The sequence below is a fragment of the Kineosphaera limosa NBRC 100340 genome (assembly GCF_000298215.1).
In the GTDB taxonomy this organism is placed as follows: Bacteria; Actinomycetota; Actinomycetes; order Actinomycetales; family Dermatophilaceae; genus Kineosphaera; species Kineosphaera limosa.
On record NZ_BAHD01000017.1, the window covers coordinates 1 to 55,032 of the forward strand.

Annotated in this window: 54 protein-coding genes and 1 riboswitch (1 of these 55 only partly in view); of the genes, 25 read left to right on the forward strand and 29 right to left on the reverse strand. The window is 71.0% G+C overall.

Annotated elements, in window-relative coordinates; all coding sequences use genetic code 11:
- The 4 genes from KILIM_RS05695 to KILIM_RS05710 form a co-directional block, all read right to left on the reverse strand.
- A partial coding sequence (locus KILIM_RS05695) for a helix-turn-helix transcriptional regulator (RefSeq protein WP_006591688.1) occupies nt 1-234 on the reverse strand: 234 nt, incomplete at its 3' end.
- A gap of 1 nt (nt 235) precedes the next feature.
- Nucleotides 236-1,129 carry an ABC transporter permease gene (locus tag KILIM_RS05700; protein ID WP_006591689.1) on the reverse strand — a complete coding sequence of 298 codons (894 nt, stop codon included), beginning with the start codon at nt 1,127-1,129 and terminating at the stop codon, nt 236-238.
- Entirely contained in the window at nt 1,126-2,160 is a 1,035-nt protein-coding gene (locus tag KILIM_RS05705; RefSeq protein WP_006591690.1) for an ABC transporter ATP-binding protein, read from the reverse strand. Before KILIM_RS05705 ends, KILIM_RS05700 begins: the two co-directional genes overlap by 4 nt.
- A 232-nt stretch (nt 2,161-2,392) precedes the next feature.
- Nucleotides 2,393-3,601, reverse strand: coding sequence for a methyltransferase domain-containing protein (locus tag KILIM_RS05710; protein WP_040562367.1), 1,209 nt, complete (start codon nt 3,599-3,601; stop codon nt 2,393-2,395).
- 95 nt (nt 3,602-3,696) lie between these two features.
- Between KILIM_RS05710 and KILIM_RS05715 the strand changes: the two genes are divergently transcribed.
- The 3 genes from KILIM_RS05715 (at nt 3,697) to KILIM_RS05725 (ending at nt 8,020) form a co-directional block, all read left to right on the forward strand.
- Nucleotides 3,697-4,254 (forward strand): Uma2 family endonuclease, encoded by a 558-nt coding sequence (locus KILIM_RS05715; protein WP_006591692.1) that lies wholly within the window; start codon nt 3,697-3,699, stop codon nt 4,252-4,254.
- Nucleotides 4,255-4,431: 177 nt separating this feature from the next.
- Entirely contained in the window at nt 4,432-6,651 is a 2,220-nt protein-coding gene (locus tag KILIM_RS05720) for a glycoside hydrolase domain-containing protein (protein WP_006591693.1), read from the forward strand.
- Between the two features lie 67 nt (nt 6,652-6,718).
- A complete protein-coding gene (locus KILIM_RS05725) occupies nt 6,719-8,020 on the forward strand; it encodes a glycosyltransferase (protein ID WP_006591694.1) in 1,302 nt (433 codons plus the stop codon).
- A 162-nt stretch (nt 8,021-8,182) separates the two neighbouring features.
- Here KILIM_RS05725 and KILIM_RS05730 read toward each other — a convergent pair whose 3' ends face one another.
- A complete protein-coding gene (locus KILIM_RS05730; protein ID WP_006591695.1) occupies nt 8,183-8,830 on the reverse strand; it encodes a GOLPH3/VPS74 family protein in 648 nt (215 codons plus the stop codon).
- A gap of 167 nt (nt 8,831-8,997) precedes the next feature.
- Here KILIM_RS05730 and KILIM_RS05735 point away from each other — a divergent pair, with 167 nt between their 5' ends.
- Nucleotides 8,998-10,290, forward strand: coding sequence for a glycosyltransferase (locus KILIM_RS05735; protein WP_040562395.1), 1,293 nt, complete (start codon nt 8,998-9,000; stop codon nt 10,288-10,290).
- Between the two features lie 101 nt (nt 10,291-10,391).
- Nucleotides 10,392-11,195, forward strand: coding sequence for a PIG-L family deacetylase (locus tag KILIM_RS05740; protein ID WP_006591697.1), 804 nt, complete (start codon nt 10,392-10,394; stop codon nt 11,193-11,195).
- A gap of 24 nt (nt 11,196-11,219) precedes the next feature.
- Here KILIM_RS05740 and KILIM_RS05745 read toward each other — a convergent pair whose 3' ends face one another.
- Nucleotides 11,220-11,648, reverse strand: coding sequence for a DUF805 domain-containing protein (locus KILIM_RS05745; protein ID WP_006591698.1), 429 nt, complete (start codon nt 11,646-11,648; stop codon nt 11,220-11,222).
- 180 nt (nt 11,649-11,828) lie between these two features.
- On the opposite strand from KILIM_RS05745, the gene KILIM_RS05750 reads away from it, so the two are divergent.
- Complete coding sequence (locus KILIM_RS05750; RefSeq protein WP_006591699.1) at nt 11,829-12,311, forward strand: helix-turn-helix domain-containing protein; 483 nt, start codon at nt 11,829-11,831, stop codon at nt 12,309-12,311.
- Here KILIM_RS05750 and KILIM_RS05755 read toward each other — a convergent pair.
- Both KILIM_RS05755 and KILIM_RS05760 read right to left on the reverse strand, forming a co-directional pair.
- The gene (locus KILIM_RS05755) at nt 12,308-12,622 is read right to left on the reverse strand and encodes a hypothetical protein (protein ID WP_006591700.1); all 315 of its coding nucleotides are present in this window, start codon (nt 12,620-12,622) and stop codon (nt 12,308-12,310) included. The two genes, KILIM_RS05750 and KILIM_RS05755, sit on opposite strands and share 4 nt — an antisense overlap.
- A 26-nt stretch (nt 12,623-12,648) precedes the next feature.
- A complete protein-coding gene (locus KILIM_RS05760; protein ID WP_006591701.1) occupies nt 12,649-13,896 on the reverse strand; it encodes an AGE family epimerase/isomerase in 1,248 nt (415 codons plus the stop codon).
- A gap of 152 nt (nt 13,897-14,048) precedes the next feature.
- Here KILIM_RS05760 and KILIM_RS05765 point away from each other — a divergent pair, with 152 nt between their 5' ends.
- Nucleotides 14,049-14,462, forward strand: coding sequence for a hypothetical protein (locus KILIM_RS05765; protein ID WP_006591702.1), 414 nt, complete (start codon nt 14,049-14,051; stop codon nt 14,460-14,462).
- A gap of 61 nt (nt 14,463-14,523) precedes the next feature.
- Here KILIM_RS05765 and KILIM_RS05770 read toward each other — a convergent pair whose 3' ends face one another.
- Nucleotides 14,524-15,783, reverse strand: a complete 1,260-nt coding sequence (locus KILIM_RS05770) for an Nramp family divalent metal transporter (RefSeq protein WP_006591703.1) — start codon at nt 15,781-15,783, stop codon at nt 14,524-14,526.
- 191 nt (nt 15,784-15,974) lie between these two features.
- On the opposite strand from KILIM_RS05770, the gene KILIM_RS05775 reads away from it, so the two are divergent.
- Nucleotides 15,975-16,907 carry an alpha/beta fold hydrolase gene (locus tag KILIM_RS05775; protein ID WP_040562369.1) on the forward strand — a complete coding sequence of 311 codons (933 nt, stop codon included), beginning with the start codon at nt 15,975-15,977 and terminating at the stop codon, nt 16,905-16,907.
- Between the two features lie 57 nt (nt 16,908-16,964).
- Here KILIM_RS05775 and argF read toward each other — a convergent pair whose 3' ends face one another.
- Nucleotides 16,965-17,978 (reverse strand): ornithine carbamoyltransferase, encoded by a 1,014-nt coding sequence (gene argF, locus KILIM_RS05780; protein ID WP_006591705.1) that lies wholly within the window; start codon nt 17,976-17,978, stop codon nt 16,965-16,967.
- Nucleotides 17,979-19,268 carry an arginine deiminase gene (locus KILIM_RS05785; RefSeq protein ID WP_006591706.1) on the reverse strand — a complete coding sequence of 430 codons (1,290 nt, stop codon included), beginning with the start codon at nt 19,266-19,268 and terminating at the stop codon, nt 17,979-17,981.
- Between the two features lie 180 nt (nt 19,269-19,448).
- Between KILIM_RS05785 and serA the strand changes: the two genes are divergently transcribed.
- From serA to KILIM_RS05800, 3 genes are all read left to right on the forward strand, one after another.
- Nucleotides 19,449-20,645 (forward strand): phosphoglycerate dehydrogenase, encoded by a 1,197-nt coding sequence (gene serA, locus KILIM_RS05790; protein WP_040562371.1) that lies wholly within the window; start codon nt 19,449-19,451, stop codon nt 20,643-20,645.
- 193 nt (nt 20,646-20,838) lie between these two features.
- Nucleotides 20,839-22,770, forward strand: coding sequence for a GMC oxidoreductase (locus KILIM_RS05795; protein ID WP_006591708.1), 1,932 nt, complete (start codon nt 20,839-20,841; stop codon nt 22,768-22,770).
- Nucleotides 22,722-23,345, forward strand: a complete 624-nt coding sequence (locus tag KILIM_RS05800; RefSeq protein ID WP_006591709.1) for an L-threonylcarbamoyladenylate synthase — start codon at nt 22,722-22,724, stop codon at nt 23,343-23,345. Before KILIM_RS05795 ends, KILIM_RS05800 begins: the two co-directional genes overlap by 49 nt.
- Here the strand turns inward: KILIM_RS05800 and KILIM_RS05805 are convergent.
- A complete protein-coding gene (locus tag KILIM_RS05805; RefSeq protein WP_006591710.1) occupies nt 23,342-23,893 on the reverse strand; it encodes an NUDIX hydrolase in 552 nt (183 codons plus the stop codon). The genes KILIM_RS05800 and KILIM_RS05805 overlap by 4 nt on opposite strands.
- Before the next feature lie 175 nt (nt 23,894-24,068).
- Here KILIM_RS05805 and argS point away from each other — a divergent pair, with 175 nt between their 5' ends.
- The 3 genes from argS to KILIM_RS05820 all read left to right on the forward strand — a co-directional run bounded on the left by argS (nt 24,069) and on the right by KILIM_RS05820 (nt 27,744).
- Nucleotides 24,069-25,808, forward strand: coding sequence for an arginine--tRNA ligase (argS, locus tag KILIM_RS05810; protein ID WP_006591711.1), 1,740 nt, complete (start codon nt 24,069-24,071; stop codon nt 25,806-25,808).
- Nucleotides 25,809-25,998: 190 nt separating this feature from the next.
- Nucleotides 25,999-27,393: a NupC/NupG family nucleoside CNT transporter gene (locus tag KILIM_RS05815; protein ID WP_006591712.1), complete on the forward strand. Its 1,395-nt coding sequence runs from the start codon at nt 25,999-26,001 to the stop codon at nt 27,391-27,393.
- Nucleotides 27,394-27,435: 42 nt separating this feature from the next.
- The gene (locus KILIM_RS05820) at nt 27,436-27,744 is read left to right on the forward strand and encodes a hypothetical protein (protein ID WP_006591713.1); all 309 of its coding nucleotides are present in this window, start codon (nt 27,436-27,438) and stop codon (nt 27,742-27,744) included.
- A 25-nt stretch (nt 27,745-27,769) separates the two neighbouring features.
- Here the strand turns inward: KILIM_RS05820 and KILIM_RS05825 are convergent, their stop codons facing one another.
- Complete coding sequence (locus tag KILIM_RS05825; protein ID WP_006591714.1) at nt 27,770-28,450, reverse strand: peptidylprolyl isomerase; 681 nt, start codon at nt 28,448-28,450, stop codon at nt 27,770-27,772.
- 161 nt (nt 28,451-28,611) lie between these two features.
- Nucleotides 28,612-28,734: riboswitch (SAM riboswitch) on the forward strand.
- A gap of 104 nt (nt 28,735-28,838) precedes the next feature.
- Here KILIM_RS05825 and metB point away from each other — a divergent pair.
- Entirely contained in the window at nt 28,839-30,011 is a 1,173-nt protein-coding gene (metB, locus tag KILIM_RS05835) for a cystathionine gamma-synthase (protein WP_006591716.1), read from the forward strand.
- A 26-nt stretch (nt 30,012-30,037) separates the two neighbouring features.
- Here metB and KILIM_RS05840 read toward each other — a convergent pair whose 3' ends face one another.
- The gene (locus KILIM_RS05840; protein ID WP_255247612.1) at nt 30,038-30,859 is read right to left on the reverse strand and encodes a glycerophosphodiester phosphodiesterase family protein; all 822 of its coding nucleotides are present in this window, start codon (nt 30,857-30,859) and stop codon (nt 30,038-30,040) included.
- Nucleotides 30,860-31,154: 295 nt separating this feature from the next.
- Between KILIM_RS05840 and KILIM_RS05845 the strand changes: the two genes are divergently transcribed.
- Together KILIM_RS05845 and KILIM_RS05850 are read left to right on the forward strand one after the other, a co-directional pair.
- Nucleotides 31,155-32,579, forward strand: coding sequence for an aldehyde dehydrogenase family protein (locus tag KILIM_RS05845; RefSeq protein ID WP_040562373.1), 1,425 nt, complete (start codon nt 31,155-31,157; stop codon nt 32,577-32,579).
- Complete coding sequence (locus KILIM_RS05850; protein ID WP_006591719.1) at nt 32,576-33,520, forward strand: aminotransferase class IV; 945 nt, start codon at nt 32,576-32,578, stop codon at nt 33,518-33,520. Before KILIM_RS05845 ends, KILIM_RS05850 begins: the two co-directional genes overlap by 4 nt.
- Before the next feature lie 9 nt (nt 33,521-33,529).
- On the opposite strand, the gene KILIM_RS05855 is transcribed toward KILIM_RS05850, so the two are convergent.
- Entirely contained in the window at nt 33,530-34,642 is a 1,113-nt protein-coding gene (locus tag KILIM_RS05855) for a glycoside hydrolase family 26 protein (protein ID WP_157551497.1), read from the reverse strand.
- 358 nt (nt 34,643-35,000) lie between these two features.
- Between KILIM_RS05855 and KILIM_RS22120 the strand changes: the two genes are divergently transcribed.
- A complete protein-coding gene (locus tag KILIM_RS22120) occupies nt 35,001-36,395 on the forward strand; it encodes a glycosyl hydrolase (protein ID WP_006591721.1) in 1,395 nt (464 codons plus the stop codon).
- Here the strand turns inward: KILIM_RS22120 and KILIM_RS05865 are convergent.
- Nucleotides 36,382-37,227: an LLM class F420-dependent oxidoreductase gene (locus tag KILIM_RS05865; RefSeq protein ID WP_051988655.1), complete on the reverse strand. Its 846-nt coding sequence runs from the start codon at nt 37,225-37,227 to the stop codon at nt 36,382-36,384. The two genes, KILIM_RS22120 and KILIM_RS05865, sit on opposite strands and share 14 nt — an antisense overlap.
- Nucleotides 37,228-37,252: 25 nt before the next feature.
- Nucleotides 37,253-37,795 (reverse strand): CGNR zinc finger domain-containing protein, encoded by a 543-nt coding sequence (locus KILIM_RS05870; RefSeq protein ID WP_006591723.1) that lies wholly within the window; start codon nt 37,793-37,795, stop codon nt 37,253-37,255.
- Between the two features lie 151 nt (nt 37,796-37,946).
- Here KILIM_RS05870 and KILIM_RS05875 point away from each other — a divergent pair, with 151 nt between their 5' ends.
- Nucleotides 37,947-38,891, forward strand: coding sequence for an EamA family transporter (locus KILIM_RS05875; protein WP_040562375.1), 945 nt, complete (start codon nt 37,947-37,949; stop codon nt 38,889-38,891).
- Nucleotides 38,892-38,934: 43 nt separating this feature from the next.
- Here the strand turns inward: KILIM_RS05875 and KILIM_RS05880 are convergent, their stop codons facing one another.
- The 4 genes from KILIM_RS05880 to KILIM_RS05895 form a co-directional block, all read right to left on the reverse strand.
- Complete coding sequence (locus KILIM_RS05880) at nt 38,935-39,612, reverse strand: sensor domain-containing protein (protein WP_006591725.1); 678 nt, start codon at nt 39,610-39,612, stop codon at nt 38,935-38,937.
- Between the two features lie 124 nt (nt 39,613-39,736).
- Nucleotides 39,737-40,249, reverse strand: a complete 513-nt coding sequence (locus KILIM_RS05885; protein WP_006591726.1) for a hypothetical protein — start codon at nt 40,247-40,249, stop codon at nt 39,737-39,739.
- Between the two features lie 334 nt (nt 40,250-40,583).
- Complete coding sequence (locus KILIM_RS05890; RefSeq protein WP_006591727.1) at nt 40,584-41,741, reverse strand: hypothetical protein; 1,158 nt, start codon at nt 41,739-41,741, stop codon at nt 40,584-40,586.
- Nucleotides 41,742-42,075: 334 nt separating this feature from the next.
- Nucleotides 42,076-43,131, reverse strand: a complete 1,056-nt coding sequence (locus tag KILIM_RS05895) for a nitronate monooxygenase (RefSeq protein WP_006591728.1) — start codon at nt 43,129-43,131, stop codon at nt 42,076-42,078.
- A 303-nt stretch (nt 43,132-43,434) separates the two neighbouring features.
- Between KILIM_RS05895 and KILIM_RS05900 the strand changes: the two genes are divergently transcribed.
- Complete coding sequence (locus KILIM_RS05900; protein WP_006591729.1) at nt 43,435-43,704, forward strand: PspC domain-containing protein; 270 nt, start codon at nt 43,435-43,437, stop codon at nt 43,702-43,704.
- A 167-nt stretch (nt 43,705-43,871) separates the two neighbouring features.
- Nucleotides 43,872-45,020, forward strand: coding sequence for an AbrB family transcriptional regulator (locus tag KILIM_RS05905; protein ID WP_006591730.1), 1,149 nt, complete (start codon nt 43,872-43,874; stop codon nt 45,018-45,020).
- A gap of 68 nt (nt 45,021-45,088) precedes the next feature.
- Here KILIM_RS05905 and KILIM_RS05910 read toward each other — a convergent pair whose 3' ends face one another.
- The gene (locus KILIM_RS05910) at nt 45,089-45,730 is read right to left on the reverse strand and encodes a class I SAM-dependent methyltransferase (RefSeq protein WP_006591731.1); all 642 of its coding nucleotides are present in this window, start codon (nt 45,728-45,730) and stop codon (nt 45,089-45,091) included.
- A 122-nt stretch (nt 45,731-45,852) separates the two neighbouring features.
- Here KILIM_RS05910 and KILIM_RS05915 point away from each other — a divergent pair, with 122 nt between their 5' ends.
- Complete coding sequence (locus KILIM_RS05915; RefSeq protein ID WP_006591732.1) at nt 45,853-46,842, forward strand: AEC family transporter; 990 nt, start codon at nt 45,853-45,855, stop codon at nt 46,840-46,842.
- A gap of 84 nt (nt 46,843-46,926) precedes the next feature.
- Here the strand turns inward: KILIM_RS05915 and KILIM_RS05920 are convergent, their stop codons facing one another.
- From KILIM_RS05920 to KILIM_RS24325, 3 genes are read right to left on the reverse strand one after another with little or no spacing between them, the layout of a single operon-like run.
- Nucleotides 46,927-47,712, reverse strand: a complete 786-nt coding sequence (locus KILIM_RS05920; RefSeq protein ID WP_006591733.1) for a SanA/YdcF family protein — start codon at nt 47,710-47,712, stop codon at nt 46,927-46,929.
- 10 nt (nt 47,713-47,722) lie between these two features.
- Nucleotides 47,723-49,099, reverse strand: a complete 1,377-nt coding sequence (locus tag KILIM_RS05925; protein ID WP_040562379.1) for a UTP--glucose-1-phosphate uridylyltransferase — start codon at nt 49,097-49,099, stop codon at nt 47,723-47,725.
- Between the two features lie 59 nt (nt 49,100-49,158).
- A complete protein-coding gene (locus KILIM_RS24325; protein ID WP_169330742.1) occupies nt 49,159-49,905 on the reverse strand; it encodes an LGFP repeat-containing protein in 747 nt (248 codons plus the stop codon).
- Between the two features lie 103 nt (nt 49,906-50,008).
- On the opposite strand from KILIM_RS24325, the gene KILIM_RS24330 reads away from it, so the two are divergent.
- The gene (locus KILIM_RS24330; protein ID WP_051988656.1) at nt 50,009-50,248 is read left to right on the forward strand and encodes a hypothetical protein; all 240 of its coding nucleotides are present in this window, start codon (nt 50,009-50,011) and stop codon (nt 50,246-50,248) included.
- Between the two features lie 203 nt (nt 50,249-50,451).
- On the opposite strand, the gene KILIM_RS05935 is transcribed toward KILIM_RS24330, so the two are convergent.
- The 4 genes from KILIM_RS05935 to KILIM_RS05950 all read right to left on the reverse strand — a co-directional run bounded on the left by KILIM_RS05935 (nt 50,452) and on the right by KILIM_RS05950 (nt 53,155).
- Nucleotides 50,452-51,003 (reverse strand): hypothetical protein, encoded by a 552-nt coding sequence (locus tag KILIM_RS05935; protein ID WP_006591736.1) that lies wholly within the window; start codon nt 51,001-51,003, stop codon nt 50,452-50,454.
- 42 nt (nt 51,004-51,045) lie between these two features.
- Nucleotides 51,046-51,648 (reverse strand): sulfite exporter TauE/SafE family protein, encoded by a 603-nt coding sequence (locus KILIM_RS05940; protein WP_006591737.1) that lies wholly within the window; start codon nt 51,646-51,648, stop codon nt 51,046-51,048.
- Nucleotides 51,649-51,764: 116 nt separating this feature from the next.
- Entirely contained in the window at nt 51,765-52,589 is an 825-nt protein-coding gene (locus tag KILIM_RS05945; RefSeq protein ID WP_006591738.1) for a hypothetical protein, read from the reverse strand.
- Between the two features lie 2 nt (nt 52,590-52,591).
- Complete coding sequence (locus KILIM_RS05950; RefSeq protein ID WP_006591739.1) at nt 52,592-53,155, reverse strand: MauE/DoxX family redox-associated membrane protein; 564 nt, start codon at nt 53,153-53,155, stop codon at nt 52,592-52,594.
- 309 nt (nt 53,156-53,464) lie between these two features.
- Between KILIM_RS05950 and KILIM_RS05955 the strand changes: the two genes are divergently transcribed.
- Together KILIM_RS05955 and KILIM_RS05960 are read left to right on the forward strand one after the other, a co-directional pair.
- Nucleotides 53,465-54,379: an ABC transporter ATP-binding protein gene (locus KILIM_RS05955; protein WP_040562386.1), complete on the forward strand. Its 915-nt coding sequence runs from the start codon at nt 53,465-53,467 to the stop codon at nt 54,377-54,379.
- A 60-nt stretch (nt 54,380-54,439) separates the two neighbouring features.
- Nucleotides 54,440-55,032 carry the 5' portion of an ABC transporter permease gene (locus KILIM_RS05960; RefSeq protein WP_006591741.1) on the forward strand. The gene runs 175 nt beyond the window's last position, so the window shows 593 of its 768 coding nt (coding positions 1-593); it begins with the start codon at nt 54,440-54,442; its stop codon lies beyond the right edge, outside the window.

Sequence of the window (55,032 nt, forward strand, 5' to 3'; positions counted from 1 at the left end):
GCCGGCGCGGCCGGAGCCTAGGCGGGGGAAGGGTTCCAGGGAGAAGACCACCTCGATCGGCACATCGAAGTGGGCGGCGATCTGCAGGGCGAGGGTCAGGCTCGGGGCGTACTCGCCGCGTTCGAGGTAGCCGATCGTCTGGTAGTGCACGCCGAGGGCGTCGGCCAGCTCGCGGCGGCTGATGCCCCGCTCGGCGCGCAGCATCGAGATGCGGTTGTGGACCTGCTCCGCCACGTCAGTAGCCCTGGTTGAGCACGCGCTCGCGGGCCGCGGCGACCGCTGACCCGGACTGCCGACGCGCCATCCGCCGCAGCGCGATCGGCGCGAGCACGAGCCCGGCGACGGTCCACAGCCCGAGCATCCCCGCCGTCTCCAGTACCCGCCACGATTGCCCGATCTCGAGCACCACGGCCTCGTCGGGCAGCAGCGCGGTCCGCAGTCCAAGGCCGGTCCAATACACCGGCAGGGCCTGCGCGAAGACCTGCAACCAGCCCGGCAGCGCCTGCAGCGGGTAGAAGATGCCGCTGACCGCCAGCAGACCGTAGGTGCCGAGCGCCGTCGTCCACAGCAGCGCGGGAGTGCGCAGCATCGCCCCGAAGACGGCGCCGAACGGCAGCGTCGCGAACAGCCCGAGAATGCTCACCCACAGCAGGGTGAACCAGGCCAGGGGGCTTGAGGGCCAGATGCCCGGGACGAAGAACCCGGCGAGCCCGAGCAGCAGGAGCATCGGGCAAAGGGCTGTGCCGATGTTGACGGCGACGTCGCCGATGAGCCGGCTCGGCATCCCGCCGGGCACCGCCTTCGCCCGCAGGAGGGTGCCGTCGTCGCGTTCGGTGATGAGCTGCCCGGCGATGCCGATGAGCCCGGAGGTCACGACCGTCATGGCGAGCAGGCCGGGGATGCCCAACTGCGCGAGGCTGACCTCGCTGCCCATGACGTCGGAGTCGCGCAGGAAGTAGATGGCGAGCAGCCCGAGGGCCGGCATGATGAGCCAGCTGATGAGCATCGGCGAGAACAGCTGGACGCGCAGGTCGATGACCAGTTGGCGCCTGGCGCCGCGCAGGACGGCGCCCCATCGGCCCGAGGCGGTGCTCGTCGCGGGTGTCGTGGCTGTGGTCTGCGTGTTCATCGGTGCTCCCCATCGGTCGTGTCGGACGTCGTGCCGGCGGTCGAGGAGCTGCGCGGGGTCGCGCCGGTGCTGCTCAGCAGGGCGCGGGCCTCGTGGGCGTCGAGCTCCTGGCCGGTCTCGAAGCGGTGCACGATCGAGAGGTAGGCGTCCTCAAGGCTGGCGCGCCGCACCTCCAGATCGGTGAACGGCCCGCCAGGGGCGTTGAGCACTTCGCGCAGGTAGGTCGCCGGGTCGTCGGTGGAATGCACGTGCGTGGCGCCGTCGCGGCCCCAGCGCACCTCGGTCGTCGCGCTCATCGCCCGACGCAGGGCGTCGGGGCTGCCGTCGGCGACGATGCGACCGCCGGCCAGAACGACGATGCGGTCGGCGAGCTTCTCCGCCTCGTCCAGGTCGTGGGTGGTCAGCAGGATCGTCACGTCGAGGTCGGCGACGCTGCGGATGAGGTCGTGAAAGTCGCGGCGGGCCTGCGGGTCGAAGCCGGCGGTCGGCTCGTCGAGAAAGAGCACCCGTGGGGCGCCGACCAGGCCGATCGCCACATCGAGGCGGCGCCGCTCACCGCCGGACAGCTTCAGGATCTGCCGGTCCTCCTTTCCGGTGAGGCCGACCCGCGCGAGCAGGTCGTCGACCGGCCACGGGCGGGGACGCTCCGGGGTGGAGTACGGGCGGTAGAACTCGCCGAAGTGGTGCAGCGTCTCGCGCACCCGCCAGCGGGAGTGATCGCGCCACGACTGCAGGACGACGCCGAGGTCGGCCCGCCAGGTGTCCTGCCCGCCGATCGGCTCGACGCCCAGCACCCGCACGTGCCCGGCCGACGGCGCCCGGAAGCCCTCGAGGATCTCGATCGTCGTCGTCTTACCCGCGCCGTTGGGGCCGAGCAACGCCACGACCTCACCGATCCCGATGGTGAGGTCCAGGCCGCGCAGCACGTCGGTGGAGCCGTAGCTCATCCGAAGGTCGCGCGCCTCGATGGCGGGCGTATCCGCCGCGGACGGGACGTCCCGAGTACTACCGAGCATGGTCGTCATGTTCATAAATGTAGTAGATCTACTACGAAGCGAACAAACTGTGTGGTGCTGCTGGGGGCCGGATGGGCTCGTGGGCGCGACCGGGACCGAGGCGGCAGCGCGGCGCGTCCCGCCAGACGTAGCGACTTCTCGACGTACTCGCGTCAGAGCCACTTTCACGCGTAACCCGCTGACCTGCGCCTTTGCTGCTCCGGGTTTGGTGGCGGGGGCTGCGAGTACGTCGAGAAGTCGCTACGTCTCACCTGCGTCGCAGCAGCGTGAGTACCTCGGCGTGGTCGGTCTGGGGGAACATGTCGAAAAGGCGCGCCCGCACCGGCTTCAGCGAGGGCATCGCCGCGAGGTCGCGGGCCAGGGACCCGGGGTTGCAGCTGCTGTAGATGACCGTCGGGGTGTCCATGGCCTCCAGCTGGGCGGCCAGCTCCGATCCGAGGCCGCGCCGCGGCGGGTTCACGATGAGCAGATCGGGTTCGGCCGCCAGCGCCCGGGCCGCTGTCGCGTCACCCACATCGAAAGTGACCTCCAGTCCCATCTCGGCCGCGCTGCGCCGGGCCGAGGCTACCGCCGGCGGGCTGACCTCGACGCCGTGCACGACCCGCCCGGGCCTCGCCGCGTGCAGCGCGAAGCCGCCGACGCCGCAGTACAGGTCGAGCACCGAGGTGCTTGGCGTGGCGGTCGCTGTAGAACTGGTTGACGCGGTGGTGTTGCTCGGCGCGGTGAAGCCGGCAGCGGCGGTGGTCCGGTTGGCTTCGCGGGCCGCGAGGTCGGCGTCGATCCACCCCCCGGCCTGGCGGTACAGGGCCGCCGCGACGGTGCCATTGGTCTGCACGAATGCCCCCGGCGCGACGTGCAGGGTCACTTCGCCGAACGGCATGGCCAGCGTCGTCTCGTCGGTCAGCAGGATCTCGGTCGCGCCCGCCGTGACGGCCTTGTGCTCGGGCAGCAGGTTGACCGAGACGACCCGCATGGCGGGCAACTGTTCGTGCAACAGCGGCAGCGAGCGTTGCAGCCGGCCGACCTGCCCCTGCGAGCGCAGCACGAACCGCACGAGCAGCCCGCCGTCGGCGGCCTCCACGACGTGCACGTACTTCAACTCACCGGAGCGTCGCGGCACCTCGTAGGGCCGCAACCCCGCCGCCGCGATGAACTCGCGCAGCACCGGCATCGCCGCCGCGGTCGCCGGCCCCAGCAGGCCGCACGCCGACAGGTCGACGCCGAGCCCGTCGGCGTCGAGGATGCCCAGCGTCGGCTCCGCCGGGGTGCCGCCCACGACCATCGTCGACTTCGTGCGAAAGCCCGACTCGGGTGAGGCGAACGGCTCCTCCCACGCCACTCCCGGCGGTAGAAGTGCCGCCACACGCGCCTGTTTGGCGCGCAGCTGCGTTGCGTACGGCACGCCCATCTGCGGGCACGACCGACACGCGCCGGCGTCGAAGTAGTCGCACTGCACGAGTCCAGAGTCTGGCAGTCACATGCCTGTGGATAACCACGGAGGTGGGTCGCCGGCTCCTGACAGCCTGGCTCTCATGAAGCGAAGGAGGCACGATGGTCACCATGACCCAGTTGCCGGTGCGCCACCAATGGACCCGGCACGAGCGCGACGCCATTTCGCCGGACGGCAACCGGCACGAACTCATCGACGGCGTGCTCATCGTGAGCCCCGCCCCCAAGCCCGTGCATCAACGGGTCTCTTTTCGGCTGGGTCTGCTGCTGGAGGCGTCCCGGCCGCAGGGACTGGAGGTCCTGGCGGCGCCGGTGGATGTCGTGCTCGACGACCAGAGCGTGGTGCAGCCCGATCTAGTCGTCGTGACCAGTGACTCCGTGGGCCGGGCGCATCTCGACGGGGCTCCGCTGCTCGCGATCGAGATCCTCTCGCCGAGCAGCCGCATGATCGACCTGCACGTCAAGAAGGACCGGATGCGCCGAGCCGGCTGCCCGCACTACTGGGTGGTCGATCCCGACGTTCCCAGCGTCGCCGCCTGGGACCTCGACGCCGACGGCGAGGAGCCGACCTACCTGCTGGCGGGTCGCGCGGTCGGTGCGCAAGCTCTGCGACTGAACGCACCGTTCGACATCGAGATAATCCCCTCCCAGCTGGTCTGACCCTGCTCGGCGGTGAGCCGGCTGCTCCCTTGTCGACATGCTGACGGGCCGACGGCGAAGTGTCACCGCCGCGACCCTGCGCCGTCACCCGCGCGAAACATGCCGTTCCTACGGTGACCGAACCAGTCGCCGAGCCCACTCGTTGAGCCCAGCAGTCGAACCCCCGAGGAGGCGATCTTGTTCGAGCACGTCGATCCCTTCATCGGGACAGGAGCCACCGACCTTCCGCCGCCGCAGGGTCTGGCGGCCGCCTGGTGGTGGCCCAAACCGCAGGTCGGCAACACCCACCCGGGCGCCACCTATCCGTTCGGCATGGTCTCGGCGTGCGCGTATTCCGGCGGCTACCCGACCGGCTACGGGCGCTACGACTTCAACACCGAGGGCGTGCCGCACACCATCCACGACCGGCAGGTCGCCTCCGGGTTCACGCACTTCCAGCAGTCCGGCACCGGCGCGATCCGCAAGTACTACAACTACTTTCGCGTCACCCCGATGCTCCACCCGATCGACGAACTGGGCCGGGTCTGGCCGCTGCACGACGAGGTCGCCAGCCCCGGATACTACGCCGCGACGCTGGCCACCGGGGTGCGCAGCGAGCTGACCGTCGGCCCGAAATCCGCCGTGCACCGCTACACCTTCCCCGCGCACGAGCAGGCGCGGATCGTGCTCGACGCCTCCATCGGCGGACTGCCCACGCCCCGCAGCCGCACGGTCCCGTTGCGCGCCTTCCTGGCGCTCGTGCGGCCCGGCGTCGCGCAGGGCGAGATTGTCGTCGAGGGCGTGCCGCTGGCCGTGCACATCGAGATCGACGCACCCGGCTGGCGGCAATCGCTGTGGTACGACCGCCGACTCATGCCCGGCGGCACCCGTCTCGATTTCGACTACATCCGCCCGACCACCCTGCGCCCCTTCGGCCTCATCTGGATGGGGCGAGCCAAGGCCGAGCAGTCCGTCGAGATACGCCTGGGCTTCTCCCTGCGGGGCATCGAGCGCGCCGAGGCAAACCTGCACGCCGACCTCGCCGAGGCCGGAGCGCCGGCCGGCACACATGGCGGGCCCGCGTTCGACCTGCGCCGCGAGGCCACCCGCACCGCCTGGCGCGAGCACCTCGACCTCATCCGCGTCGACGAGACCGGCCTGACCCCCGAACGCAAGACGACGCTGGCCACCGCCGCCTACCACTCGTTCATCAAGCCGAGCTTCGCGCCCGAGGAGTCCCCGTGGGGCACCGATGGGCCGTACGCCTTCGACATCTGCACGATGTGGGACATCTACCGCACCCAACTGCCGCTGCTGAACACCCTGCAGCCGAGCCGGTCCGCGGACCTGGCCACTGTGCTCATGGCGATCTGCGAGCAAGAGGGCAACCTGCCCATCGGCTACCGGATGGCCAAGGGGGCCGACCGGTTCAGCCGGCAGGCCAGCGCGCTGGCGCACACGTTCCTGGCCGACCTGTGGGCGCGCCGCGAACCGGGCATCGACTGGGACTGGGCCCTCGTGCACCTCGACGCCGACCTGCGCCGCACCTACGGCGAGGACTATCTGGCCCACGGCATCGCACACCCCGTGACGCACACCCTCGACCTGGCGTTCGCCTACCACTGCACCGAGCAGATCGCCCGCGGCGTCGGCGACGACACCCTCGCCGACCAGATGCACGCCCACTCCGGCGGGTGGCGGGCCGCGTTCGACCCCGCCACCGGGCTGCTCGTCGACTCGACGTTCTACGAGGGTGGCCGCTGGAACTACAGCTTCCGACTGCTGCACGACATGGCCACCCGCATCGAACTGGCCGGAGGTCAGGAGCGGTTCGTCGGGCTGCTCGACCGGTTCTTCGGCGTCGGGGCGCCGCCCGTGCGCCAACCCGGCATCCACCCCAGCAAGGAGGAGCTCGCTGCCGGCTACGCGCTCGGGCGGTTCGAGGGGCTGAACAACGAGCCCGACCTCGACGCGCCCTGGGCCTACCACTATGCGGGCCGGCCCGAGCGGACCGCGCAGATCGTGCACGCCGCCATCGCCAACCAGTTCGGTGTCGGCCGCGGGGGCCTGCCCGGCAACGACGACTCCGGCGGGCTGTCCGCCTGGTACGTGTGGGCGACCCTCGGGTTGTTCCCCGTCGCCGGGCAAGACGGTTTTCTGCTCGGGCCGCCCGCTGTCGCGCAGGCCGAACTGGCCCGTCCCGAAGGCGACCTGCTCATCACCACCGAGGGCTTGCGGGTGCCCGAACCCGGCGGACCCGTCTCCTATGTGCGCAGCGTGCAGGTCGACGGCCGCGAGCACGCCGGCACGTGGCTGCCGGGCCGCGCCGCACGCCGCGCCCAGCACATCCACCTCGAACTCGGCGACGAACCGTCGTCGTGGGGGCGGCGCACTCGCCCGCCCTCCCACTCCAGCTGAACCCCGCGTCGAACCCTCGCCGCCACCGCTCCTACCCCGACCGTCGCTCCCGCAGGAGGTGTCTTCCATGACCGTTGTGACCGCCCACCCGCCGACCAAACGCCTTGTCATCGTCGTCCGAGCAGATCCCGTCATCTGTGGCCACTCCGGCGAGGCCCGCTGCCTGGCCGAGGTCGCTCTGACCCGCGGCTACGACGACGTGCGGATCGTCACCTGGCCCATCGACCGCCTCGAGGCGGCCGGGCTGCCGCTGAAGCCGCTGGACCACGTGCTGCCGTACAGCGCCGGCATCACCGTCGAGCGGCCCGGGCCCGTCGGCGATTACCGCGTGCCCGACGGCCGCTGGCTCGCCGGCCTGACCGGCCGACTCATCGAGATCGTCAGCGACGGTGTGCCGACCGTCGTCATGTCGTTGTACCTCTCGCCGCACACCGTGGCCGTCGAGGAGGCCGTTCGGGTCGCCCGCAGCCTGGGCCGGGCGCGGGTCACGACGATCGCGGAGGCCGTGGGGTCCGACGTCACGAACATCGTGCGGGCCTGCGTGGAGTCCGACCGCTTCGGCGCCGCAGCGCACCTGCTGTCGGTGTACCTGGGATCGGACCACTGCGTGGCGGTCTCGCAGTACACCAAGGACCTCATCGTGGGCGAGGCCGCGACGCTCGACGCGTTGCACGGCACGTCATTCGCGCAGGCCTGCCGTGAGCGGGTCGGCATTTCGTATCCGGCGGTCGATTCCAGCGCCTACCTGTCGCTGAGTGACGACCGCATCGAGGCCGACCTCGCGGCCCGCGGGTTGACCCGCGGCGGATACGCGCTCTACCTGTCCCGGATCGCCTCGGCCAAGGGCCTCGACGACCTCATCGAGGCGTACGCGGGGTCGCGCGCCCGGGAGCAGGTGCGGTTGGTGCTGGCCGGCCGCGGCCCGCAGGAGGATGACGTGCGCCGCTGGATCACCCAGGCCGGCTTGGACGACCGCATCGTGTTGCTCACCGACGTGGGCGACGACGAGAAGCCGTCGCTCATGGCCGGGTCGGCGGCGTACGTGCTGCCGACCCGCCCGCAGCCGGAGTTCGTCGAGACGTTCGGCATCGCGCTGGTGGAGTCGATGCTCGCCGGAGGCGGTCCGGTCATCACGTGTCCGACCGGCGGGGTGCCCGAGGCCGTCGGCGACACGGCGCTCATGGTGCCGCCCAACGATCCCGCGGCGATCCGCGCAGCCCTGGACGCCGTCGTGTGCGACTGGTCGCCCGAGCAGCTGGCCCGACACCGCGACGCGGCGCGCGAATTCGCGGTGCAGTTCGACCGGGCCAATGTGTTCGACCGGCTGTTCGCCCGCCTGGCCCCGCGCAGCGTCGACGCCGTCGCCTGAGCCGCCGGCAGAGATTCGATCCGACCCGGGAAGGGTCTCGCCAAACGATAGTGTTCGCTTTTACAGCCCGGACGGTGCAAAAGCGAACACTATCTTTCGCGGGCCTGCTTCCCGCCTGCCCGTAGGTGCCCGCTATGGGTGAAAGGTCGCCTATGTGCGCGGTCAGCTGGAGGCGGCGACAGCCGCAGCAGCGGAGCCGGCGGCAGCGGCCGCGGCGATGGCATTGCGGACGGCATCGGTGGCCCAGCCGGTCTGGTCGAGCTCCTTGAGTCGCCGGTTCAGCTCGCCCTTTCGCGCGCCCGGGAACACCCGGCCGTGCAGACCGACCGCGACGATGAGCGCGCCGAGCGCGACGATTCGCGGATCGTTGGGGGTGAGCCCGGTGATCATGACGCCCCGCAGCTCGGTGAGTCGCTGGTCGCGGCGGGTGCCGGTGATCTGCGGGTAGCGAGAGGTGTCCCACATCCCTAGGAACCTGGATTGCTCGCGCCGCACGATCTCGGCCGTGCACAGGTCGTCGAGTAGATCTTGGGTGAACTTGCCCTTGAGTTTTGTGGCCCACGTCTCGGGCTTGCGCTCCTTCTCGCCGGACAGGCGACGCAGCAGATCGTCGGCCCGCGGCTGACCGGTCGGCGACGGGTCGACGACCTGCACCTTCTTGGCGCGTAGGTCGACCCGGCCCGCCAACGCGAGCTCGGCCAGCAGCGCACCGACCTCGCCATACCCCATGGCTTGCGTAGCGCGGCGCTTCCCGGTCTCTGGGTCCAACGACAGCAGCAACAGGTCGTGCGCGAGCGTCAAGGTCGTCATAGCTTTCACGCTACGGCGCTGGCTTGCCGAGCGGATCCGCCCCGAGAATGAACCGTCGTGGCCGGCAACAGCGGCCGTTCCGCCGTCCGGCGGAGGCGCTGGGGACGACCCGCGCAGGTATCCGGCCAAGCCTGCGCTGGGGCGTCGCGGGCCCCATGATCGAGACCATGCGCATTCTGCTGCTCGGGTGGGGTTCTCGTGGTGATGTCGAGCCGTTCGTGGCGTTGGGGCGGGGGCTGGTGGCCGCGGGGTATGACGTGGCCATCGCGGCGGGGCGGGATTTCGCGTCGTGGATCGAGAGCCACGGAGTGACGTGCGAGCCGTTCAGCGTCGACATGGAGGAGGCGATGCGCTCGCCGCTGGGGCGGCGCTGGCTCGGCGCGCCGACCGGCAGCGTGCGGGCCGAACTGCGGGTGATGTCGGACGTCGTCCACGGTTTCGCCCCGACGCTGGCGCAGGATCTGCTGCGGATGGTGCGTCCCGACGACCTCGTCGTCTCCTCGAGCCTGACCTTCGACTCGATGCTGGCCATCGCCAAGGCGCGCGGCTGCCGGCACGTGACCGCCCTGTTCACCCCCGGCATTCCCACCCGCAGCGGCACCGCCAGCCTCGCGCCCGTGCGAGCCGACGGCGACAGCGCCCTGAATGTCGCCTCCGGGTACGCGGCCATCGCCACCATGTACCAAGTGATGCGCCCCGCGGGGCGGCTCGTGCGGCAGCGGCTCGGCCTGCCCAACGAGTCGTTCTGGAGCTACGGCCGGCAGGGGCGGCAGGTGCCGGTGCTGCTGCCGGTCAGCCCTCTCGTGTGGCCGCCGCCCGCGGACTGGGGGCCGCGCGTCCGCGTCACCGGCTACTGGAACCTGCCCGCCCCCGAACCGGCCGACCTGGCGGCCCAGGTGCCGCAGCACGTGCGCGACTTCATCGCCGCCGGGCAGGCGCCCGTCTACTTGGGCTTCGGCAGCATGACCAGCCCCGACCCGCGCGCGACCGCCGACCTGCTCTACACGGCTGTTGCCAGCGCCGGCGTACGGGCCGTCATCTCGCGCGGGGTCGACCGGCTCGGCGACCTCGGCGTCCCGCTCGACCTGCAGGGCCGGGTGCTGCTCGTCGACTCCGTGCCGCACGCCTGGCTGCTGCCGCGCTGCGCCGCCGTCGTCACCCACGGCGGCTCCGGATCGACCGGCGCCGGCTTGCGCGCCGGGGTGCCGAGCATGGCCGTGCCCCACATCGGCGACCAGCCGTACTGGGGCCGGCGGTTGCACGAACTCGGCGTCGGCCCGCCGCCCATCAAGCGCGCCGACCTGAGCGCGCAGAACCTCGCCGACGCGCTCACCGCCATGACCACCGAGCCGGCCTACTCCCGCGCCGCGGTGGCGCTCGCCACCGACCTCGCGCGAGAGAACGGCGTGGCGGCCGCCGTCGGGCTGCTGGCGAACTACCTCGCGAACACCGGCGGCTGAACCGGGGGCGTCGGTCTGCGCCGGAACGCGCCGGAATGCGCCGGACGCGCCGTGCGGTGCCGGTGGACACGCCGGATCGGCACGCAGGCGCAGGTGTCACCATGAGCCTCGTGTCGACGATCGTCTTCTGCCACGCCCATCCCGACGACGAGGCCTCCCAGACCTCCGGGACGATGGCCCGCGCCGCCCGCGAGGGGCACCGGGTCGTCGTCGTGTTCGCCACCAACGGCGACCACGGCGAGGTCCCGCCCGACCTTGCCGATGGAGAGAGCGTCGTGCAGCGGCGGCGCCGGGAGGCGGCCGCGTCGGCGCAGGCCATCGGTCTGGCGCGCGTCGCCTGGCTCGATTACGCCGACTCCGGCATGACCGGCTGGGAGCAGAACGGGGCCGACGGCTGCTTCCACGCCGCCGACCTCGACGAGGCCGCGGGCCGGCTGGCGGCGATCCTCGACGAGGAGGATGCCGACGTGCTCGTCGGCTACGACTGGCACGGCGGCTACGGCCACCCCGATCACGTGAAGGTGCACCACGTCGTGCACCGGGCCGCCGACCTCGCGGCCCGGCGGCCCCGCCTCCTTGAGTCGACGATGAACCGCGACGCGATGCGCCTGCTCATGGCCTCCGCCAAGGAGGCCGGCATGGAGGCGGGGATGGATGTCGACGGGCCCGCCGACGACGGCAATCCGTTCGGCACCCCGGAGGCCGAGATCCACTACCGCGTCGACATCGCGCCCGATCTGGAGGTCAAGCGGGCGGCCCTGACGGCCCACGCCAGTCAGACCAGCGACGTGGGGATGATGCTGGCGATGCCGCCGGAGGTCTTCGCCCTCGTCTTCGGCTTCGAGTACTTCATCGAGCCCGGCCGCGAGCCGGGCATGCGCGACGCCTGGATCTTGTCGGACTAACGCGCGGGACGGGCCGCGGGACGATCAGTAGGGCCGCGGCGGAACGTAGTCCTGCGGTCCGCCGGGAGGCCCGCTGAGCTGGCCCTTCGGGTCGTACCCGAAGCGGTTTTGGTGACGCTGTCCGTCGCGAATCGTCCAGATGAGCATGATGATCCATCCGATGATCGGGATGAAGTTGAGCAGCTGCCACCAGCCTGACTTGTCGATGTCGTGCAGCCGGCGGCAGGTGACCGCGATCGAGGGGAGCAGCAGCACCACGTTGGTCAACCACTGCACCGGCCCCTGGTCGCCGCCGAGCTCCCAGCGCGGGAACACGATCGAGTCGATGATGGCCGCCGCAATGCTGACCAGGATCTGGAACAACACGAAGTACCAGAACTCGCTGCGTCGCGCGCGACCGTCGAACGTCACGTATTTGGTCAGGCACGTGCGGACTGCTTCGCCGAAACCCATCAGATCTCCCCTGAATCTCCCCTGGACCGCCACTGCAGGTGGCGCCCGGTGCGCTACTTGCGCACCCTCCAAGGATGCCGTCTTCGGTCGCCGTCGTTGGCAACCGGGTCGCTTGCCTGCGGTAACTCCGCGGCCCGGGGCGGGCGCTGAAGGGGGCGCGCACCCGTAAGCTCGCGTGTCATGACGGCCAATCCCGCGATGGATCCGCGTACGTACGTTCCCCGCGGGTCGAACGCGCAGCTGCTCGATGACCTGCGCGCGCTGCTTGGGCCTCCGGCGGCTCCCGGCGGCACGACTGCCACCGGCTCCCTCCCGGTCATCGACCCGGCCACACCACCCGCAGCCTCGGGGCGACTGCATGTGTCGCACGGCAAGGATTCCGCAGAGCTGCCCGCGCAGGTGGCCGACGCGTTGCGGCTGCTCGTGGCGGCGCTGGCCGACGGGCGACCGGTGACGGTCGCCCCACAGACGCACCTGGTGACGCCGCAGGAGGCGGCGCAGATGCTGGGAGTGACCAAGACCCAACTCGAGGAGCTGATGGATTCAGGCGCTCTGCCGTACCGCACGATCGGCCGCCACCAGCGCATCCTGCTCACCGACGTGCTCGCCAGCGTCCGCCGTCGGCTCGGTGACCAGGCCGGGCTGGGCCTGGGCGACGACTAGGCCGCCGGCTTGCGAGAGCGCAGGAGGTAGGCGCCCAGCGCGCCGGCCAGCAGTCCGATGGCGAGCGCGCCCAAGAAGCCGACGAGGCCGTCGGCGACGCCCTCGCGCATCAGCGCGTCGCGCGAGAAGAGGAAGACGCCGAAGGCGAGCGCGGAAGGCGCAACGGTCCGCCAGTCCGTGCGCCCACCGTCGGCCGGCAGCTGCGGCGCGGGCAGACGCCGTAGGAGCAGCCGGTGCCACCACAGCAGGATGGCTCCGAAGACGAGGGCCCCGATGATCGAGGTGGCCAGGCTCAGCAGATACGCACCCATGCGCCCATCCTGTCGGTGACGGCCGGTCAGGCCAGCAGGGGGATGCGGGAGCGGTGACCGGTAGCCGCGAGGGTGATGAACGGGCTGAGAGGAGCGGTGGGGCCGGCCAGGGCGCCGATGGCGTGGTAGAAGTCCGGGCGGCCCGGCCACACGTTGCTCGACGCGCGCAGTTCCTCGTCGAGTTCGTTGATCCAGGTGCCGCGATCGTCGATGAAGTGGGTCGCGGCGAAGTCCCAGGCTCGACGATATTCGTGCTCCCAGCGCTCGTCGGCGGTGACCTTCAGCAGCGCAGACGTGGTCCAGATCGTCTCGCATACCGGCCAGTGCAGGCGCAGCCGCGACACCGGAGAGCCATCCCAGTCGACCGTATAGACCAGCCCCTCGCGCCCGTCGGTCCCCCAGCTGTCGAGGGCCCGGCCGGCGAGGGCGACGGCGTGCTCGACCAGCCAGTCCTCGCCGCTGATCGCGGGGGAAACATGCAGCATGAGCAGCAGCCGCGCCCACTCCAGCGAGTGCCCGTAGGTCGCGCCGTACGGCCGGAAGGGGTGGTTCGGGTCGTCCCGGTTGTAGTCCCGCACCACCTGCCACTTCGCGTCGTAGTGCTCCGGCAGCAACCACGTGCCGTCGGTCGCGATATCCCGGACGCAGCGTCGAGCGATCGCCAGGCCGCGCAGGTGCCACTTCGGGTCACCGGTGACATCGCCGAACGCCAGGAACGCCTCCAGCCCGTGCATATTGGCGTTGGCCCCGCGGTAGTTCTCGGAGTCGGAGAAGTCGCGGGCGAACGACTCGCGCAGCGCCTCCGCCTCGGGCTCCCACAGGTGCTCCTCGACGAGCTGCAGCACGGTCTCCAGCAGTTCGGCGCCCTGCGGGTGGCCGACGGCCGCGGCGGAGGCCGCGCCGAGCCCGACCTGCACGTGGTCGTAGGTCGACTTACGGCCCTCCGGCTGAGACGGGTCGCTGAAGAAGCCGCCGTGCGCGTCGTCGGTGAACAACCCCTGCAGGGAGGCGATCGCGTGGTCGAGCAGCGGCCGGCAGCCCGGGATGCCCAACGCGACGCCGAGTGCGCTGACATGCGCCATCCGGGCCGTGAGAAACAGCTGCGGGGTGCGGTCGGGCAAGGGGGTGCCGTCGGCGTCGAGCCAGGCGAAGCCGCCGCCGGGCAGAGCCGAGCCGACCGCGAAGGAGAGCAGCCGCCGGATGTTGTCGTCCAGCCACGCGAGATGCGGCGGTCGGTTGAGCCACGGCTGGGCGTCGAGCGTCTGCTGGGTCATGGGTGACACCCTGGCACGGCGGCCCGCGCGTGGGGACCAAGGGGGAGGGCTGTCCATTGCGATAACACCGTTATTTATGGAGTTACCGAGCGGCGCGCGAAAGCGGCCCAGGAATGGCTCGTAATGTCGGGCCAAACGGGCACGCTAGTGGCATGCGTCACATTCGCCGCGCTCTCGACCCGACCGGCTACCGGTTCGGGTTTGTCGCGGCGGCGGTCTGCGCCCTCTACCTCTGGATCATCGTGGTGACCGCGCTCCTCGACGCTCTGGCGGTCCGCGACGGGCCGGACGACTACATGCGGTGGGTGCCCGATACCGCCGGTCACTGGATGTCGGCGCCGGTCAGTCTGCTGCTGGAACAGGGTCTGTTGGCCGTGTCGGGGCCGGTGGAGCAGTACCTGGGCGTGTCCGTCGTGGGTCTGCTGCAGTGCCAGGTCTTCGGTGCCGTCCTGATTCTGCTGGCCGGGGCGATCCAGACGGTCCTGCTCTTTCTGCTCCTGCGCGGCCCGCGCCGTGCCAGCACCGAGCCCACGCAGCGCAAGAATCGCGCGCACTCGTCGGCCTGAGCCCGCCCCGCGAGGCGCCCCGCGAGGGCGCCTACCCGTCAGCCTGGGCTTAGCTGCCTACCTACATCCCCAGCGCCTTCTGCAATTCGGTGATGGCGAGGGCGATGAAGGCGAGCGCGCACAGGCCCATGAGGATGTTGGACACCGGGCCGTTGCGCCACTGTCGCGGCACGCGGTCGGTGTTGAGGATCCACAGCAGCGTGATGGCCAGGAACGGCATGAAGAAGGCGCCGAGTACGCCGTAGGCGAGGATGAGGTAGATCGGCCGGCCGAGGAACATCATGACCATCGGCGGGAACGTCAGCCACAGGATGTACGCCTTGTACCACTTGCCGCCGGACAGCACGTCGGGGTGGTCCTTGCCGAGGCCCTTGAGGTGACCGACCAGGTCGGCGAACATCATCGACACGCCATTCCACACACCGACCAACGAGCTCATCGCCGCGGCCCAGAAGCCGACGAGGAAGACCGACCCGGCCCACGATCCGTACCGCTCGCCCAGCACATTGCCCAGGTCGAGCAGGCCCCGGTCGCCGGTCTGCACCGCGATATTCGCCGAGTACAGCAGCTCGGCGCCGACGATCAAGGTCGAGACGACGAAAATGCCCGTGACGATATAGGCGACGCCATTGTCCAGGCGCATGACGCCCATGTACTTCGTCGTGGTCCAGCCCTTCTCACGAATCCAATAGCCGTAGGCGGCGAGCGTGATCGTGCCGCCCACCCCGCCGGCCACCGAGAGCACGTTGACGATCGCGCCCGGGGGCACCGTCGGCGCCAACCCGGCGAGCATCGCCGGCAGATTCGGCAGCGTCAGGGCGGCCGCCCCGACCATCGAGACGAACATCAGGCCGACCAGCGCGGCGCACACCTTCTCGAAGAACGCGTAGTGGCCGAACCAGACGAGCGCCAACCCGATCAGGCCCGACAGGATGCCCCACCAGGTCACCGACAGCACCGGGAAGAGCGACGCCAGCGGCAGCCCCGTGCCGGCCATGGCCGCGGCGCCGTACACGAATCCCCAGATGACGATGTACGGGGTGAAGTAGAAGTGCGTCCACTTGCCCAGCGTCGACCAACCCTCGTAGATCGTGTTGCCGGTCGCCAGGGTGTACCGCCCGGCGCCCTCCACCAGCACCACCTTCATGACGCAGCCCAGGATCACGCACCACAGCAGCGCATACCCGTACTTCTGCCCGGCGATGAGCGTCGCCACGAGGTCGGCCGCACCGACTCCCGTGGCGGCGACGATGAGCCCGGGACCGATGAGGCGCCACTTCGGCGTCTTCGCCCCTTCGAGCGTGGCGGCTTCGCTGTTCATCCGGCCTCCTGGCGGTTTCGCGATTCCGGTGCGGCGCGGGCGAGCTGACCGGGCACTCGTGTGACGAGCCCGCATCCTGCCACGCCCACGAGACTGTGCAGGTGATTGTGTGCGCTCTGTCCGAAATGCGGATGGGCTGTTCGAAGCATGCAGATGGTGGTGCTACCACGAGTCTCGACTACCCTCACAGGGTGGAGATCGCGCAGCAGCGGGAGAGTCGACCGAGCGTGGCACAGGTCGACTTCGGCGACGGTCAGCTGGCCGTCATCGATTACGGGGCGTCGGCGGCACCGGATGCGGTACCCGTGCTCCTCGCGCACTCCCTGGGCAACTGCGCCGACACCTGGCAGTTCGTCGGGCCGGCCTTCAGCGACCGGATTCACGCCTACGCCCTCGACCTGGCCGGGCACGGCTCCAGCACGGCCACCGTGCGCACCTTCGACGACGCCTGGCAACAGTTCATCGAGGTCAGTCGCGGTCTCGGCCTCGATCGGCCGGTGCTCGTCGGGCACGACCAGTCGACCTTCCAGACGTCGCTGGCGGCGATGGAGGCACCGCAGGAGTTTCGCGCGGTGGTCAGCATCGGCGGTGCTGTACACATCGACTACGAGAAGGCCCGCCAAGACATCGACTTCGCGCTGCTGCCGACGTTCGCGGACATGCTGCGGGAGCGCTTCCTGCTCGGCGCCACCGGCAGTGGCCGCCAGGAGGCGGACAACCTCATCGAACAGCTCGTCGGCCTGTCCACCCAGGACTGGCTGCTGGCCGGCATGCGCGAGGGGCTGCACACCGAGGTCGCTAACTCGGTCGAGTACTTCGACGACGGCACATGGCTGCACAAACCCGCCCCAGAGATGGTGCAGCGCAGCGTCGACGTGCCCGACCGGCGCCCCATCACCCCGGGACCGTGGTTTTACGACCGCCTCACCGTGCCGCAGTGGATCGTGCAGCTGCGCGAGGGCTACGAGGTGCTCACCCCCGACGGCGCCGAGTTCGTCGCCGAGCATCCGATGCTGCGCCACGCCTACCTCGACACCACCGCCTGGCCGCAGTACGACAAGCCCGCCGAACTCGCCGCGGTCATCGAGGCCATCGCCCTCGATCCCGCCGGCCCCGACCTGTAGCGCGCCGGTAGGCCTGCGGCCGGCCGTCGCCAGCCAAGGTCTGTCGGGCCAGCCGGGTCAGTCGCAGAGCGTGGCGACGAGCACGGCCTTGATGGTGTGCAGCCGGTTCTCCGCCTGGTCGAAGACGATGGAGGCGGGGCTCTCGAACACCTCGTCGGTCACCTCCACCCCCTCCAGCCCGTAGCGGTCGGCGATCTGGGCCCCGACGTCCGTGCCGCGGTCGTGGTAGGCGGGCAGGCAGTGCATGAACTTCACGTCGGGGTTCTGTGCGCGCGCCATGAGCTGCGCATCCACGCGGTAAGGGCGCAGCAACTCGATCCGCTCGTCCCACACCGAGGTCGGCTCACCCATGGAGACCCACACGTCCGTGTGCACGAAGTCGACGCCGGCCAGGCCCGCGGCCACGTCGTCGGTCACCGTGAGCCGCGCCCCCGTGGCCGCGGCGATCTCCCGCGCCTGCCCCACGACCGCCGGGGCGGGTTGTAGCGGCCCCGGCGCCACCATCCGGGCGTCCATGCCCATGAGCGCGGCCATCGCCAGCAGCGAGTTGGCGACGTTGTTGCGGGCGTCGCCGACGTAGGCGAACACGATCTGCTCGTCCGGCTTGTCGCAGTGCTCGCGCATCGTCAGGGCGTCGCACAGCGACTGGGTGGGGTGCCAGTCGTCGGTCAGCCCGTTCCACACCGGCACCCCGGCGTGGCGGGCGAGTGTCTCCACCGCGCTGTGGGCGCTGCCGCGGTACTGGATGCCGTCGTACATGCGCCCCAGCACTCGGGCGGTGTCGGCGACCGACTCTTTGTGCCCCAGTTGGGAGCCGGTGGGGTCGAGGTAGGTGACGTGGGCGCCCAGATCGTAGGAGGCCACCTCGAAGGCGCACCGCGTGCGGGTCGAGGTCTTCTCGAACAGCAGCGCGATATTGGCGCCGGCCAAGGCCCGCTCCTGGGTGCCCGCCTTCTTGGCGGCCTTCAGCGACGCCGCCAGCCCCAGCAGGGCGCGCCACTCCTGCGCCGTGAAGTCGACCTCGCGCAGAAACGATCGACCGCGCAGGGTCTGCTGGCGCTGGGTCCCCATCTAGATGTCCTCTCGTTGCACCGGGCAGCTCATGCAGCGGGGGCCCCCACGCCCGCGCCCCAACTCACCGCCCGGAATCGTCACGACCTCCACGCCCTGCGCACGCAGGTAGTCGTTGGTCGCGCGGTTGCGTTCGTAGGCCATGACCACCCCGGGGCGCACGGCCAGCACATTGCACCCATCGTCCCATTGCTCCCGCTCCGCTGCCCCGAGGCTCTGCGGGGTCGTCAACACCCGCAACGAGGAGACCCCCAGGGCGTCGGCGATGACGTCGTGCATCGCCTCCGGCGCGTGCGATGCGACGCGGAAGCCGGCTTGATTGTCGGCCGGGGTCAGCGAGTAGGTGGGCAGCATGCCCAGGCCCGCGTACTTGGTGAACGAACGCTCGTCGACCATCGACATCACGGTGTCCAGGTGCATCATCGCCCGGGTCCGCGGCATCGCGACCCCGACGATCGTGCGCGCCGCCCCTTGGGCGAACAGTTGCTGCGCCAGCCGCTCGACGGCCTGCGCCGTGGTCCGTTCGCTCATGCCGACGAGCACCGCGCCGTGGCCCAGCACGTGCACGTCGCCGCCCTCCATCGTCGCCAGCCCGGTGCCCAGGCCGCCGCCCCACCAGTTGAACGGGGTGTCTGTGGCCGCCAACTGCGGGTGCCAGCGGTAGATCGCCTCGTAGTTGACCGACTCGCGCACGCGCGCCAACATCCGCATCTGGTTGACCGACACCCCGCCGTACACCCAGCAGGAGGTGTCGCGCGTGAACAGGTGGTTGGGCAGCGGGGAGAGCACGAACTCCTCACCGGCCTGCGTCGCCAGCACCAGGGAGTCCAGGTCGGCGTCGCCGGAGGAGCCGTCGAGCCGGGCGCGGGCCTCGGTCTTGGACAGCCCGTCGATGAGGGCGTCGGCCAACTCGGCGTCGCCCATTCCCTCCAGCACCGCCAGCAGCGGTCCGACCGCCCCCGGGCCGAGCATCTCGTCGTCGAGCAGCTCGGCGAAGATGAACGACCGAGCCGCCGGCACCGCCAACGTCTCGCGCAGCAGGTCACGCAGGTAGAGCACCTCGACATCCAGATCGCGCAGCGCCTGCGCGAAGACGTCGTGCTCCTCCTGCGCGCGCGGCACCCACGGCAGGTCGTCGAAGAGCAACTCGGCCATGTTGGAGGGCGTCAACCGCGCCAACTCGCGCCCCGGGCGGTGCAGGATGACGCGGCGCAACGCCCCGACCTCCGAGCCGACGTACGCCCGCGCCGCCGGGTCGGTCGGCGTCGTCTTCGTGCTGTGATCAGTCATCGCCGCACCTCGTTTCTGTGTCGTCATTGCCTGTCGTTACTGCGGGCTGTCGTTACTGCGGGTGATGCCGTGCACGCTACCGGCCGCCATCGCCCGCTTCGCCGTGAAGCCCCGGTCAAGCAGGGTCGCATGGTGGACCCCGCACGAACCGCCATGCGGACCAGGTCGACAATGTGGGACATGAAGGCGCTCCTCCTGGAGAACATCCACCATCTGGCCGAAACCGTGTTCAACAACGCCGGGATCGAAGTAGAGATGCGTCCCGGCGCCCTCGCCGAGGACGACCTCATCGAGGCCCTCGACGGCGTCGACCTGCTCGGCATCCGTTCGACCACCCAGGTCACCAAGCGAGTGCTGGACGCCTCCCCACACTTGAGCGCGATCGGCTGCTTCTGCATCGGCACCAACCAGGTCGACCTCACAGCCGCGGTCGACCTCGGCATCCCGGTCTTCAACGCCCCCTTCTCCAACACCCGCTCGGTCGTCGAGCTCGTGCTCGCCGAGATCATCGTGCTGGCCCGCCGGCTCACCGAGAAGGATCGACAGCTGCACGCGGGGGAGTGGAACAAGTCGGCCGCCGGCTCGCACGAGATCCGCGGCCGCAAGCTGGGCATCGTCGGCTACGGCAATATCGGCAGCCAACTGTCCGTCGTCGCCGAGATGCTCGGCATGGAGGTGTACTTCTACGACACCGACGACAAACTGGCCTTGGGTAACGCCAAACGGTGCGCCTCCCTGGAGGAGCTGCTCGACGTCGCCGAATGCGTCACCCTGCACGTCGACGGCCGGGCCGGCAACGCCGGCCTGTTCGGTGCCCGCGAGTTCGGGCGGATGCGCGACCGGGCCCTCTTCCTCAACCTGTCCCGCGGCTTCCTCGTCGACTACGAGGCGCTCGCCACCGCGCTGGAATCCGGGCACATCGCCGGGGCCGCGGTCGACGTCTTCCCCAACGAGCCCAAGACGCGTGTGGGCGACTTCGCCTCGCCGCTGCAGAACCTGCCCAACGTCATCCTCACCCCGCACGTCGGCGGCTCGACGATGGAGGCGCAGGAAGACATCGGCCGGTTCGTCGCCGCAAAGCTGCGCGACTACACCCACCTCGGCACGACGACGCTGAGCGTCAACGCCCCCGAGCTCACGCTGGCCTTCGCGCCGGGACACCACCGCATCACGTACTTCCACACCAACACCCCGGGGGTGCTGGCCTCGCTGAACAACATCCTGGCCGACCACGGCGCCAACATCGACGGGCAACTGCTCGGTACGCGCGGGCAGATCGGCTACGTGGTCACCGACGCGTCGATGGCCATGCCGCAGGACGTGGTGGCCGCGATCGAGGCCCTGCCCGAAACGATCCGGCTGCGCCTCATCGGCTGACGCCCCGCCAGGCATCCCGCCCGAGCCGACCGGTGCCCCTGCCGAGCGACGTCCGACCGCCTCGGCCCGCCTCACCCACACCCCCGAGATAGCTCGGGTTGTGGGTGAGTTCGCTGTGGTAACAAGTAAATCCGTGTGGCCACGGTAGGTCGGAGGCTGCCAGTGTGGATGCCGAGCGAAGCGGGAGACGGGCGTGCACCCAGCGCAAGAGGCAGCGTCGCCGAGGCCGGCGTCGGGCTCGGGTCGGGACGCCGACGACCCGCAGGAGTGGGACGTCATCGTCGTCGGCTCCGGCTTCGGCGGCTCGGTCGCGGCGCTGCGCCTGGTGGAGAAGGGCTACCGCGTGGCCGTGCTCGAAGCCGGCCGCCGGTTCGGTGACAGCGACTTTCCGCGCACCTCCTGGGACCTGCGGCGCTACGTCTTCGCGCCCGCCCTGGGCCTGCAGGGCATCCAGCGATTCAGCCTGCTGCGCGACGTCATCGTGCTCGCCGGAGCCGGCGTCGGCGGCGGTTCCCTCGTCTACGGCAACACCCTCTACCGGCCGCACGGGCGCGCCTTCTACGACGACCCGCAATGGGGCCACATCACCGACTGGGCCGGCGAACTGGCACCCCACTACGACACGGCCGCCACCATGCTCGGCGTCACCATCAACCCGGCCCGCACCCCCATCGACACCGTGCTGGAGACGGTGGCCGAGGAGATGGGGGTCGGCCCCACCTTCGCGCCGTCGCAGGTCGGTGTGTTCTTCGGGGTGGACGGCGGGCTGCCGGGGGTCACTGTGCCCGATCCCTTCTTCGGCGGTGCCGGGCCACCGCGCGCCGGTTGCCTGCAGTGCGGGGCCTGCATGACCGGCTGCCGGTACAACGCCAAGAACACGCTGGACAAGAACTACCTCTACCTGGCCGAACAGGGCGGCGCCGTCGTGTTCGAGCGCACCCTCGTCCGTCGGCTGCGCCAGCTGCCACGTTCGGGCGGCGGGTGGGAGGTGTTCGTGACGGCGACCACCGCCGACCCCCTGCGCCGCCGACGCTCGGGCCGGACGCTGCGCGCGCGGCACGTGGTGCTCGCCGCCGGGACCTGGGGCACCCAGCAACTGCTGCATCAGGGCGTCGCCGATCGGGCGCTGCCGCACCTGTCGCCGCGCTTGGGCGAGCTGACCCGCACCAACTCCGAGGCGATCTGCGGTGCGACCCGCCGACTGCGCAGCCACGACGAGCGTGACTTTCGGCAGGGGGTGGCGATCACCTCCTCGATGTACCCGGACGCCAATACGCACGTCGAGGCGTGCCGCTACGGCCGCGGCGCCCAGTCGATCGCGCTGCTGAGCACGGTGATGATCGACGGTGCCGCCCCGCACCGTCGGTGGCTGGCGTGGCTGCGGGCGGTCGGAGCCGCCCCCCTGCAACTCGTCAGCAACTTCCTCGGCCCGCGCTCGTGGTCCCAGCGCTCGATCATCACGCTCGTCATGCAGACCGTGGACAACTCCATCACGATCCGGGCGCGGCGCCGCTGGTTCGCCCACGGGGTCACACTGACCTCGACCGCGCCCCGCGGCGCGCCGAGTCCCCGTTGGCTGCCGGTGGCCAACGACGTCTCCCGACGCATCGCCGCCCTCATCGACGGGCATCCGCGCAGCAGCGTCGCCGACATCTTCGACGTGCCGATGACGGCTCACTTCCTCGGCGGCGCCGTGATCGGCGAGACCCCGCAGACCGGCGTCATCGACCCCTATCACCGGGTGCACGGGTATCCCAGCCTGCACGTCGTCGACGGAGCGGCCATCTCCGCCAACCTTGGTGTCAACCCGTCGTTGACCATCGCCGCGCAGGCCGAACGGGCCTTCTCCCTCTGGCCCAACCTCGGGCAGGCCGACCCGCGCCCAGCCCCGGGTCAGCCGTACCGACGGATGCCGGCCGTGCCCGCGTTGCGGCCGGCCGTCATCCGATTCGGTCCGCAACCGAGCGTCCCCCGGGTGGATCTCGATCAGCCGGCGGCGCCGGCCGCGGACGTCCAGCGCCCCGAGCAGCGGGGATGGGCGAGCGGGATCACGGCGTGGCGGCCTAGGCTCGTGCCATGGCTCGCTACCTCGACGTCCACCCGATCAACCCGCAGGAGCGGCTGATGCGCCAGTCGGCCGAGATGCTGGCTGACGGCGGCCTCATCGCCTATCCGACCGACTCGGGCTACGCCTTGGGCTGCGCGCTGGGCAATGCGCAGGGGCGCGAACGGATCATCTCGATCCGGCGGCTCGACGACCGTCATCACTTCACGCTCATGTGTGCGGACTTTGCGCAGATGGGCCAGTACGTCGACATGTCGAATGCGACCTTCCGGGCGCTGAAGGCCGCGACGCCGGGCGCCTACACGTTCATCCTGCGGGCCACGCCGGAGGTGCCGCGCAAGCTGGCGCACGCCAAGAAGCACACCGTCGGCGTGCGGATCAGCCCCGATGTGCTCGTGCAGAGCTTGCTGCGCGAAGTCGGCGAGCCGATCCTGTCCTCCACCCTCATCCTGCCCGGTGAGGACGACCCCATGACCGACGGCTGGCTGGTCAAGGAGGAGCTCGACCACGTCGTCGACGCCGTCATCGACACCGGCGAGTGCGGCCGAGAGCCGACCACGGTGGTCGATCTGTCGTCCGGGGAGGCTGAGGTCGTGCGCGTCGGCGCCGGCGACCCGAGCCCGTTCGAGGCCTAGCCCGGCTTCGAGCAGTTCTGCGGGCCACCGGCCCGCTCGGCCGGCCGCGGTGGCTCGTTCGGCACAGTCGGGAGCGGACGCGAGAGTAGGTCCGGCACCTCCAGCAGCGCCTGCGCGGCCTCACGGCTCAGCTCCGGCATCTCATCGACGGGCCACCAGCGGGCCTGGGCGATCTCGGCGGTGTCGCGCACCTGCGGCTCCCCGCTGGCCGCCACGAGAAAGAGGTGGTCCAGATGCATGGCCCACGGCTGGCGATAGGTGCGTAGGTGATTGGCCGGGCCGATGGCTGGCGTCAGGCCGGTCTCCTCGGCGAGCTCGTGGGCGGCCGTCGCCACGATCGTCCTGCCGTAACTGACGTAGCCCGCCGGGAAGCCCCACTGCTGCCCGCCCGTGCGCTTGCGCACCAGCAGCACCCATGGCACGGGGCCGTGCTGGTCGTCGCGGGCCACGACCATGGCGCTGGCGGTGAACTTCGGCATGAGCGCGTAGGCGGCGGTGCGTGCCAGGCGGTGCCACCCGGCACGTGCCAGAGCCTTCACGTCTTCCATCGAGACCCCCTGTTTCTCGGGTGGAGCGATCGTGTGTCGAACGCCACACGCTACCTCGCGAAATCGCGCTTCGGGGCAACAGCACTGCGTGGTGGACACCGGGCGGGCCCCGGGTGGACACCGGGCGGACCGGGCCCGCAGGGTTGCCTGCACCCGCGCCGATACGCTATTCAGCATGGTTTCACCGGTCGACGCCGTTACCCCCCTCATCACGCAGGCCATCGAGGCGACGCTCGGTGCCGAGTTCGCGGGGGCCGACCCGGTGCTACGCCCCAGTCAGTACGCGGACGTGCAGGTCAACGCCGCTTTGGCGCTCGCCAAGCGGGCCAAGCGCCCGCCGCGGGAGGTTGCCACCGCGATCGTCGCGGCCCTCGACCTGAGCGAGCAGTGCTCGGCCGTGGAGGTCAGCGGGCCCGGCTTCATCAACCTCACGTTCCGCGACTCGTGGCTGGCCCGCCTCCTGGCCCAGCAGGCCGCCGACGAGCGGCTCGGCGTACCCACCCAGCCCCGACAGATCGTGCCGATCGACTACTCCGCGCCCAATGTCGCCAAGGAGATGCATGTCGGGCACCTGCGCACGACGGTCGTCGGCGACGCTCTGGCCCGCACCCTGGAGTTTCTGGGGCACGACGTCATCCGGCAGAACCACATCGGCGACTGGGGCACCCCCTTCGGCATGCTCATCGAGCACCTGCTGGAGGTCGGCGAGGACTCGCCGCAGGCCGCGCTCCTGGAGACCGACCCCAACGCCTTCTACCAAGGCGCCCGCACGAAGTTCGACGGCGACCCCGAGTTCGCCACCCGGGCCCGAGCCCGCGTCGTCGCGCTGCAGAGCGGCGACCCGGCCACGCTGGAGCGCTGGCAGCGACTCATCGGCCTGTCCACCGCCTACTTCAACCGCATCTACACCGCCCTCGACGTCACCCTCACCGACGCCGACCTCGCGGGCGAATCGACGTACAACGACGAGCTCGCCGCCATCTGCGACGAGCTCGAAGAACGGGGCCTGGCTCAGATCAGCGACGGCGCCCTCTGCGTCTTCCTGCCCGGGTACACCGGCCGCGAGGGCAAGCCGTTGCCGCTCATCGTGCGCAAGTCCGACGGGGGCTACGGCTACGGCACCACCGACCTGGCCACCGTGCGACACCGCGTCCGCGACCTGCACGCCGACCGCATCCTCTACGTCATCGGCGCCCCGCAGGCGCTGCACCTGCGCATGGTGTGGGAGACGGCCCGCCTGGCGGGGTGGCTGCCGGACGACGTCGAGATCGTGCACGTGCAGATCGGCAACGTGCTGGGGGAGGACCGCAAGATCCTGCGGACCCGCTCCGGTGCGCCGCTGCGACTCATGGCGCTCATCGAGGAGGCGATCGCCAAGGCCGGCGCGCATCTGGACGCGGCCCGGCCCGACCTGGCGCCGGCCGAGCGCGACCTCATCGCCGCCCAGGTCGGTGTCGGCGCCATCAAGTACGCCGACCTGTCCGTCGCGCACGACAGCGAATACGTCTTCGACCTCGACCGCATGCTCTCGCTCACCGGCAACACCGGCCCCTACCTGCAGTACGCGGCGACGCGGGTGCGCTCGATCTTCCGCTCGATCGAGGCCGACCCCGCCGATCCGGCGTTCGCCCAGGCCGCCATCGATCTGGCCGAACCGGGCGAACGAGCCTTGGCGGCACACCTGCTGGACTTCGGCACGGTCGTGGCCGCCGTCGGCGACGAGCTGGAGCCGCACCGCCTGTGCACCTACCTGTTCGAGCTGGCGCAGGCCTTCAGCGCGTTCTACGAGAACTGCCCGGTGCTCAAGGCCGACGAGCCCACCCGCACCTCCCGGCTCGCGCTGTGTGCGCTGACGCTGCGGGTCATGGAGCGGGGGCTGAACCTCGTCGGCATCCGGTCCCCGCAGCAGATGTAGGCACCCGGTGCCCTGCCGCCCAGGGCCCTGGGCTCTCGGAGTTCGCGTATCGGACGCCGGTGCCTAGTCCGGCGCATCGGGTCGGTCACGGCTTGCTGCTCCCGCGCCACCCACCGCGCTCTGCCCGCTAGCCTCACGTCCAGTCGGCGCCGTCGGCGGCGCCTGTGACCTTGGCAGACAGGAGGCACCCGTGAACATTCTCTGGGGCCTGGTGGGCATGCTCGGCCTGCTTGCGATAGCCGTTCTCTTCTCGACCAACCGCCGCGCCATCAAACCCCGGATCGTCGTCGCGGCGCTCGCGTTGCAGGTCGGCTTCGGCGTGCTGGTGTTGTTCGTACCGCCCGGCCGGGCCGCGCTGGCCGCGGCCGCGGGCGCGGTGCAGGCGGTCATCGACTCCTCGCGCGCCGGCATCGGCTTCCTCTTCGGGCCGTTGATCCCAGAGAACGGCGTGATCTTTGCGTTCCAGGTGCTGCCGGTCATCGTGTTCTTCGCGTCGCTGATGTCGGTGCTCTATCACCTGGGCTGGCTGCAGAAGGTCGTGCAGGTGATCGGCGGGGCTTTGTCGTGGCTCATCGGCACCGAGCGCATCGTGTCGGTCAACGCCGCGGCCAACATCTTTGTCGGTCAGACCGAGGCGCCGCTGGTCATCCGCCCCTACATCAAGGGCCTGTCCCGCTCCGGGCTGTTCGCCGTCATGGTCGGTGGTCTGTCGACCGTCGCCGGGTCGGTGCTCGTCGGCTACAGCCTGCTCGGCGCGAGCCTCGACTACCTCATCGCCGCCGCCTTCATGGCGGCCCCCGGAGCGCTGCTCATGGCCAGCATCATGGTGCCCGAGGACGGCACGATGAACTGCGACAAGCCGGAGGGCAAGAAGGGCTGGTTCGGTCGCGGCTCCAAGAGCTCGCAGGCGCAGGCCGAGGCGGAGGCCGGGACTGCCGCCGCCGGATCGCGCGGCGCGACGACCGCCGTTCGTGACGAAGAGGCTGACGCCGTCGCCGACTCAGACCCCGAGGCCAACCCCGAGGCCAAGTCTCCGGAGGAGACGACCGAGGAAGAGCTCGACGCGGTGAAGCACCGCAACCTCATCGACGCGGCCGCTGCGGGCGCCTCCGACGGCATGATGCTGGCCCTGAACATCGGCGCGATGCTGCTGGCGTTCATCTCCCTCATCGCCCTGCTCAACCTGCTGCTCGGCGGGGTCGCGGGCTGGTTCGGCTACGGCGACCTGACGTTCGAGACGATCCTGGGCTACCTGTTCGCGCCGATCATGGCGATGATCGGCGTGCCCTGGGGCGAGGCCGTCAGCGCCGGCACCTTCGTCGGCCAGAAGATCGTGCTCAACGAGTTCGTCGCGTTCAGCCAGTTCGGTCCGGTCGTCGACACGTTCACGCCGAAGACCGCCGCGATCATCACGTTCGCCCTCACCGGCTTCGCCAACCTCGGCTCCCTCGGCATCCTGCTCGGCGGACTCGGCGGCCTGGCGCCCACCCGGCGCAGCGACATCGCCGCCCTCGGTATGCGCGCCGTGCTCGCCGGCACGCTGGCGAACCTGATGAGCGCCGCCATCGCCGGCATGCTCACGTAGCCACTGCGTGTAAGGCCGGCTCGAGGCGGGTACGGCTAGTGCATGCCTACTGACAGCAGTGATGCCCGGAAGGAATCCCCGCACACCACCGACATCCCTGACCCGCACGGGGAGCCGGCGTTCGGCGCGCAGCCGCAGCCCGAGGGCAAGGCCGTCGCCACCAGCAACGATCGCCGCGACGACCCAATTACCGGTCAGCCGCTCTACACCGACGACTCACCCGACGTCAGCAGCGGCGGGGACGTCAACCGACACCCCGGCGACAAGGGGATCCAGGAGGAGACCAAGGCGCGCGCCGTCGGTCAGCCCTCCAGCACCCCCCGCCGGGAGAAGCCGCTGCGCGAGTTCTGAGGGCAGCCCGTTCCAGCGGTGGCGCTCAGTCTTCGGTGATCGTCACGCTCTCGATGGTGTGCACCTTCGTCGGCTGACCCGAGTCCGAGCCGTCGGCCTCGATCTTCTGCACGACATCCATGCCGGAGGTGACCTTGCCGAACAGGCTGTACTGCGGCGGCAGGCCGACACCCGCGTCGCCGGTGACGATGAAGAACTGGCTGCCGTTGGTGTTCGGTCCCGCGTTGGCCATCGCCAGCGAGCCGACCTGGTACTCGCCCGCCTGCGGCAACTCGTCCTCGAACGTGTAGCCCGGGCCGCCCATGCCGGTGCCCTCGGGGTCGCCGCCCTGGATCATGAACCCGGGGATGACGCGGTGGAAGGTGACGCCGTTGTAGTAGTTCATCCGCGAGAGCACGACGAAGTTGTTGACCGTGTTGGGGGCCTTGTCGGCCAGCAGCTCGATGCGCACATCGCCGGCGTCGGTCTTGACGTCCGCGGTGTACGTGCGCTCCGGGTCGATGCACAGCTGCGGCGCGGCGTCGAAGCTCGTCGTGCGGTCCGTAGGGCTGCCCGCCTGCGGGCAGCTGTCGAGACCGCCGGACGCGGGCTGGGTGCCGGTGGCGGTGACCTCCGGCGCCGAGCCGGGGTTGGTCGTGGATCCCCCTGAGCCGCAAGCGGAAAGCGTCAGGACGGCGGCAGTGGCGAGCAGCGTGAAACGGCGCATTTGCCCACGGTAACCGGCCGCGGCGACCGCACGGCAATCCGGCGATCGCGGCGAGCCGCCCGCGCGAGGGGCCTATGCAACCCCCCTGGCGCGCCCACCTGGCAAGACGATGCGTCCATCCTGTGGCGGTTCTGGCGGTCTTGTCGGTTACGGTGAGCGGGTATCCATCACGACCGGCGGAGGGACAGGCCCGTAGATGCCGGGGCAGCCGCCCACGGGGTAACCCGCGGGGTTTGGTGCCAAGTCCTGCGGTTGCGTGGCGACACCCGACCGGAAGATGGAGCGTCGCGGGCGATTCGCCGCGACGTCGCCGTCTCCGCGTTCGGTGCCGAAACCGCCCGTCAGGTCGGCGGCGCTCGGCTGTTGCACCGAGACGAAGGGCGCGGCCATGAGCGACATCTCCCGACTCACCCAGGCGATCCGTGCGGGCATCGAGTCCGACCCGCAGCACGGCGCGGTGGTGCCGCCCCTGTTCATGTCGACGAACTACGCCTTCGACGGCTTCGACAACAAGCGCACCTTCGACTACTCCCGCAGCGGCAACCCGACTCGTGCGCTGCTCGGTGATGCCCTGGCCACCTTGGAAGGCGGCGCCGGGGCGATCATCACCGCCACCGGGACCGGCGCGATGACCTGCGTCGTCACCGTGCTGCTCGACCCCGGCGACCTGCTGCTCTTTCCGCACGACTGCTACGGCGGCAGCTGGCGACTCTTCGAGTCGCTCGCGGCCAAGAAGCACTTCGACACCGCGACGACCGACTTCACCGACCCGGTCGCCGCCGCGCAGGCCATCCGCACGCTGCGCCCCAAGGTCGTCTGGCTGGAGACCCCCTCCAACCCACTGCTGCGCATCACCGACATCGCCGCCGTCGCGGCCGTCGCCAAGGAGGTCGGCGCGACCGTCGTCGCCGACAACACCTTCATGACCCCGTTGTGGCAGCGTCCCATCGAGCTCGGCGCCGACATCGTCGTGCACTCCACGACGAAGTACATCAACGGGCACAGCGACGTCGTCGGCGGCGCGATCATCTCCGCCACGCAGGAGCAGCAGGAGGAGATGGACTTCTGGTCCAACGTGCTCGGCCTGACCGGCGGCGCGTTCGACGCTTACCAGACGCTGCGCGGCCTGCGCACGATCCACACCCGGCTGCGGGCCCACGAAGAGAACGGTGCCGCCGTCGCGCAGCTTTTCGTCTCCCACCCGGCCGTCGCCGCCACCTACTACCCGGGGCTGCCCGATCACCCGCAGCACGAGCTGGCCAAGCGACAGCAGAGCGGCGGGTTCGGCGGCATGGTCAGCGCCGACCTCGTCGGCGGCATCCCCGCCGTGACCGCCTTCGTCGACGGGCTGCGCTGCTTCAGCCTTGCCGAATCCCTGGGCGGCACCGAGTCGCTCGTCGACCACCCGCCGACCATGACCCACCTGGCCATGACCCCGGAGGCGCTCGCCGAGGCCGGTATCGGCGACGGGCTGCTGCGCTTCTCCGTGGGCATCGAGCACGTCGACGACCTCCTCGCCGACCTGCGCGCCGCGCTCGACCGCGCCGCCGCCGCGAGCTGAGGCGGGCCTCCGTCAGGCGTTCTGTTTCACGGGGGCGTCAGCGGGTGGCCGCGCTCGGCGTAGACCTGGGCGAGGATGTCGAGGCGGTCGGTGACGATGCCGTCGGCGCCCAGGTCGAGCAGGCGGTGCATCTGCGCGGCGTCGTTGATCGTCCACACGTGCACCTGCCGACCGATGGCATGCGCGGCCCGCACGAATCGGGGGGTGACGACCTCGACGTCGCGGCCGAACAGTCGATGATGGTTCGGCACCTGAAAGGCCAGGCCAGGCGTGTGCACGACCCGGCTGACACGCTCCGGCAGGAAGCGTAGGGCGGCGACCCCCAGCGGACCGGCGCTCGTCGCGACCCCCTGGCCGCGCGCCAGCCACCGGAACCGCCACAGGTTTCGGGCCGAGAACGACCCGATGCACACTCGCCGGGTCGCGCCGAGCTCGCGCAGCAGCGCCAGGGTGACCGCCGGGGCGTCCGCCGCCTTGAGGTCGATGTTGACCCGGGCGTGCGGCAGGTCGGTCAGGAGCTGGCGAAGCGTCGGGATGGGCTCGCGGCCACCGATCCGAGCGCGCTCGACCTGCTCCCACGGCAGGTCAGCGATCCGGCCGGCGCTGTCGGTGACCCGGTCGAGCTCGTCGTCATGGAACGCCACGACGACTCCGTCGCTGGTGACATGCACGTCGGTCTCCAGGTAGCGGAAGCCGAGCCGGACCGCCGCGGCGAACGCGACGAGCGTGTTCTCCAGAGCCAGCCCCGCCTCGTCGACCGCGCCCCCGCGGTGCGCCAACCCCACCGGCGGCTCCTCGAAGTACGGATGATCCCCAGCCTGCATGCCCGCGCCCTCCTGCCTGGTCACGTCTACCTGATCACGCCTGCAGCCCTCAGTGAACCAGCCGGAGCTCTGGGGCGCGGCCCGCTCGGGGGTGCAGACAGGGGCTCGCACTTTGTTGTGGTGGTGAACTAATGACGTGCCTCGAAATCGCCATTGGGTGCGACCTTCTGACCTGCGGATTTTTCGCCAAGGATTTGTGTGCGATGTGGGGCACGTCATTAGTTCGCCACAAACCCAAATACTGCGGGGTGCCGAGGGGTGGCGGGCCCTCGCCTCGCCCTGGCTGCGTCGGGTCGGCGCGCGTGGCAGGCTGCGCAGGGTGGAGACGACGACGAACTTCATCGGCGGGCAGCCGGTCGCGGCGGCGCAGACGTACGACAACATCGATCCGGCGACCGGGCAATCGCTGGGGGGTGTGTCGCGCTCGGGCGAGGCCGAGGTCGACGCCGCGGTGCAGTCGGCCGCGGCGGCGCAACCGGACTGGGCCGCCACGCTGCCCGAGCATCGCTCCCGCCTGCTGCACGCCATCGCCGACCTCGTCGACCGCGACCGCGAGTCGCTGGCGCGCGCCGAGAGCGAGGACACCGGCAAGCCGCTGAGCCAGGCCCGTACCGACGCGGTGGTCTGCGCCCGGTACTTCCGCTTCTACGGCTCGGCGATCGACACCTACTACGGGCTGCAGATTCCTCTGGCCCCAGATCAACTCGTCTACACCCGCAAGGAGCCGTTCGGGGTCATCGGCTCGATCGTCGCCTGGAACTACCCGCTGCAGCTCATGTCCCGTGCGGTGGCCGGCGCGATCGGCACGGGCAATGCGATCGTCCTCAAGCCCGCCGACGAGACCCCGCGCACCGCGGTGGCCCTGGCGCGACTGGCGATCGAGGCGGGCGTGCCGGCGGGCATCTTCAACGTCGTCACCGGCCTGGGCGCCGAGGCGGGCGCGGCCCTGACCGCGCACCCGGGCGTCGGCCACCTCAGCTTCGTCGGCTCGACGGAGGTGGGATCGCTCGTCGCGCACGCGGCCGCCGACCGGGTCGTGCCGACCGTGCTGGAGTTGGGCGGCAAATCGGCGCAGGTCGTCTTCGCCGACGCCGACCTCGAGACGGCCGCGGGCTTCATCGTCAAGGGCATCTTGCAGAACGCCGGGCAGACCTGCTCGGCCGGGTCGCGCCTGCTGGTGCACGCCGACGTGCGCGAACAGTTGCTGGAGGTCGTCGCCCAGCGCCTGGCGCAGACGCGCATCGGCCGCGGCCTCGATGACCCGGACCTCGGCCCGCTGGTGTCGAGCAAGCAACAGGGCAGGGTCTTGGGGTTCCTCTCCGACCTGGGCGGTGGCGAGGTGCGCACCGGCGGCGGGGTGCCCGACGACGGGGCCCTGGCCGGCGGGGCGTACGTCGAGCCGACCCTCATCGACGGCGTCGACCCGGACTCCCGCATCGCCCGCGAGGAGGTCTTCGGCCCGGTGATCGTCGCGATGCCGTTCACCGAGGAGGACGAGGCGGTCGCCATCGCCAACGGCACCGACTACGGCCTGCTCGCCTCTGTGTGGACCCGCGACCTGTCCCGGGCGCACCGCATGGCAGCCCGCCTGCAAGCCGGCCAGGTGTACGTCAACACCTACGGCGCCGGCGGCGGAGTAGAGCTACCCTTCGGCGGCGTCAAGAAATCCGGCTACGGTCGGGAGAAGGGCGTCGAGGCCCTCGACGCGTTCACGCAGACCAAGACCGTGGTGGTGAAGTTGTGAACCAGCGACAGAGCAGTGAGCGTCAACTCGTTGCGGTGATCGGCCGGGGCGTTGTGCCGACCGACGAGCCGTTCATCTACGCCGATGACCTGGGCCTGACGCGGGGGGACGGGTGTTTCGATGCGACCGTCGTGTTCGCCTCGACCGCCCGTGGCGGGGCCTCGGACTCCTCGGACTCCGCCGACGGGCCGGGCGCGCAGGGCACCCATGAACGGGAAGTGCTGCACCTGGACCGACATATCGACCGGCTGGGGCGGTCCGCATCGGCGCTGCAGCTCAACGGGCCGGAGCCGCGGGAGTGGGCCGACCTCGTGGCGGCCGCCCTGGCCTCCCGGCACGCCCCGACGGTGGAGTCGATGCTCAAGCTCGTGCTCGAACGCGGGCGAGAAGACCACGACGGGGGACCGGTCGGCTACCTGACCGTCACCCCGCTGCCCGACTCCTCGTTCGCCGAGCGCCGCGGCATCGCGGTCGCCAGCATGAGCGGTGGGCGCACGGCCGACGCGTTCGCCGACGCCCCGTGGCTGCTCGGCGGGGTCAAGACGATCGCCTACGCCACCAACCTGGCCGCCAAACGTGAGGCGCAGAGCCGCGGGGCCGCCGACGCCCTGTTCGTCTCGACCGACGGCTACGCCCTCGAGGCGCCCACCGCTGCACTCATCGTGCGCCTCGGCGACGAGTTGGTCACCACACCGACCGGCCCCACCGGGGTGCTCGCCTCCATCACCGCGGCCACCCTGTTCGAGGCCGCGCAGGCCGAAGGGTTGACGTGCACCCACCGGCTCATGCGGATGGAGGAGGTTCATGACAGCGACGGAGCCTGGCTCGTCTCCTCAGTGCGCGGCATCGCCCCCGTGCAACGCCTCGACGACCGCGAGGTGGCTTTCGACGACGCCTGGCACCAGCGCATCACCGCCCTCGCCGGCTTCCCCCCGCCGTGACGCCGCGGGTCAGCCGCCGGTGCCGGCCGGGGCGGGCGAGGCGATGTCCGTCGGCGACGGCGCGGGCGACATCGTGCGCCGCGCCTCGGCGATCTGCTCGGGGGAGTAGACGAGTTTGTCCATCCACTTCTTGTACGCTTCCGCGGCCCTGGGATTGAGGCTCAACGCGCACTTGCAGTAGTCCTCGGTCTCATCGAAGTACGTCTCGAACGCCATGATGTCGGCGTTGCGCTCCATCCACTCGTAGACGTAGTCGATGTACTTCGGGTTGTCCCCGCCGGAGTTTTCACTACCGCGGATGACGCCCCACTCGGGGACCGCGAACTTCTTGCCCCGCTCCCGCGCGAAGTTGGCCCAGAAGTCCCACCCCTGGTGCTTGGTGCGGTGCTCTTCCCAGCCCTTCTCGTCGTACGGCGGGTGCCAGTCGTAGGCGTCGATGCCGACGATGTCGACGTACTCGTCACCGGGCCAGGCCATGGTGGCGTCCGGCAGGGTGTCGCCCTTGCCCTCGTTGGGGTTGAACACGATTCGCAGGTCGTTCCCGCCCCGCTTGAGGTTCACCGAGGCTCGGCGGAACGCCTCCTTGAACTGCTCCACGTTGTCCGGATTGGCCGACCAATCCCAGTTGTGGATGTTCATCTCCCAACCCGGGCGCACGTACGACGTGGGGTGGTCTTTGGCGATCATCTGGCCGAGCCGGCGCCATTGCGCGTCGTAGTCGCCCCGGGCGGCGGCCGCCATCGACCCGTTCTTGGGGAACATCGGCACCGCGACATTGAGGGGGCCCTCGAAACCTTCGGGGAGTTCGGTGAGCCACCAGTCGCTGAAGATCGCGCTCCAGCTGTCGCGGGTCGGCGAGACCGCGACGACATCCAGATCGCGTCCACGCAATGCGGCGAAGTCGCCGCCCTGGCTCGGCTTGTGGCTGAACGACCCCGAATCCCAGATCATGCCGCTGGGCCGGTCTACATACGGAAGGTCGGCCGGGCGCGTCGGCGTGGGCGTGGCGGTCGGAGTGGTCGGTTCCGGCTCCGGCGGTTCGGTCGTGCACGCGGCCGCGCCGAAAAGCAGCGCCGCGGCTAGAGCGGCCGCGCCGAGCGCGCGAAATCGTCTGGTAGGCATGCCTGCCATTGGTCTGTACTCCACCCCTGGTTCGGTCCTGGCAGGGCCCCCCTGCGCAACTCCGCCGGGTCCGCCCACTTGTCGGGCGGGCACTCTACGACGTCGTGGCACGGCCCCCGAGAAGGTCACTCTACCCAGGTGCTAGCACAGTGTGTGACAACCGTCCAGGAGGCTGGCCGCGCCCGCCGGGTGCGCGCGGCCCGTTTCGTTGTCCACATGGGGGGTGTGTCGAGGTGGTCGATCCACAGGCGGCGCAACGCGGTTCGGCGCGCGCAGGTCGGGCCGTTCTAGCGTTCCGGGCACCAGGGCGCTGCCGGTCATTGCCGGTGCGCCACCCGTTCAGATTCGTGGAGAAGCCGTGTCCGCACCCGCCGTCGCATCCCGCTGCGTCCCGCCGCCCGCCGACGGGACACGCGGTCGTCACCGCCATAGCGGCCCGGGCGCGCCGCACCTGCTGCGCCTCCCGCAGCTCCTCGCCGCGGGATCGCGCCTGGCCCGCCTCGGTGCCCTGGTGGTGCTGTCCGTCGTGGTGGCCGCGTTCAGCGTCGGCGGCGTCGGCCCGGTCCGTGGTGAAGAGCTGACCCGGCCCGCGACCGGCGCAATCGACAACAGTGTCCAGCGAGCATCCGGATTGGCCTGGCACTCGGGGGTTTTCAGCCATGATTCGGCGCGCACGGTGGAGTTCGAGCGGGCGCGTGGGCGCCGCGTCGACGTCTTGGCGGTCTTCCCCACCCGCGACTCCTGGGAGGCGATGCTGCAGGACTGGTGGATGAGCCCGAGCGCCGTGCCGGCGGGGTTTACGGGGACGTTGGCGGTCGGAGTGCCGCTCTTCCCCGACGACGGGTCGATGGAGCGCACCGCCTCCGGCGCCGACGCCGCCCGCTGGGAGGAGCTGGGCCGACTCATCGCCTCCCGCTACCCGGATGCGTGGGTGCGACCCGGGTGGGAGATGAACATCCCGAACTGGCCGTGGGCGGCGACCCCGGAGAACGTCGAGACGTACAAGCAGGCGTTCCGGGCGGCGGTGGAGGGGCTGCGTCGCGGCGGCCCGCAGTTGCGGATGGTGTTCAACCCCAACGAGGGGCGCGGCGCTTCCCTGCCCGACGCGCGGCTGGCGTATCCGGGCGACGACGTGGTGGATGTCGTCGGCATCGACGCCTACGACTGGTACCCCGCGTACCGCGACGGCGGCTGGGAGGAGCATCGCACCAAGGACCAAGGCTGGGACTTCTGGGCGAACTTCGCCCGGGAGCGCGGCAAACAGTTCGCGCTGCCCGAATGGGGCGTCATGACCGGCAGCTCCGCCTCCGGCGGCGACAACCCCGAGTACATCGAGCAGGTGCTCGCGTGGCTGGGCGCCAACGCCGACATCATGGCGTTCGACGCCTACTTCGAGGAGACGCAGGATTACTGCCGCTGCGCCCTGAGCCAGAATCCCCGCGCGCAGGCCGCCTACACCCAGGCGTTGAGCACCCACGCTGCCTCGGCCGTACCCGCCGGGCCTGCCCGCCCTCCCGTCGGCGCTCACGTCGGCCCTGCGCCGAATGCCGTGCGCACCCCGGCCTCGCAAACCCCGGGGCCAGTCCCTTCGCAAACGGTGGACGGGCCGGCCCCTGCCGCGTCTGTCCCGGCCGCGTCTGTCCCGGCGACGGATGGCCGGCCGGGTGCGCCCGCTGCCGAGCCGCAGTCGCGTCGGCCGGGGCGCGGGGTGTTCGGGCGTCCGGCGACGCCGCGGGAGTTCAGCGGCGGTTGACCTCGTCGCGCCACTCCAGCCAGGCCGGCAGGGCGCTCAGGTCGAAGTCGGGGCCGCCGGTGCCCATGGTGAACAGCGTGGCGCCGAGGGCGCGCAGCGGCTCACCCTCCTCCTGCGGAGCGGCCGGCGCTCGGCCCTCCCGTCCGCGACCGCCGACCCCCACGGAGATCTCGATGTCGCTGCGGTCACGACCCACCGCCTCGCAGTGCCCGTCGAGCACGTCGATCTTGTGCGCGAGCTCGTCGCCCTGGGAGAACGTGTGCCAGATGTCGGCGTGCCGCGCGACCAGCCGCAGGGTCTTGCGCTCCCCACCGCCGCCGATGAGGACCGGCAGGGCGCCGGCGGGGGGCGGGTCGAGAGCCGCGAGCCGCGACTCGATGAGCGGTAGCGCCTCGCCCAGGGCGTCCAGGCGCCTTCCGGCCGTGCCGAACTCGTAGCCGTACTCGTCGTAGTCCCGCTCGAACCAGCCCGACCCGATACCCAGAATCAGCCGGCCGCCGCTGATCTGGTCGACGGTGCGGGCCATGTCGGCCAGCAGCTGCGGGTTGCGGTAGCTGTTGCACGTGACGAGGGCGCCGATCTGCACCCGGTGGGTCTGCTCGGCCCAGGCGGCGAGCATCGTCCAGCACTCGTAGTGCTTCCCGTCGGGCTCTCCGTAGAGCGGAAAGAAGTGGTCCCAGTTGAACAGGACGTCGGCGCCGGCCTCCTCGACCCGCGCCACCGCCTCCCGGAGCTGGGCGTACTCGCAGTGCTGCGGGTGCAGCTGCACCCCGATCCGCACCGGACGGGCCGGTTTGGCTGGGGAGGTGGGCTGAGCTGCGCTGACGGTCATGCTCGGCAACGTAGCAAGCCGCACATCACTCCACCTGCTCGGCCTTGCGGGCGCGGTAGGCGGCGGCCGCCACCCGGTTGCCGCAGGTCGTGCTGCAGAACCGGCGGGAGCCGTTGCGGGAGAGGTCCACCAACACGCCCGCGCAGCCGGGCGCCTCGCAGCGCCGCAATCGTTGGGTCTGGTCGGCCCGCAGCACGTCGACGAGGGCCATGGCGCTCTCCAGCGCGATGCGGGTCGCCAAAGGCTGGTCGTCGTCGGTGGCGTGCAGGTGCCACCCGAAGTGGTCGTGCCGCACGACGTGGGGCAGCGCTTGGGACTCCCGCAGCAGCGCATTGACGTGGGCCACCAGACCCTCTTCGTCGGTATTGAACAGTTGCCGGAGGCGCACGCGCAGCTCCCGCAGCTCGGCGAGCTCCGCAGCGTCGCGGTCGATGCGGCCCGTGTAGGTGAACTGGGCGAGGAAGGCCTCCAGCTCCGCGATGGTGGTCAGCGTGTCCGGCTCGCCCGCGGTGTTGACCAGCGCTGTCATCGCGGCCAGCGCATCCTCGGTGTCATGAGTGAAAAGCATGTTGACCCCTGACCATAGCTTGACCTATCGTCATCAGTGTAAATGGTGTTCAGTCATGACGCCCCGTGGCGTTGCTGTGCTCAGGAGGTGTGCGGTGTCCGTCCGCGTCTCGGTTCCTCGCGTCGGTCGTCGTCTCGCCTCGTCGCCCGGGATGCCCAGGCGCGCGCACCCGTTCGCTGGGCCCGCGGCGGGGGCTACGCTGCGCGGTCTGGCGTGGGCGCTGCTCTCCTGCATCGCCTTCGGCCTCTCGGGCACCCTGGCCAAGGGCCTCATGGCCACGGGCTGGTCGCCGCTGACGACCGTCAGCGTGCGCGTGGGTGGCGCCGCGCTGCTCATGGGGTTGCCCGCGCTGTGGTTCATGCGGCACCGCCTCGGGGTCTTGCGCCGCCACGCGGGGCTCATCGTCGGCTACGGAGTCATCGCGGTCGCCTCCACGCAGCTGTGCTACTTCCTGGCCGTCCAGACCCTGCCGGTCGCGGTCGCCCTCCTCATCGAGTACCTCGCGCCGATCATCATCGTCGGCTGGTTGTGGGCGCGGCACGGGCAGCGCCCCGGTCCGCTCACCGTGCTCGGCGCCGTCCTCGCGATGACCGGCCTCGCCCTCGTTCTGGGGATCACCGGTGCCGTGCCCGTCGACCTCGTCGGGATCGGCTGGGCCCTCGGTGCCGCGGTCAGCCTCGCCGGCTACTTCCTGCTCGCGGCCAAGCCTGCCCCCGACCTGCCGCCGCTGGTGCTCGTCGGTGTCGGCATGGGCGTCGGGACGCTGACCCTGCTGACCATCGCGGCCCTGCGTGTGCTGCCCTGGCAGTGGTCGAGCGCGCCGGTGCCGATGGGGCCCTGGGTCGTCTCGCCGCTGGTGCCGTTGACGCTGCTCGTGCTGGTCACCGCCGTGGTGGCCTACACCGCCGGTCTGTTCGCCGCGCGATCCCTCGGCTCGCGGGTCGCCTCCTTCGTCTCGCTGGTCGAGGTGCTCGCCGCGGTGCTCTTCGCTTGGCTCTTCCTCGCCGAGGTGCCCGGCGCGACGCAGGCGCTCGGCGGCGTCGCGATCCTGCTCGGTGCCATCGCCGTCAAGGTCGCCGAGACCCGCTCCGCCTGAGCTGGTCCGACGCGCCGGCGAGCCCGGCGGCCGGTCGGCCGGTTCAGGGGGTCGGCTGGGTGCCGCCGGCGCGGTCGAGGTTGGTGCCGGTCAGCTCGACGGCCTGCCGCAGCAACCGCTGATTGGCGCTGCTGGAGGGGCCGGTGACCGACGCCGCGACGACAGCGTGGGTGCGGCGGGCGAGCACGTAGTCGAAGGAGTACCGCAGCCCGTCGGTGTTGTAGGTCACCGAGTAGCCAGCGGTGTTGGCGTTCGAATCGTCGTGCTCGGTGACAGTCATCGTCACGGTGCGGATACCGGCACGGGTTCGCATCGGCTCCGTGCAGGCCTCCGTCATGGCCCGGACCGCGGCCGGGCGGTCCGGCGGTGCGTCGAAGGTCTCGACGGTCACCGTCAAGTCCCGGTCGGCGTTGGCCCCCTGGGTCGGATTGCGATACACCGACCGGGCGAACCGAGCGGGCTCGGGCGTGACCAGCGCTTCCTCCAGGGCCAGGAGGGCGGTGCGGCACGCCGGGTCTTCGGCGGAGGCGTCTGTCAACGCGTCGTCCCACGAGGCCTCCGCAGGGCGTTGCGTCGTCGTACCGACCAGCTGCCACTCCCGGCCCAACTCGCCGGCCGTCGGCAAGGCGGAGCCCACCTGCTTCTCCGAAAGACCCCCCGGACTGAGCGTGCAGGCGCTCAACAGCAGGATCGACCCGAACGACAGACAGCGGCGGAGCATCGCGGACTTTCCTCGTCGACGGCACAGGGGCCACGCCAGGGTAGTGCAGTCCGCGTGTGGGTCGTTTCGCGCGCAGTCGGCGGCGCCTGAGCCCCCGGAGGGCCGTTCGGTGACGTTGCGGTCGTCAGGAGACGACGACGATCTCCACCTCGGCCAGGCTGGGCACTCGGCGCCGCATCTGGCTCAGCGACTGCGCGGCGGCGTGACCGCCGAGCAGCAGCACCGAGCGCCCCTGCGGATTGGCGCGGGCCACCAGGGCCAGTTTGAACAGGTCCTGCACCACGAGGTCGAGCTGTGCCCGGTCGAGCGTGTCGCGGTAGGCGTGCGCCTCGACGAACAGCGTGCGGGCGGCATCGACGCCGTCGACGTGCACGGCTGACCCTTCGGAGACCGGCACGCTCGCCGGTGCCAGGTGACCGTGCCCGACCGCCTCCGCATACCGCATGAGCAGTTCGATCTCGACACGCCGCAACGCCGCCAGGCCGTTGGGCCGGCCGCGCAGCAGTCCCGATCCGGCAGCAGGTCCGCTCGCGCGGTTGCCGGCCAGGGAGTTTCCGGCCGTGGTGTCGTCGGCCTGCGTCGTCTGCTGCGGCGCCGTGGGCAGGTCGGAGCCGAAGGGTCGAGGCAGCGCAGACATGGGTAACTCCTGAGCGTTCTGAGCCGTCGTCGAGACGGTCGGTCGGGGCCGCAGCCGGTGAGCCAGGCCACGTCGGGTTTCGGGGTGTCGTTCGGGATCTAGTGCGGGACGGTCGCGAGCGGCGTGCTGCTGCGTTGCGGCACGTTGCCGCCCGCCCGCGCACCGCCGGCTCGTTGAGACCCCATCGACCTGGCGTGTGCAAACTGCAGGACAACGGCCCGACGAGCCGCAGGGAGTGCGTCACGCACCTGGGGGTCGTAGCCGGTGCGGGCGGGGTTTCGGGCCGGATGGCGCGGGCCCGCGGTTGCTGGCGGGGTTGACCGGCGGAGACTGATCAGGTGAGGTCGGTGGCCGGAAGCCAGGGGCGCGGGCGCGGCATCCGCGAGGCGGCGAACAGGCCGAAGCTCTGGCGGTCCAACATCCGCAGGGCGGCGAACTCGACGCAGCGACGAGCGGCGCGCACCCGGGCTGCCTCCGCCTCGTCGACCGGGCGGATGGCGTGCAGGTCCTCGCGCAGCGCCTCCAGGCCGATCGCGATCCGAGGGCGCACCGCCGGGCGCAGCCGCGTCGCCGGCTCCAGCGTGGCGAGGTGATGGCTCAGGCTGCCCGGGTTACTGCGGCCCAGGGCGGTCCCCACGAAGGCCTCGGGGCCGGCGAAGCCGTCGAGACGGTCGAAGATCGCGGCCCCGGCGAGGCCGGCGCGCTCGGGAGGGGTTCCGTCGAGCAGCAGGACGGCTGCCGCCTGCGCCGCCGGGGGAGAAATGCCGAGCACCGCCACCATCATGTCGGCGACCGCGTCCTGGGGTCCCACGGCATCGACGAGGCCGCGCGGCGAAAAGCTCAGCCGGCTCGCACCGGCCAGTAGGCGACGGGACTGCCGGTGCCCCCGGTACATCCGGGTCACGGTCGTCACCGGCAGGTGGGGGGCCAGGTAGCCGGCGGCGTCGAGAAAGAGCGCCAGCGGGTCGGCGGACCAGTCCAGACCGTCCGCCGCGCCGCCGGTGGGTGCGCAGGCGCTCAGCCGCGGGGGTGCGGTCGATGTCATGACTTCCAGCAGCGCCATCGCCGCATCGGCGGGCCCGAGCTGCCCGGAGGCCTCGTGCATCGTGTCGCGCAACCACTCGACGAGACGCACGCCGCGCAACGCCTCCGGCGGGTCCGGCTGGTGCCGGTGGTCCGCCGGGGTGGCCTGCTCTACCTGAGCCACCTGCTCTACCTGAGCACCCTGCTCTACCTGAGCAACCTGCTCAACCGGAGCCACGTGCTCGACCGGAGCGGGCGCCTCCACAGGGCGGGCTGCCTCGGCCGACGGGTTCGGGTGGGTGGCGGCCTGCGCAGTGACGGTCGCGCGCAATTCATCGAGGGCCGCGAGTTTGCGCAGGGTGATCGACGGGGTCGCCAGATAGGCGTCGCGGACGAGTACGTAGAGGCGAGTGGCCCGGATGGCCGCACTGAGCTGCGGGCTCGACGCGAGCGGGTTTGTCGGCGTCATGGGGCTCCCTCGTCGTGCTGACCGGCCCCCATCGGCAGCACCGGTCGAAAACGTCGGTGCCGACGGCTGACCTCCCCATGCCACCGCCGTGTGAACTGGTGCGCCCGACGACGCCTCCGACTTCTCGTGGAGGTGCCGCCGCGACACTCAGGTGCGAGCCGCCGCAGCGGCTCCCCTCTCATAGTCGGCAGCGACCGGCGCCGACTCAATGGGCGGCAGGTCAAGGTTGGTTAAGAACTCCGCAAACTCTGCGGGCAACCCCCGCCGGCTGTGCGCCCCGTCACTGCGTGGCTGGGAGCGGGCGTCAAAAGACCCGCCGGTCGGGGCGTCGCCGTCAGCCGGCGAGCCGGAAAGTGATGTCGGCCGCAGCCGTGTCGGAGGCGGCTCGCCAGCCCGCACCGGCCCACAGCGACAGCCCCTCGACGTCGCCGAGCTGCCCGGCGCGGGCCCGCAGCGGCTTGGTCAGCTGGTCGACAGCGGGAAAGACGGCCGGTGCCAGGTCGTCGAAGGTGTCCATGAAGCGGTTGCGCAGGCCGCGGGCGGGGCGGCCGCTGAACGCGCGGGTGATGCCGGTGCCGCGGTCGCCGTCGCGCAGCGCCTGCCGGTACCACTGGTTGGTGCCGGCCTCGTCGGCGAGCAGATAGGCGGTGCCGGCCTGCACCGCGACCGCGCCCAGACCAAGGGCGCGGCGGGTGTCCCCGGGGGTGGTGACGCCGCCGGCGGCGATGAGGGGCACCTCGGCGCCGGCTAGCAACCGCAGGAGTTCGATGTGGTCGAGGCTGTTCGGCGTGCTGGCCACGTCGTGGGTGCCGCGGTGTCCGCCGGCCTCGAAGCCCTGCACGATGAGCGCGTCGGCCCCGGCCTGCTGCGCGGCGTCGGCTTCGGCCTCGCACGTCACCGTCACCGCCACGCAGGAGCCGACCTCGTGCAGGCGGTGCACGACCTGGGGGTCGGGCACCCCGAACGTGAACGACACGACCGCCACCGGGTCGTCGAGCAGCACCTCGATCTTCTCGTCCCAGTCGTCGGTGTCGTCCCAGCGCGGCTGCGGCAGCTCGACCCCGAGACGCATCGCCTCCGCGGACAGCAGGTCGATGTAGGCGTCGACCGCCGTGCGCTGCGCTCGCTGTCGGCCCGCGTCGCCCTCGACGTTCGGCACGAAGACGTTGACCCCGAACGGTGCGGCCGTCAACGCCCGCGTGGCTCGAACCTGGGCGGCGACCTCGGCGGCGCTACGGTAGCCGGCCGCCAGAAAGCCCAGGCCGCCCGCGGTGCTCACCGCGGCGGCCAGCTGCGGAGTCGACGGGCCGCCGGCCATCGGGGCGGCGACCACGGGCAGTGGGGTGAGCGGCCACGGCACGGTCGCAGAACCGAGGGAGGGTGACGGCATGCGCCCCACCCTGGCACCGGCTCCGCGGCGTTGCAAGGACGGCGGGGCCCGCGCGCACGCGACGTGCGGGGAGCGCACCTGCCCCCCTGGGGCATCCCGGGGTCGGGGGTCCCCTCGGGGTCACGGGTCGGGTTGCCGGCGGGACCGGGCGGTCTCTCGTGGTCGGCTCGTGGTCGGTTCAGGGTGGCACCGCATGGTCGCGCAAGCCGCCAGCGGGCAGGGTGGAAGGGAAGTCGCACACCGGCGACCCACCCGATCCAGTTCGATGCCGGCAGGTATCAGTCAGGCACGAGAAAGGCAGTCATGAACTCCATCCACGAGTCCCTCGCCCGTCGGGGCTACACCCGGTCGAGCTCCGAGCGCGTCATCGGTGGCGTGTGCGGCGGCCTCGCGACGAAGTGGGGCATCAACGCCTGGGCGTTGCGGTGCCTCGTCGTTCTCCTGATGTTCGTGCTGCCCGGCAGTCCGATCCTGCTGTACCCCGCCGCGTGGATCGTGATGCCGGACGACACCTTCACCCCCAACTCGGGCCCGATCACCGGCTCCGGCCCGCAGGACCGACTCACCCACTGATCGATCCCGATCCGATCCCGGTCCAGCCACTGATCGGCGGCCCCCTGGCTCGACGCCGCAGCAGCCCTCCGGGGGATCCCCGGCCCGCGTAGCGGCAGACTGAACCCCATGCAGCACCCGATCCGCCTCCTCGTCCGCCCCGGCCACTCCCTGGCCGGGGCGGACGCGTGTGCCGGGGAGCTGTTCTGAGCCCCGCCGACGGCGCCGCCCAGGGGGCGAGCAGCGGCCCGGAGCCGGAGTCCAGACTCCTCGGCTGGGCGGTGCTCGCGCTGCTCGTGGCGCTTGCCTCCGGGGTGTTCGCCGCGACCGGTCTGCCGTCGCCGCTGCTGTTCGGTGCGGTGCTGGGCTCGATGCTCTACGCGGTGTTGCTGACCGGGCGCCGGCTCGGGTCGCGCCCCTTGCCGACACTCGCCATGCCGCCGTGGGGGTCCCCGCTCGGCCAGGCGATCATCGGCGTCTCGATCGGGGCGCTCATCGACCCCCGCACGGTGGGGGAGCTCGGCGGCTGGACCGGAGTCGCGATTGTCGGGGTCGGGGTGGCGACCCTCGCGGTGAGCATCGGCTCCGGGCTGTTGCTGGCCCGTGGGGGCGCGGTGTCGACGCCGACCGGGGTGTTCTCCATGATCGCCGGCGGCGCCTCGGGCATCACGGCGATCGCGCGCGAGCTCGGCGCGGACGACCGGGTGGTCTCGGTCGTGCAGTACGTGAGAGTGCTGGTGATCCTCGTGGGTATGCCGGTGGTCGCGGCCCTGGTCTTCCGCCCGCCGAGCACGGGCCAGGTGCTCGACCTCTCCGGAGAGGCGTCGTGGCCGGTGTCGCTGGTCTTCGTCGCCGTGTGTGGCGGGCTGGGCACGCTGCTCGGTCGCCGACTGCGGCTGCCGGCCGGCGCGCTGCTGGGTCCGTTGACGCTCGCGGTGCTCATCGGGGTGTTCGTCGCGCCGCGGTTGGGCTTCACCTTCGGGGTGCCGACGGCGGTGCAGGCGGTGGGCTACCTGCTGATCGGCGTGACCGTCGGCGTGCGGTTCACCGTTGCGGCGTTGCGCTCGATCGCCCGGATCCTGCCCGCGGCTCTCGCGCTCATCGTGGCGGCCATCGTCATCTGCGCCGGGTTCGGGCTGCTGCTGGCCCGTTGGACCGGGCACTCCGCCCTGGAGGGGTACCTGGCCACCACCCCCGGCGGGCTGTACGCGGTGCTCGCGATCGCCGTCGATTCCGGCGCCGACCTGACGTTCGTGCTCGCCGTGCAGGTCATCCGCCTGCTCATCATGCTCGCCGCCGCGCCGCTGCTGGCCTGGCTGCTGCGACCCCGCCTCTGAGGCCACCCCGATCGCGGGGCCGGTCAGGTGCGACTCGGTCAGGTGCGACTCGGTCAGGCGCGACTCGGTCAGCCGCGGCGCAGGACTGCGACGAGAAAGTCGCTGGTGTCGGTGAACGGGCGCAGGTCCCAGGTGGCCAGCGACAGGTCGAGCGCCAGCCCCGCGGTGGCGGCGTCGGCGAAGAAGTCCTCGAAGGCGTAGCCGCGGCCCGCGCCGAACCCGACGACCGCCCTCCCGTCGAGGTCGAGGTGGCGCTCGAAGGTGCGCAGCACGTCGACTCGGGTGCTCGGTGCCAGAAACGTCATGACGTTGCCGGCGCAGACGATGGCGTCGAACCGTGCTGCCGCGCCCTCGTGCTCCGCGCCCTCCGGCTTGGGGAGGTCGTGCGCGGCCAGGTCGAGGTCGGCCAGGTTCGCGGCGATCCAGGTGGCGCCGGGGTGGTCCTGCCGGGCGGCGGCGATCAGCTCGGGGTCGACATCCACCCCGACGACCGCGTGCCCGACCCGCTGTAGGTAGCCCCCGACGCGACCCGGCCCGCAGCCGGCGTCGAGCACCCGCGAGCCGCGGGGCAGCATCGCGTCGATGAGCCGGGCTTCGCCGACGATGTCGTCGCCGGCGGCCTCCAGGTCGCGGAACCGCTGGATGTACCAGCGGGAGTGGTCCGGGTTCGCCTCGATGATCCGTTCCCACTCGCCGGGTTCGACGGCCATGGTTCCTCCTGTTCGCCGGTGCCGTTTCACCGTAGCCCGGCCGCCTCTGGCGGGCGGCTGCCGGGCATGCCCTGCCGGTACGCTCTGGCTGTGCCGTCCGTCCCGCTGCCCGTCCAGAACGCATGAGTGGCACCCTGGATGCGGGCGCACTGACGTCGGCGCTGCTGCCCACGGCCGCGCTCATCGCGCTCGGCTGGGCGCTGCGCCGCAAGTGGCGCTTCACCGACGAGTTCTGGCGCAACCTCGAGCGGCTGGCCTATTTCATTCTGCTGCCGGCGCTCTTCGTGTCGGGGCTGTCGCGGGCCGACTTCGAGGGGCTGGGCGTCGGGTCGATGGCCCTGGTGCTGGCGATCTCGTCGGCCCTGGCCGCCCTCGTCACCTGGCTGGTCCGGCGGCTCATCACGCCCGACGGTCCGGCGTTCACGTCGGTCTTTCAGGGCGGCGTGCGGTTCAACAACTACATCGGCCTCGTCGTGGCGACGGCCGTCTTCGGTGCCGACGGGCTGGCCCTGGCGGCGCTGTGCAACGCCGTGCTGGTGCCTCTGGTCAACGTCACCTCGACGCTGGCGTTGGCCCGCTACGGGCAGGGGCACACACACTGGCTGGCCATTGCGCGCCAGATCGTCACCAACCCCCTCGTGGTCGCGTGCGTGCTGGGCATGGGGCTGCAGGTGCTCGGGCGGTCCGCCGTCGGAGCGGCGGCGCTGCAGGCGCCCGGCATCGGCGAAGTGCTCGTGGGAGTCGGTGAGCTCGTCCGCATCCTGGGGACCGCCGCCCTGCCCATCGGCCTGCTGTGCGTCGGCGCTGGGCTGCGCCGCCCGCAGGCCCTGCTCGGCCCGAACGGGATGGGGGTGCTCATCGCCTGGTCGATGGCGTTGCGGTTCGTCGTCGTGCCGGCGATGACCGCGGGGATCGCGTTGGCGCTCGGGCTCAGCGGCCCGGCCGCCGTGGTGGCGGTGCTGTTCCAGTCGCTGCCGACGGCCTCCAGCGCGTACATGCTGGCGCGTCGCCTCGGCGGCGACGCGCCCCTGATGGCGGCGATCATCGCCGTGCAGACCGTGGCGGGTCTGGTGACCGTGCCCGTGTGGCTGCTCGTGGGGCAGGCGCTCTAGCGCCCCGGCCGGGGCTCATGCTCGCGCTCCTTTCCGCACCCCGTCCTTACTCGTCGGGCTCGTTTCCGTAGCCCGTGCGGGGCGTCAGTCGGCGTGGCGGGCCAGCGCCTCCCGGACGGCCGGATCGGGCGGGTCGTCGGCCAGCTGCGCGGGGTGCCGTCGGACGAAGACATCCCAGACGGCCTTGACGTTGGCGGGGTACTCGCGCAGTTCGCCGCCCCGCCAGGTCGATTCGAAGACCCGCATCGTCTCGTCCCCGACGCCGACGGCGGCCAGCCCGAGGTGCCGGCAGATCGCCAGCGCGCGCGGCAGGTGGTAGGCCTGGCTGACCACGAGCATCGACTCGACCCCGTAGACGTGCTGCGCCCGGTAACAGGAGGCGTAGGTGTCGTGCCCCTCACCGTCGGTCACCAGGTCGGCGGCCGGGACGCCGCGGGCCAGCAGCCACTCGCGCATGACCGCCGGCTCGTCGTAGGTAGCGCCGCGTCGGGACCCGGAGAGCAGCAGCACCCGGGTGACGCCCCGCGTGTAGAGGTCGTGGGCGACGTCGAGTCGGGCCGCGAGAAACGGCGAGGGGCCGCCCCGCCCGTCGAGGCCGGCGCCCAACACGAGGGCCACGGGCAGGTGCGGCACCGCCTCGGCCTGGCTCGCGGGGTACAGGTGACCGGTCGCACTGCGGTGGGTCCACACCGCCGGGACGCCGAGCCCGACGAGCCCCGCGACCAGGGCCCCGGCGAGCAGAGCTCCCAGTCGGCGGCTGGTGGAGGCGGAGACGTGCACGACCGGGTCGGCCGCTCCCAGGCCGCTGCCACCCGCCGGCCGCCCGGACCACTTCGATCCGTGCGGCCTGCCCGGCCCGACCCCGCTCATCCCCGACCGATCAGCTCTGCCCGAGCGTGGCGCCGTCCTGCACCGTGCCGCCCTCGGCGCTCAGGCTCGCGGCCCCAGTGACCACGACGTCGGCCCCGAACGTCCAGTCGCCGTCCACGCTCAGGCTCCGGGCGGCCCGCAGCGACGGGGGACCGGCGGGGAAGCGATCTTCGAAGTCGCCGATCTTCTTGTACGCCGTGGACAGCTCGATGGTGGGGGCGCTCTCGACCGCCAGGGTCAGTTGGCCGTCGTCGCCGACGTCGTAGGCGTCGGAGCGCAGCAGCAGCAGTTCGCTCGTCGTCTTGACCGGCAGGAACCGCCGCCGGGGCACGCAGATGGCCTGCGCGCCCTCGAACACCTCGATGGCGGCGCCCATCGCCGACTCGATCTGGATGACCTGCGGGCTCTGCGAGTCCTTGGGGTCGACGGTCTTGGTGTTGCGGATGAGGGGCAGGCCGAGCACGCCGCCACGCTCTTTGAGGACCGCCAGCACTGCCGGCAGGTCGAACCACAGGTTGTTGGTGTGGAAGAAGGGGTGTCGGTGCTCGTCGGTGAAGTAGTCCATCTCCTCATCCGCGGTCTGCGCGGTGTCGCGCAGAATGAGCTGGCCGTCGCTCTTGCGGAGCGCGAGGTGGCCGCCCTTGCGGTCCATCGCGGTGCGCCGGCAGACCTCCGCGGCATAGGGCGCCCCCGACTGGGCGAACCAGCCGGCGAGCACGGCATCGGGGGCCGCGCCCAGGTTGTCGGTGTTGCTGACGCAGGCGTACCGGAAGCCCTCGTCGACGAGCTGCTGCAGCACGCCCGTGGACAGCAGCGAGGGGTAGAGGTCGCCGTGCCCGGGCGGGCACCACTCCAGCCGCGGATCGGCGGGCCATGTTGCGGGGGTCAGGTCATCGGCGAGCAGCTTGGGCTCCTGGCTTTGCAGAAAGTCCAGCGGCAGGTCGCCGACGGGCAGGTCCGGGTGCTTGGCCAGGGCCGCCAGGGTGTCGTCGCGGGTGTTGAAGCTGTTCATGAACAACAGCGGCAGCCGCGCGCCGTACCGCTCGCGGGTCGCACGCACCTGATCGACGAGCAGATCGAGGAAGTTCTTGCCGTCGCGCACCGGCAGCAGCGACTTCGCTTTCGACATGCCCATGCTGGTGCCGAGGCCGCCGTTGAGCTTGATGATGACCGTCTTGCCGATCGCCTCGCGGGCCTGTTGTTCGCTGATCTCGACGTCGGCGAGCATCGGCGGGTCGAGCAACGGCTCGATGGAATCCTCCGGGATGAGGCCCGTCTCGCCCCCCGCCAACTGCTCGTAATAGTGCTCGAAGACCCCGATCGCCGCCTCGTTGACCCCGGCGTCGACCATCTTCGCGCGTGCCTGCTGCAGACCCTCAGCGCTCATGTCCTCGATCGTAGGACAGGCCCCCGACAACCTCCGAGGCCCCGACGAAGCGCCCCGGATCAGCCACGCTTCACGACGTAAGGGGGCCCTGGGAAAGTCAGGGTGCCACCCTCGAAGACGCCCCGCCAGCTGCCGTCGGGCAGCTGCTCGGTGTCGGAAACCGGGTACCCCCACGGCCCGTCGGCGCCCCCTTCCTTCATCCACTCCAGGTAGATGAACCCCGCGACCCCGACGGGCCGGGTGCGTGGGCCCCACGTGACGCACCCGTTCCGAAAGGCCTGCGCCCATCCCTTGTCGGGCCGCTGAGTCCGCGGTCCGGAGGGGTGCCCGAGGATGCCTTGGCCATAGCCGAGCCGCTTCCACACGATGAACGACTCGCCCCAGATGGCCTGTGGCGTGGTGCGCGGACCTTTGACGATCGAGCCGCCGCGGAACCGCTGGGTCCACTCCGGGTCACTGCCGGAGTCGGCCATCGGGTAGCCGAGCGGCCCCGCAGGTCCGCCCGCGGCGAGATAGGCGGTCAGCGCTGCGGCGTTCAGTGCCTGTGCGTCCGTCGCCTGCGTCCAATAGATGGCGCCCCCCTGGTACCGCACGACTTGGCCCCGGCCGTCACCGACGGCCTTCTGCGGCCCCAGCGACGATTTCAGATAGGAGCGCTCCGCACCCAACGCCTGGAACTTGCGCAGCAGCGGCCCGCAACCCTGCAGGCACGGGGCGTTGTGTTGACTCGTCCGGTCGTCGCGCAGAGAGGTGCGGGTGCAGTTCTCGAAGGCGTACGGCGGGATGCAGCTGGCGATGCGGCACACCACGCCTCCGCTGCACCGAACGTGGGTGTTGCACTGGCCGTAGCGAAAGGCGTTGCAGCAGTGTCGCCGCTGGTCGCAGCTGGACGAGGGTCCCCGGCCACACTTGCAGCTCCAGCAGCTGCTGTTGCACAGGTGCCCGCGGCCGCAGCCGCACTTCGTGCATCGGGCGTTGCAGTCGATGATGTACCGGTATCCGCCGCAGCACCATGAGGAGTCCGCCGCCTTCCACCAGCCGGCCGCGAAGCTGCCCGGCGGGCAGGTGTTAGAACCCTTGTTGACCGTGCAGCAGAAGACCGTCCAGCCGTTGGCTGCCTTGGTCGCCGGTCCGCACACCGTCGCGTAGGCGCTTTGCGGACGCAGTACGTACGCCTTCGGGTCGACTGTCAAGGCCGTGCCGGCCAGCGCCGCCCCCAGAACGACGCTGCGGCGCGTGGGACCGCCAGGCTCTGCCGGGTCACCGTAAAGACGTCGGGCGAGCGTCTCGACGAACCCAGCCAGGCCGCGGGGTCGGGTGCGCAACTGGGTGAGCGTGGGGTGGTCCATGGGCTACCTCGACATCAGCGCGTAGGGGGTGATCCGTACTCGGGCGGTCATGGAGGCCGCCAAGGGAACCGTGGCCATCCGTCGGCGGTGCGCGCCGATCACCACGAACAGGCAAAAGCCCCGGCCACCACTGGAAAAGAAGTGCTGCGCGGCGCTGACTCGTGCCTGCGGACGTTGGAGGTTGTTCTGGCTGAACTGGCTGGGCGCCAGCCGGGGTATCCCGTTCGCTGCGAACAGCCCCGTGTCGGCGACCTCCGGCCCGTAGTCCACGAGCGCGAAGAAGACGTCCGCGCTGCCGAGGAGTTGCACGGCACCGGACCCGAAGTCACCCCGGTCGTCGGGCAGGGCGGCGGTGCTCGCATGCAGCACCGGTCGCAGGATCTCCCCCGTGCTGCCCAGGAGGCTGTTCCCCTCCACGGATGCGACCCGCAGGCCGTCCGGTTCGAGTCGGCGAATGTCGACCGACCAGCCCCGCGGGCGTGGGGATGCGAGGCCGAAGCGGGAGACGACCGGTGCGGCGGCCGTCGCCATCGCGGGCAGGGTCGCGGCGCTCATGCTGATTCTCCTTCAGGCGTGCTGTCGTCGGGTTGGAGCGGCCTAGATGAGGGCGACGGCCCCGGCCATCAGGACCAAGGCGGCCAGCGCGAGAGAAACCTGGGCAAGCACGTCAGCTGGGCGGGCCCACCGCTGCAAGCCTCGAAAGAGGGCGCGTAGCTGCCCGGGCGCCTCCACCCTCGCGACGAGGAACACGGGTAGCGCGCGCACCAACCCGAACGTGGCGCCGATCACCGCGCCCGCTGAGGGTTGCCCGGTCAGCATCGCCGCGACAACGACCGCGTACGTCGTGGCGCTGGGCACGATCGTGGCGACGCCGAAGCCCAGTTGGACGCCGAATCCCACGCCGTACACCCAGCCGCGGTACCGCGTGAGCCATTGCTCGTCGACCTGGCGCCGCCACGAGGGCAAGGCTCGGCCCAGCAGTCCCAGATCTGCGAGGAGCCCGACGATCAGCAACGCGGCGAACAGCCCGAGGACTGGCACCGAACCTCGCCAAGTGGTGGGCACGAGCGCTCCGACGCCGGCGCCGAGGGTGCCCAGTGCGACGCCGCCGGCCACCGAGCCGAGGACGTAGGCGCCGGTCGTCACGGGCCAGCGGGAGGCTCGAGCCCGCTCACCTAGCGGGCAGATGCTCGAGAGCATCGACTCGCCTCAAGGGGACCAGGTGGCGCGGATCGCCGCGACGACCGCGATGGGCACGCCGATCAGCATCCCGAACACGAGACTGACCTGCGCCGGGCTCGACGTGATTTCACTCATCAGTCGTCGACTCCGGCGGGCTTCGAGCTGCGGCTCGAGGACTGGTCACCGGGGGCATCGGGCGCCTCATAGAGGCTGGGGTGCCCGGGGTGGATTCCCGCCGCGAGCAGCTCGCGGTCCATCCGGGGCAGGTCATCGCGACTGCCGCGGCCCAGGACGGGGTCGTGCGCGCGCGCCTCGGCGATCTCTGCGACCCCCTGGCCCATGAGGCTGCGCACCTGCTCCCACCGGGTGGATGACCCTTCGCCGGTCACGACGCCGCCCTCCACGTGCACGAAGTAGGGGGAGCCGGGGATGTCGTAGTCGCTCCAGGTGGCGTCCGACTGCACGACCGTCAGCCCGGGCGTCGCGAGTCGGCGCAGGGCACCCGGGCTTTCACTCTCCGGGCCCTGCACGACGACGACCAGGCGCGCGCCCGCGGGAATGTCAAGGAGGTCCGGCGCGGCGAAGGCGGCCCAGAACTCGTGGCACACGCTGCATCCGCTGGACAAGAACGCCAGGAGCGTCGACGCGCCTGACGAACCCATGGGGACCACGACTTCCCGGCCGTTCAGGTCGGTGCCGACGACATCGGCTGCCGAGCGCCGGGCACCGGCTGGGCGCGCCGCCACAACTCCGTCACCCAGCTGTAGCGGCAGCGGGCCGGGTTGCTCGGCTATCGAGTCGTCGGTCCCGGCCGCACGCTCCAGGTCGAGGCCGGCGCCCAGTTCATCGAGCGCTCGCAAGATGAGGGCGTGGCTGCGCAGGAGGCCGAGCACGAGAATCGACAGCAGGCCCACGGCGAGGCTGAGCGTCACGACCGCGATGAGCAGAGCGGTAAGCATGGTCAGGTGCTCCTGTTGGCGTGGGTGTGGATACTGCGGATGGCGGCCGGCGTCGTGGCAGGCAGCGCCGAGAACACCTGCCAGGCGAGGAAAGCGACGAGCGCTGCCCCCACCCAGGTGACCGCGATGACGACGGGGTCACGCGCGACGGCGGCCAAGCTCGGTTGGACCGCGACGGCACCGGCGGCGGCCGCCAGCCCCAACGTGACGAGTAGGTGGCTGCGAGTCGGTGGAGTGTCGGCCTTGCCGAAACACCCGCAGGACTGCATGACGCCACCCTGCCGAAGCGCTATCCACACAAAAGCGCTGAATCCGACATAGATGCAACACAGGGCGGCCGCAGGCCAGCGTGACGGCGCAATGATTGCGGCCGCGAAAATGCCGAACTGAACCGTCGCGAACAGCCGCACGAGTGTTCGATTCGCTGGAATGTTGACTGAGTGCAACGCTCTGACCAGTGGCATCGGGTCCATTAATTTGGGTGCAGCGCTGATGGCTAAGAGTATTGCAGCGGCGATAAAGGGCGCTGCAAGAATGCCGGGCATGCCCTTGAGGATATTGGCCACAAAGACGCCCTAGGAAGGGCCTGTCTCGCTATTCGACAAGTCACACGTTCGACCTTCAGAAAATGTCGAACGGCAGAGCCGCCAAGCCGCTCGCGCGGCGAGTCTCTCCGGATCGGCGTCGGCGAGTCGCCGCCCCTGAGGCCCGGCGCGGCCGGCGTCCGAGACACCCCGTTTTGGGCGCTCGTCCAACCGCTGGCCTGGACGAGTGTCTGGCTCGAGCAAGGATTGGGTCTGCAGGTCGTAAAATTTCGCGCCGGCGCGTTCGGGATGGGCCCCCCGTGGATTAGCGTCGCGGGGGTGGCGGGGTCGATGGTGTGCGCACAAGGGCTGCGCAAGGGGTTCGGCGACGTCGAGGCGGTCAAGGGGATCGACGTCGACGTTCGTCGCGGTGAGGTGTTCGGATTCCTAGGTCCGAACGGCGCCGGCAAGTCCTCCACCATGCGCATGATCGCCACGACCTCCCCGGTCTCCGGCGGCACCCTGCGGGTGCTCGACATGGACCCGGCCACCCACGGGCCGCAGATCCGCGCCCGCCTCGGTGTCTGCCCGCAGGACGACACCCTCGACACCGAGTTGTCCGTGCGCGAGAACCTCACCGTGTACGGCCGCTACTTCGGGCTCAGCCGGGCCAGAGTGCGGATGCGGGCCGACGAGCTCCTCGACTTCGTGCGGCTGACCGACCGGGCCACCTCCCGCGTCGACCAACTCTCCGGCGGCATGCGGCGCCGGCTGACCATCGCCCGCTCCCTCGTCAACGCCCCCGACCTGCTGCTGCTCGACGAGCCGACCACCGGCCTCGACCCCCAGGCCCGGCACACCCTGTGGGACCAGCTCTACCGGCTCAAGCACTCCGGGGTCACCCAGATCCTGACCACCCACTACATGGACGAGGCCGAGCAGTTGTGCGACCGGCTCGTCGTCATGGACCACGGCCGCATCGTCGCCGAGGGCACCCCCGCCGAACTCATCTCCCGCTACTGCACCCGCGAGGTCGCCGAACTGCGCTTCGGCGTCGTCGACCACGAGCCCTACGCCGCCGGGCTGCAGGGGATCGCCGGCCGCGTCGAGGTGTTGCCCGACCGGGTGCTGCTCTACGCCGACGACGGCGAGGCCGCGCTCGCCGCCGCGCATCATCGCGGCCTGACCCCCACCTCCGGACTGGTGCGCCGGGCCAGCCTCGAAGACGTCTTTCTACACCTCACCGGCCGGACGCTGGTCGACTGAATGGCCACCGCCGTCGACACCACACGCGCTCGAGCGCCCCAAGCCCCGGGGCGAGCGATGATGCTTACCCGGCAGGTGGACTACTGGCTCACCCAAGCGCGCCGCACCTGGCGCGGCACCATCGTCACCGCCTTCTTCACGCCCCTGCTCTACGTCCTGGCCATCGGTGTGGTCCTCGGCCGGTTCGTCGACCAAGCCTCGCCGGGCGTCGGCGGCGCTCCCTCCTACCTGCACTTCATCGCCCCCGGCCTGCTCGCCGGGCAGGCCATGCTGCTGGCCGTCGGCGACTCGACGTGGCCCGTCTACGGCAAGATCGCCTGGGACAAGACCTACCTGGCCATGATCGCCACCCCGCTGCGAGTCAGCGACGTCGTCATCGGCCACCTCATCGCCATCGTTGCCCGCGTCGGACTCTCCTGCGCGGTGTTCGCGGTCGCCCTGTCGTTCTTCGGTCTGTTCGCCGACTGGCCCGGTGCGCTGGTCGCCGTGGGCGTGCAATTGCTCATCGCCTTCGCCTTCGCCGGCCCCGTGTTCGCGTTCACCGCCGGGCTGCGCAGCGACTCGCCGTTCGCCGTGCTGCACCGCGTTGTGCAGGTGCCGATGTACCTGTTCTCCGGGGTGTTCTTTCCGCTGAGCAACCTCGCCGAGCCGCT

Bases quoted from the DNA above. Each gene is read 5' to 3' on its own strand.
- KILIM_RS05825 (WP_006591714.1), bottom strand. From the start codon at position 28,450: ATGCGCCGTTTCACGCTGCTCGCCACTGCCGCCGTCCTGACGCTTTCC.
- KILIM_RS05920 (WP_006591733.1), bottom strand. From the start codon at position 47,712: ATGAGCGGGGTCGGGCCGGGCAGGCCGCACGGATCGAAGTGGTCCGGG.
- KILIM_RS05745 (WP_006591698.1), bottom strand. From the start codon at position 11,648: ATGGGTTTCGGCGAAGCAGTCCGCACGTGCCTGACCAAATACGTGACG.
- KILIM_RS05730 (WP_006591695.1), bottom strand. From the start codon at position 8,830: ATGACGACCTTGACGCTCGCGCACGACCTGTTGCTGCTGTCGTTGGAC.
- KILIM_RS05725 (WP_006591694.1), top strand. From the start codon at position 6,719: ATGACCGTTGTGACCGCCCACCCGCCGACCAAACGCCTTGTCATCGTC.
- KILIM_RS05855 (WP_157551497.1), bottom strand. From the start codon at position 34,642: ATGCCTACCAGACGATTTCGCGCGCTCGGCGCGGCCGCTCTAGCCGCG.
- KILIM_RS05875 (WP_040562375.1), top strand. From the start codon at position 37,947: ATGCCCAGGCGCGCGCACCCGTTCGCTGGGCCCGCGGCGGGGGCTACG.
- KILIM_RS05880 (WP_006591725.1), bottom strand. From the start codon at position 39,612: ATGCTCCGCCGCTGTCTGTCGTTCGGGTCGATCCTGCTGTTGAGCGCC.
- argF (WP_006591705.1), bottom strand. From the start codon at position 17,978: ATGGGGACCCAGCGCCAGCAGACCCTGCGCGGTCGATCGTTTCTGCGC.
- KILIM_RS05870 (WP_006591723.1), bottom strand. From the start codon at position 37,795: ATGCTTTTCACTCATGACACCGAGGATGCGCTGGCCGCGATGACAGCG.
- KILIM_RS05820 (WP_006591713.1), top strand. From the start codon at position 27,436: ATGCCTACTGACAGCAGTGATGCCCGGAAGGAATCCCCGCACACCACC.
- KILIM_RS05915 (WP_006591732.1), top strand. From the start codon at position 45,853: ATGAGTGGCACCCTGGATGCGGGCGCACTGACGTCGGCGCTGCTGCCC.
- KILIM_RS05865 (WP_051988655.1), bottom strand. From the start codon at position 37,227: ATGACCGTCAGCGCAGCTCAGCCCACCTCCCCAGCCAAACCGGCCCGT.
- KILIM_RS05755 (WP_006591700.1), bottom strand. From the start codon at position 12,622: ATGGGTGCGTATCTGCTGAGCCTGGCCACCTCGATCATCGGGGCCCTC.
- KILIM_RS05715 (WP_006591692.1), top strand. From the start codon at position 3,697: ATGGTCACCATGACCCAGTTGCCGGTGCGCCACCAATGGACCCGGCAC.
- KILIM_RS05785 (WP_006591706.1), bottom strand. From the start codon at position 19,268: ATGACTGATCACAGCACGAAGACGACGCCGACCGACCCGGCGGCGCGG.
- KILIM_RS05770 (WP_006591703.1), bottom strand. From the start codon at position 15,783: ATGAACAGCGAAGCCGCCACGCTCGAAGGGGCGAAGACGCCGAAGTGG.
- KILIM_RS05760 (WP_006591701.1), bottom strand. From the start codon at position 13,896: ATGACCCAGCAGACGCTCGACGCCCAGCCGTGGCTCAACCGACCGCCG.
- KILIM_RS05765 (WP_006591702.1), top strand. From the start codon at position 14,049: ATGCGTCACATTCGCCGCGCTCTCGACCCGACCGGCTACCGGTTCGGG.
- metB (WP_006591716.1), top strand. From the start codon at position 28,839: ATGAGCGACATCTCCCGACTCACCCAGGCGATCCGTGCGGGCATCGAG.
- KILIM_RS05955 (WP_040562386.1), top strand. From the start codon at position 53,465: ATGGTGTGCGCACAAGGGCTGCGCAAGGGGTTCGGCGACGTCGAGGCG.
- KILIM_RS05940 (WP_006591737.1), bottom strand. From the start codon at position 51,648: ATGCTCTCGAGCATCTGCCCGCTAGGTGAGCGGGCTCGAGCCTCCCGC.
- argS (WP_006591711.1), top strand. From the start codon at position 24,069: ATGGTTTCACCGGTCGACGCCGTTACCCCCCTCATCACGCAGGCCATC.
- KILIM_RS05935 (WP_006591736.1), bottom strand. From the start codon at position 51,003: ATGAGCGCCGCGACCCTGCCCGCGATGGCGACGGCCGCCGCACCGGTC.
- KILIM_RS05750 (WP_006591699.1), top strand. From the start codon at position 11,829: ATGACGGCCAATCCCGCGATGGATCCGCGTACGTACGTTCCCCGCGGG.
- KILIM_RS05925 (WP_040562379.1), bottom strand. From the start codon at position 49,099: ATGAGCGCTGAGGGTCTGCAGCAGGCACGCGCGAAGATGGTCGACGCC.
- KILIM_RS05705 (WP_006591690.1), bottom strand. From the start codon at position 2,160: ATGAACATGACGACCATGCTCGGTAGTACTCGGGACGTCCCGTCCGCG.
- KILIM_RS05800 (WP_006591709.1), top strand. From the start codon at position 22,722: ATGGCTCGCTACCTCGACGTCCACCCGATCAACCCGCAGGAGCGGCTG.
- KILIM_RS05740 (WP_006591697.1), top strand. From the start codon at position 10,392: ATGAGCCTCGTGTCGACGATCGTCTTCTGCCACGCCCATCCCGACGAC.
- KILIM_RS05900 (WP_006591729.1), top strand. From the start codon at position 43,435: ATGAACTCCATCCACGAGTCCCTCGCCCGTCGGGGCTACACCCGGTCG.
- KILIM_RS05895 (WP_006591728.1), bottom strand. From the start codon at position 43,131: ATGCCGTCACCCTCCCTCGGTTCTGCGACCGTGCCGTGGCCGCTCACC.
- KILIM_RS05805 (WP_006591710.1), bottom strand. From the start codon at position 23,893: ATGGAAGACGTGAAGGCTCTGGCACGTGCCGGGTGGCACCGCCTGGCA.
- KILIM_RS05735 (WP_040562395.1), top strand. From the start codon at position 8,998: ATGCGCATTCTGCTGCTCGGGTGGGGTTCTCGTGGTGATGTCGAGCCG.
- KILIM_RS05890 (WP_006591727.1), bottom strand. From the start codon at position 41,741: ATGACGCCGACAAACCCGCTCGCGTCGAGCCCGCAGCTCAGTGCGGCC.
- KILIM_RS05945 (WP_006591738.1), bottom strand. From the start codon at position 52,589: ATGCTTACCGCTCTGCTCATCGCGGTCGTGACGCTCAGCCTCGCCGTG.
- KILIM_RS05700 (WP_006591689.1), bottom strand. From the start codon at position 1,129: ATGAACACGCAGACCACAGCCACGACACCCGCGACGAGCACCGCCTCG.
- KILIM_RS05885 (WP_006591726.1), bottom strand. From the start codon at position 40,249: ATGTCTGCGCTGCCTCGACCCTTCGGCTCCGACCTGCCCACGGCGCCG.
- serA (WP_040562371.1), top strand. From the start codon at position 19,449: ATGAAGGCGCTCCTCCTGGAGAACATCCACCATCTGGCCGAAACCGTG.
- KILIM_RS05910 (WP_006591731.1), bottom strand. From the start codon at position 45,730: ATGGCCGTCGAACCCGGCGAGTGGGAACGGATCATCGAGGCGAACCCG.